The sequence below is a fragment of the Azospirillum sp. B510 genome (assembly GCF_000010725.1).
Classification (GTDB): Bacteria; Pseudomonadota; Alphaproteobacteria; order Azospirillales; family Azospirillaceae; genus Azospirillum; species Azospirillum lipoferum_B.
This window is the reverse complement of record NC_013855.1, coordinates 1338108-1395778: the sequence shown is the minus strand read 5'-3', so window position 1 is coordinate 1395778 and position 57671 is coordinate 1338108. Positions and strand designations below refer to the sequence as shown.

At 67.9% G+C, this 57671-nt stretch carries 46 protein-coding genes and 5 pseudogenes (2 of these 51 cut by a window edge); 27 read left to right on the top strand and 24 right to left on the bottom strand.

Translation table 11 applies throughout. The features are described 5' to 3' along the window. Both AZL_RS21120 and AZL_RS21115 read right to left on the bottom strand, forming a co-directional pair. Positions 1–861: the 5' portion of a DUF1302 domain-containing protein gene (locus tag AZL_RS21120; RefSeq protein ID WP_247894427.1), read on the bottom strand. 738 nt of this gene lie to the left of the window's left edge; only the first 861 of its 1599 coding nucleotides appear in the window; the start codon lies at positions 859–861; its stop codon lies off the left edge, out of view. A gap of 238 nt (positions 862–1099) precedes the next feature. Further along, positions 1100–2341, bottom strand: coding sequence for a thiolase family protein (locus AZL_RS21115; RefSeq protein WP_012976494.1), 1242 nt, complete (start codon positions 2339–2341; stop codon positions 1100–1102). A 366-nt stretch (positions 2342–2707) separates the two neighbouring features. On the opposite strand from AZL_RS21115, the gene AZL_RS21110 reads away from it, so the two are divergent. Continuing rightward, on the top strand, positions 2708–5359 hold the full coding sequence (locus AZL_RS21110) for a LuxR C-terminal-related transcriptional regulator (RefSeq protein WP_012976493.1): 2652 nt from the start codon (positions 2708–2710) through the stop codon (positions 5357–5359). Between the two features lie 226 nt (positions 5360–5585). Here AZL_RS21110 and AZL_RS21105 read toward each other — a convergent pair whose 3' ends face one another. The 4 genes from AZL_RS21105 to AZL_RS21090 are packed head-to-tail and all read right to left on the bottom strand — an operon-like array spanning position 5586 to position 10628. Continuing rightward, positions 5586–6764 (bottom strand): acetyl-CoA C-acyltransferase, encoded by a 1179-nt coding sequence (locus tag AZL_RS21105; protein WP_012976492.1) that lies wholly within the window; start codon positions 6762–6764, stop codon positions 5586–5588. Continuing rightward, positions 6761–8908: an FAD-dependent oxidoreductase gene (locus AZL_RS21100; protein WP_042444409.1), complete on the bottom strand. Its 2148-nt coding sequence runs from the start codon at positions 8906–8908 to the stop codon at positions 6761–6763. Before AZL_RS21100 ends, AZL_RS21105 begins: the two co-directional genes overlap by 4 nt. A 35-nt stretch (positions 8909–8943) precedes the next feature. After that, the gene (locus AZL_RS21095; RefSeq protein WP_012976490.1) at positions 8944–9876 is read right to left on the bottom strand and encodes an electron transfer flavoprotein subunit alpha/FixB family protein; all 933 of its coding nucleotides are present in this window, start codon (positions 9874–9876) and stop codon (positions 8944–8946) included. A 2-nt stretch (positions 9877–9878) separates the two neighbouring features. Further along, a complete protein-coding gene (locus AZL_RS21090) occupies positions 9879–10628 on the bottom strand; it encodes an electron transfer flavoprotein subunit beta/FixA family protein (RefSeq protein ID WP_012976489.1) in 750 nt (249 codons plus the stop codon). 251 nt (positions 10629–10879) lie between these two features. On the opposite strand from AZL_RS21090, the gene AZL_RS21085 reads away from it, so the two are divergent. The 8 genes and pseudogenes from AZL_RS21085 to AZL_RS21050 all read left to right on the top strand — a co-directional run. Then, positions 10880–12676: an acyl-CoA dehydrogenase gene (locus AZL_RS21085; protein ID WP_012976488.1), complete on the top strand. Its 1797-nt coding sequence runs from the start codon at positions 10880–10882 to the stop codon at positions 12674–12676. Positions 12677–12803: 127 nt separating this feature from the next. Further along, complete coding sequence (locus AZL_RS21080) at positions 12804–14084, top strand: acyl-CoA dehydrogenase family protein (protein ID WP_012976487.1); 1281 nt, start codon at positions 12804–12806, stop codon at positions 14082–14084. Positions 14085–14141: 57 nt separating this feature from the next. Beyond that, positions 14142–15257, top strand: coding sequence for a saccharopine dehydrogenase family protein (locus tag AZL_RS21075; protein ID WP_042444407.1), 1116 nt, complete (start codon positions 14142–14144; stop codon positions 15255–15257). 42 nt (positions 15258–15299) lie between these two features. Further along, complete coding sequence (locus AZL_RS21070; protein WP_042444405.1) at positions 15300–16142, top strand: enoyl-CoA hydratase/isomerase family protein; 843 nt, start codon at positions 15300–15302, stop codon at positions 16140–16142. Between the two features lie 10 nt (positions 16143–16152). Beyond that, positions 16153–17709, top strand: a complete 1557-nt coding sequence (locus AZL_RS21065; RefSeq protein WP_012976484.1) for an AMP-binding protein — start codon at positions 16153–16155, stop codon at positions 17707–17709. Positions 17710–17751: 42 nt separating this feature from the next. Further along, positions 17752–18783: an NADP-dependent oxidoreductase gene (locus tag AZL_RS21060; RefSeq protein ID WP_012976483.1), complete on the top strand. Its 1032-nt coding sequence runs from the start codon at positions 17752–17754 to the stop codon at positions 18781–18783. Further along, a complete protein-coding gene (locus AZL_RS21055) occupies positions 18780–19670 on the top strand; it encodes an SDR family oxidoreductase (protein ID WP_012976482.1) in 891 nt (296 codons plus the stop codon). Before AZL_RS21060 ends, AZL_RS21055 begins: the two co-directional genes overlap by 4 nt. Before the next feature lie 86 nt (positions 19671–19756). Continuing rightward, positions 19757–20053 (top strand): annotated as a pseudogene (locus AZL_RS21050) (transposase); the annotation flags it as partial. A 272-nt stretch (positions 20054–20325) separates the two neighbouring features. On the opposite strand, the pseudogene AZL_RS34575 reads toward AZL_RS21050, so the two are convergent. The 4 genes and pseudogenes from AZL_RS34575 to AZL_RS34570 form a co-directional block, all read right to left on the bottom strand. After that, a pseudogene (locus AZL_RS34575) lies at positions 20326–20589 on the bottom strand (transposase); the annotation flags it as partial. A 125-nt stretch (positions 20590–20714) separates the two neighbouring features. Continuing rightward, a pseudogene (locus AZL_RS21045) lies at positions 20715–21545 on the bottom strand (zinc-binding alcohol dehydrogenase family protein); the annotation flags it as partial. 161 nt (positions 21546–21706) lie between these two features. Continuing rightward, the gene (locus AZL_RS21040; RefSeq protein ID WP_012973088.1) at positions 21707–23047 is read right to left on the bottom strand and encodes an IS1380-like element ISAzs3 family transposase; all 1341 of its coding nucleotides are present in this window, start codon (positions 23045–23047) and stop codon (positions 21707–21709) included. A 73-nt stretch (positions 23048–23120) separates the two neighbouring features. Further along, positions 23121–23342 (bottom strand): hypothetical protein, encoded by a 222-nt coding sequence (locus AZL_RS34570; RefSeq protein WP_086935432.1) that lies wholly within the window; start codon positions 23340–23342, stop codon positions 23121–23123. Between the two features lie 98 nt (positions 23343–23440). Here AZL_RS34570 and AZL_RS34565 point away from each other — a divergent pair, with 98 nt between their 5' ends. Next, positions 23441–23782 carry a winged helix-turn-helix transcriptional regulator gene (locus AZL_RS34565; protein WP_012976479.1) on the top strand — a complete coding sequence of 114 codons (342 nt, stop codon included), beginning with the start codon at positions 23441–23443 and terminating at the stop codon, positions 23780–23782. Positions 23783–23912: 130 nt separating this feature from the next. Here the strand turns inward: AZL_RS34565 and AZL_RS21030 are convergent, their stop codons facing one another. Continuing rightward, positions 23913–25586 (bottom strand): ISL3 family transposase, encoded by a 1674-nt coding sequence (locus tag AZL_RS21030; RefSeq protein ID WP_086935431.1) that lies wholly within the window; start codon positions 25584–25586, stop codon positions 23913–23915. A 326-nt stretch (positions 25587–25912) separates the two neighbouring features. Between AZL_RS21030 and AZL_RS36380 the strand changes: the two are divergent. Continuing rightward, positions 25913–26376, top strand: a pseudogene (locus AZL_RS36380) (IS701 family transposase); the annotation flags it as partial. A 124-nt stretch (positions 26377–26500) separates the two neighbouring features. Further along, positions 26501–27841: an IS1380-like element ISAzs3 family transposase gene (locus AZL_RS21020; protein WP_012973088.1), complete on the top strand. Its 1341-nt coding sequence runs from the start codon at positions 26501–26503 to the stop codon at positions 27839–27841. 211 nt (positions 27842–28052) lie between these two features. Here AZL_RS21020 and AZL_RS21015 read toward each other — a convergent pair whose 3' ends face one another. From AZL_RS21015 to AZL_RS20985, 7 genes are all read right to left on the bottom strand, one after another. Beyond that, positions 28053–29516 carry a nickel-dependent hydrogenase large subunit gene (locus AZL_RS21015; RefSeq protein ID WP_012976476.1) on the bottom strand — a complete coding sequence of 488 codons (1464 nt, stop codon included), beginning with the start codon at positions 29514–29516 and terminating at the stop codon, positions 28053–28055. Positions 29517–29520: 4 nt separating this feature from the next. Continuing rightward, a complete protein-coding gene (locus AZL_RS21010; protein WP_012976475.1) occupies positions 29521–30531 on the bottom strand; it encodes a nickel-dependent hydrogenase small subunit in 1011 nt (336 codons plus the stop codon). Then, the gene (locus AZL_RS21005; protein ID WP_042444397.1) at positions 30528–31886 is read right to left on the bottom strand and encodes a PAS domain-containing sensor histidine kinase; all 1359 of its coding nucleotides are present in this window, start codon (positions 31884–31886) and stop codon (positions 30528–30530) included. Before AZL_RS21005 ends, AZL_RS21010 begins: the two co-directional genes overlap by 4 nt. 45 nt (positions 31887–31931) lie before the next feature. Further along, positions 31932–32141, bottom strand: coding sequence for a DUF1656 domain-containing protein (locus AZL_RS21000; RefSeq protein ID WP_012976473.1), 210 nt, complete (start codon positions 32139–32141; stop codon positions 31932–31934). Continuing rightward, complete coding sequence (locus tag AZL_RS20995; RefSeq protein WP_012976472.1) at positions 32138–34213, bottom strand: FUSC family protein; 2076 nt, start codon at positions 34211–34213, stop codon at positions 32138–32140. Before AZL_RS20995 ends, AZL_RS21000 begins: the two co-directional genes overlap by 4 nt. 10 nt (positions 34214–34223) lie before the next feature. After that, the gene (locus tag AZL_RS20990) at positions 34224–35141 is read right to left on the bottom strand and encodes an efflux RND transporter periplasmic adaptor subunit (protein ID WP_012976471.1); all 918 of its coding nucleotides are present in this window, start codon (positions 35139–35141) and stop codon (positions 34224–34226) included. Between the two features lie 69 nt (positions 35142–35210). Beyond that, positions 35211–35663 carry a MarR family winged helix-turn-helix transcriptional regulator gene (locus tag AZL_RS20985; protein WP_012976470.1) on the bottom strand — a complete coding sequence of 151 codons (453 nt, stop codon included), beginning with the start codon at positions 35661–35663 and terminating at the stop codon, positions 35211–35213. A 315-nt stretch (positions 35664–35978) separates the two neighbouring features. Here AZL_RS20985 and AZL_RS20980 point away from each other — a divergent pair. Further along, a pseudogene (locus AZL_RS20980) lies at positions 35979–36992 on the top strand (aldo/keto reductase). Positions 36993–37102: 110 nt separating this feature from the next. On the opposite strand, the gene AZL_RS20975 reads toward AZL_RS20980, so the two are convergent. Further along, entirely contained in the window at positions 37103–38050 is a 948-nt protein-coding gene (locus AZL_RS20975) for a LysR family transcriptional regulator (RefSeq protein ID WP_012976468.1), read from the bottom strand. Positions 38051–38195: 145 nt separating this feature from the next. Here AZL_RS20975 and AZL_RS20970 point away from each other — a divergent pair, with 145 nt between their 5' ends. The 10 genes from AZL_RS20970 (at position 38196) to AZL_RS20925 (ending at position 49970) form a co-directional block, all read left to right on the top strand. Next, complete coding sequence (locus AZL_RS20970; RefSeq protein ID WP_042444395.1) at positions 38196–38861, top strand: peroxiredoxin-like family protein; 666 nt, start codon at positions 38196–38198, stop codon at positions 38859–38861. A gap of 51 nt (positions 38862–38912) precedes the next feature. Then, entirely contained in the window at positions 38913–39203 is a 291-nt protein-coding gene (locus AZL_RS20965; protein WP_012976466.1) for a BufA1 family periplasmic bufferin-type metallophore, read from the top strand. Positions 39204–39207: 4 nt separating this feature from the next. Then, on the top strand, positions 39208–40125 hold the full coding sequence (locus AZL_RS20960) for an MNIO family bufferin maturase (protein WP_012976465.1): 918 nt from the start codon (positions 39208–39210) through the stop codon (positions 40123–40125). Beyond that, positions 40115–40954 carry an HvfC/BufC N-terminal domain-containing protein gene (locus AZL_RS20955; protein ID WP_012976464.1) on the top strand — a complete coding sequence of 280 codons (840 nt, stop codon included), beginning with the start codon at positions 40115–40117 and terminating at the stop codon, positions 40952–40954. The genes AZL_RS20960 and AZL_RS20955 overlap by 11 nt, the downstream gene beginning before the upstream one ends. Then, entirely contained in the window at positions 40951–41457 is a 507-nt protein-coding gene (locus AZL_RS20950) for a DoxX family protein (RefSeq protein ID WP_012976463.1), read from the top strand. Before AZL_RS20955 ends, AZL_RS20950 begins: the two co-directional genes overlap by 4 nt. Then, on the top strand, positions 41454–43181 hold the full coding sequence (locus tag AZL_RS35715) for a methyl-accepting chemotaxis protein (protein WP_052293723.1): 1728 nt from the start codon (positions 41454–41456) through the stop codon (positions 43179–43181). Before AZL_RS20950 ends, AZL_RS35715 begins: the two co-directional genes overlap by 4 nt. Positions 43182–43214: 33 nt before the next feature. Further along, positions 43215–45842, top strand: a complete 2628-nt coding sequence (locus AZL_RS33560) for a putative bifunctional diguanylate cyclase/phosphodiesterase (protein ID WP_012976461.1) — start codon at positions 43215–43217, stop codon at positions 45840–45842. A 187-nt stretch (positions 45843–46029) separates the two neighbouring features. Beyond that, positions 46030–47070, top strand: coding sequence for a putative 2-aminoethylphosphonate ABC transporter substrate-binding protein (locus tag AZL_RS20935; RefSeq protein ID WP_012976460.1), 1041 nt, complete (start codon positions 46030–46032; stop codon positions 47068–47070). Positions 47071–47166: 96 nt separating this feature from the next. Beyond that, positions 47167–48249: a putative 2-aminoethylphosphonate ABC transporter ATP-binding protein gene (locus AZL_RS20930; RefSeq protein ID WP_012976459.1), complete on the top strand. Its 1083-nt coding sequence runs from the start codon at positions 47167–47169 to the stop codon at positions 48247–48249. After that, complete coding sequence (locus AZL_RS20925; protein ID WP_012976458.1) at positions 48246–49970, top strand: putative 2-aminoethylphosphonate ABC transporter permease subunit; 1725 nt, start codon at positions 48246–48248, stop codon at positions 49968–49970. Before AZL_RS20930 ends, AZL_RS20925 begins: the two co-directional genes overlap by 4 nt. Here AZL_RS20925 and AZL_RS20920 read toward each other — a convergent pair. Further along, on the bottom strand, positions 49888–50868 hold the full coding sequence (locus tag AZL_RS20920) for a LysR substrate-binding domain-containing protein (RefSeq protein ID WP_012976457.1): 981 nt from the start codon (positions 50866–50868) through the stop codon (positions 49888–49890). The two genes, AZL_RS20925 and AZL_RS20920, sit on opposite strands and share 83 nt — an antisense overlap. A gap of 105 nt (positions 50869–50973) precedes the next feature. Here AZL_RS20920 and AZL_RS20915 point away from each other — a divergent pair, with 105 nt between their 5' ends. Genes AZL_RS20915 through AZL_RS20900 form a run of 4 tightly spaced genes read left to right on the top strand, consistent with a single transcriptional unit; the run spans position 50974 to position 55624 of the window. Continuing rightward, on the top strand, positions 50974–52092 hold the full coding sequence (locus AZL_RS20915) for a 2-aminoethylphosphonate--pyruvate transaminase (RefSeq protein ID WP_012976456.1): 1119 nt from the start codon (positions 50974–50976) through the stop codon (positions 52090–52092). 27 nt (positions 52093–52119) lie between these two features. Then, positions 52120–52950 (top strand): phosphonoacetaldehyde hydrolase, encoded by an 831-nt coding sequence (gene phnX / locus AZL_RS20910; protein WP_012976455.1) that lies wholly within the window; start codon positions 52120–52122, stop codon positions 52948–52950. Beyond that, entirely contained in the window at positions 52947–54194 is a 1248-nt protein-coding gene (locus AZL_RS20905; RefSeq protein ID WP_012976454.1) for an NAD(P)/FAD-dependent oxidoreductase, read from the top strand. The genes phnX and AZL_RS20905 overlap by 4 nt, the downstream gene beginning before the upstream one ends. A 41-nt stretch (positions 54195–54235) precedes the next feature. Then, positions 54236–55624, top strand: a complete 1389-nt coding sequence (locus AZL_RS20900) for an aspartate aminotransferase family protein (protein WP_012976453.1) — start codon at positions 54236–54238, stop codon at positions 55622–55624. A gap of 37 nt (positions 55625–55661) precedes the next feature. Here the strand turns inward: AZL_RS20900 and AZL_RS20895 are convergent, their stop codons facing one another. The 4 genes in view from AZL_RS20895 to AZL_RS20880 are tightly spaced (at most 10 nt apart) and all read right to left on the bottom strand, a layout consistent with a single transcriptional unit that may run on beyond the window. Next, positions 55662–56060 carry an EamA family transporter gene (locus AZL_RS20895; RefSeq protein WP_012976452.1) on the bottom strand — a complete coding sequence of 133 codons (399 nt, stop codon included), beginning with the start codon at positions 56058–56060 and terminating at the stop codon, positions 55662–55664. After that, positions 56060–56413, bottom strand: a complete 354-nt coding sequence (locus AZL_RS20890; protein WP_012976451.1) for an EamA family transporter — start codon at positions 56411–56413, stop codon at positions 56060–56062. The genes AZL_RS20895 and AZL_RS20890 overlap by 1 nt, the downstream gene beginning before the upstream one ends. A gap of 10 nt (positions 56414–56423) precedes the next feature. After that, positions 56424–57335, bottom strand: a complete 912-nt coding sequence (locus tag AZL_RS20885; RefSeq protein WP_012976450.1) for a MipA/OmpV family protein — start codon at positions 57333–57335, stop codon at positions 56424–56426. Beyond that, a protein-coding gene (locus tag AZL_RS20880) for an aspartate aminotransferase family protein (RefSeq protein ID WP_042444391.1) crosses the window boundary here: on the bottom strand, positions 57332–57671 show its 3' end. The gene runs 1004 nt beyond the window's last position; 340 of the gene's 1344 nt are visible here — the last part of the coding sequence; its start codon lies off the right edge, out of view; its stop codon occupies positions 57332–57334. The genes AZL_RS20885 and AZL_RS20880 overlap by 4 nt, the downstream gene beginning before the upstream one ends.

Below are 57671 nucleotides of genomic sequence, written 5' to 3'. Positions count from 1 at the left end.
GACGGCATACAGGCCAAAATCGACATCCTCCTCCCGCAGTCGCAGGGCGACGCCGCCCTGTCCGCTGTTCTTGCCATCGCGCGTAGCGGTGCGGTGGAGTGCGCCGGCGGGAGTCAGGATCAGGTCGCCGCCCGCCTGGAAATCGATCGGCGAGAAATAGCTGCCGGCCCCCTGCGAGCGATTCGGGCGCCAACTGAACTGGTAGAAGCTGTAGGCGGTCAGCGCGTCGGTGAGCTGGATCTGCGCTGATGCCTGCGGAACCGGGCGCAGGAGTTCCTGGAAGCGAAGATTGGGCACGGACAGCGCCTTGGCCTGATCGACCGGCGACATCGCGCCGGCGATCGCGTTGTCGCCGAAGAACAGGCTCTCGCCCCAAATCACGCTGTGTTGACCCAGCCGCACCGTCGCCCGATGGTCACCTACGTTGAAATTTCCTGAGACGAACGCATCGAGCAACTCCGCATCACGGCCATGCACGCGGCGGGTGTAGGAATTGAACTGGGTCGGGCCGGAAATGTCCGACGAATTTACGGCGCTGGTCCCCGGGCCGAAGACGCCGGCTGTGTTATTGTGGTTTCCGTGGTTGTAGACCGAATCATACCAGGCGGCCCCGCTCAGGCGGAGGCCGAACTGCCTGTAACCGGCCTCGAACTCGCTGAGCAGGTCGACGCGGTTGGACGTGAGGCCGCGCTTGCGGAAATTGGTGTCGCCGTCGCTGAGATTGGCGTTGCCCAACAGGGTGTCGTCGGCGTCGCGCAGCCGGTAGCTGGAGCTGTACTTGAGTGTGTTGTCCCAGCGCAGCTTTAGATCCGGGATGTCGGTTTCGATCTGTGCTGCGGCGGCCGACCCTGCAAACGCCACCGCGATCAAGGTTAGTGCGGACCCTTCTGGACGCCGCAACGTTGGCCTGGAAGATCTATGGATTCTCTTCATTTTTACTTCCATCCCTGACGGTGTTTCGCTGAATGTTTATTTTTATTATTGTCTTTCATGTGGTCACAGCGTGCGATGGACCTGCCTGGCCTTCGCGTCGGGCGACGGCGGGACTGGCACAATGGCGGTGACGGCGTTGGTGGTGGCGCTTCCGGCGGTCAGCCGGTCATCGGGTGAAGATATTGACGGTGACGACGGCCTCTTCGTAGCCGATCTGGCCGCCGCCATTTTCCTGCAGGGCGACGGTCGCGCCATCCACCTGCCGTGCCCCGGCCTCGCCTCTCAATTGGGTGACCAGCTCATGGATCTGGCTGAGGCCGGTGGCGCCGATCGGGTGCCCCTTGCACTCCAGCCCGCCCGACGGGTTCACCGGAACACGGCCGCCGATCGACAGCGCGCCGGCTTCGGCCGCGGCGCCGGCGCTGCCCATCGGCGTAAGACCGAGGAACTCCACCGCCATGAGCTCACCCATCGCGGTGGCGTCATGCGCCTCGACCACCGACACCTCTTCCGGACCGATGCCCGCCTGTTCGTAGGCGGCAAGGGCGGCGCGGCGGCAGGCTGCCTTCTCGAACTCGGTCGGTCCGCGGGGCGCCGCGGTGGCGATCGCCGTGGCGGCAACCCGGATCGCCCGCCGCCGGTCGATGCCGAATTTCTTTAGGCCGGCCTCGCCGCACAGGATAACCGCGGCGGCGCCGTCGGAGAGCGGCGCGCACATCGGCATGGTCAGCGGATAGATGATGGGCTGTGCCGCCAGTACCTCTTCAATGGTGAAGGGACGCTGGTATTGCGCCAGAGGGTTGTGGACCGAATGCATATGATTTTTGGCCGCCACCGCCGCGATCTGCCGCTGAGTGGTGCCGAAGTTCTTCATCCAGAACCGGCACATGGCTGCATAGATGGCCATGAAGCGACTGTAGGGACGGGACGATTCGCTGCCGGACGGAATCTCCATTCCCTCTCCCAGCGCCAGCAGACGCGCCGCGTTCTCTTCGGCGGTCAGGACATCCCATCCGCCTTCGAAGAGAGCAAGGGCGCGGCGCTTGTCTTCGATGTTCATCTTCTCCGCGCCGATGGCAAGGGCGACCTCGCAGGCCCCGGCCCGCAGCGCCTGCGCCGCCAGTTGAAAGGCGCTGGTGCCGGACGCGCAGGCATTCTCGATATTCCAGATCGGCATCCCCGCCAGACCGACCTTGCCGAGAACGATCGGTCCTGGAACGGCATTCTGGCCCTGGAGCGGCCCCTGGGTCACACCGGAATAGAAGACCTGCCCGATGTCCTCGCGGGTGATCCCGGCATCGCGTAGCGCGGCCTCCAGCGCTTCCTGGGTCAGCGACTGCAGGGAACGTTCGATGTGCCGGGCAAACTGGGTCATGCCGACACCGATGATGTAGACGGAGGAGACCATGGATTCGCAGTCCAATCGCAGTGGATGGAAAGTCTGCCGTCGATCGCCGCACAACGGTGCGGGGTTCGAATGTTCAGCAGAACGTACTGTTCAAATCCTACGATCTTGCCCAGGCGCATGCCCCCCCTGAGAAGAGTGGGGTGGGTGGGCGATGGGCGCGGCCCTTTGGACATTGCCGCCGGAACCGGCACTTGCCGGATGTTTCCAACCATTCCGGACGGGCCGTCATCGCCAGATTATTGTTTATATAGCGTATCGTCTGTGTTTCTGTATGTTATGAAGTAGGCAAAATTCCCGACCCGGCCGTTCGCCGTCTGGTTCGCCGGCCCCCATCCGGGCGGCCAAAATCCGGTTGGTTGAAGTCCCATGGTGATTGACAATTCGAGCCACGATCCGGCGCTGACCCTGAAGTCCATGCCCCCGCGTGCCGTGCGCGGTTTCCTGAACCGCGACCGATTGCAATTGAGCAGGATCGAACTGAGGGGCGCCAAAGCGACGGTGATGCTGGCCCCGACCGGTTTCGGCAAGACGTCGCAACTGATCCAATGGGGGCGCGACGCGCTTGCCCGCGGCGGGCTTGCCTTCTGGCTCAGCCTGGACCATCGCGACGACCCGTTTCGTCTGGTGCGCGGGCTCATTTGCTCGGCGCGGAGTTCTTGCGGCAAGCGTGGCTTTTCCGATTCCACCACCCGATGGATCGAAGACCGCTCCGATCCGCAGGACGCGTTGACCGGCTGGCTCGCCGAGGTCGCGGATCTGGCGGTGGATGTTCTGCTGCTTCTCGACGACGCTCATCTCCTGCCTTCGCAGACCCGCAGCCAGCTCCTGCCCTTCCTGCTGAACAACGCGCCGGCCAACCTGCACATTGCCTTGGCGGCCCGGCCGACCGGCGCCCTGATGGCCAGCGGCGCCTTGAGCACCGTGACGATCGCCCGTGTTCTGGCGCCGGACCTCCGCTTCCGCCTCGACGAGGCTATGGCCGTCCTGTCGGCGGCTTTGGGTGGGCGGTGCAACCCGGAAGCCGCCTTGCAGTTGCATGAATTGACCGAGGGCTGGCCGCTGGGGATTCAGCTTGCGGTGGCGGCGTTGCAGCGCAGCGGCGACATGGAAGGGCTTCTCTCGGCGGCGACGGCCGACATCCGGCGTTATTTCATCGACACGCTGATCGACCGCCAGAGCGCCGATGCCGTACATCTGCTGGTGCGGCTCGCTCATTTCGATCCGATCCATCCGGACCTCTGCGCGGCGGTGCTCGGCAACACGCTGATCGTTCAGGAACTGCACCGGATCTACGACGAGACGCCTCTGTTGTTGCGCTCGGAGGGTGGCGACTGGATGCGCCTGCACCCGCTGGCGCGCGCAGTGCTGCGCGAAAGACTCGGCCAGTTGCCCGCGGCGGAACGGCAGAGAATGTCCCAGGCAGCCACCGCCTGGTATGCTGATCGCAAGCTCTATGAAGAAGCGGCCCAACATGCGCTTCTCGCTGGAGATGGCGAAATCGCCCTGTCGCTGGTCGAGCGTCATACCCACAGCATGACGACCCAGGGGAAGAGCGCGACAGTGCTGGACTGGTACAGTCGGCTTTCCCCCGATGCGATCAAGCGGCATCCGGGCTTCTGGGCGCCTGTGGCATGGGCTTTTGCCATGGGGGAGCGGAATGCCGAAGTCCAGCCGCTGATCGACCTCATCATGGCGCAACCCGATCTGCCGGACGCCGCACGCTTCGAGGCCGATCTCATCCGCGTCACGGCCGCGGGCTTCACGGACCGCGTCGATGTGATGACGGAGGTGCTCGCCCAGTGGCCGACTCCCCCGTTGCAAGCGCGCCAGGGCGAAGCCCAGATTCTCGGCCTGACGAGAGCCACTCTCGCCCTCTATGACGGTCAGCCGGACCAAGCCCGGCTGGCCTTGGCGCGGGTCGCCATCGGTGACGGGACGGATGATTTTTCGCCGATGTCGTCCGGCTTCACCGAGTACTGCACCGGCCTCAGCCACCTTTGGGAGGGCCGTTATAGCCTGGCAAGCCGGGAATTGCGCCCAGCGCTGGCGCGTGCGGAGGAGCGCCTGGGCCGTCGTCATCCGGTCGCCTGCATGCTGGCGGCGCTCCTTGCGCAGGCCAATTGGGAGAGCGAGCAAGGCGACGACCCGGTCACCCTTATGGCTGGCCGGTTGCCTGTGCTGGAGCGCTACGGGTTGCCCGACGCGCTGATCGCCGCCTACACGACCCTTGCGCGCATCGCCGACCACGGAGGCCGGCAGGACCTGGCGCTGGACCGCCTGGAATCCCTGCAAGCCATTGGTCGGCTGCGTGGAATGCCCCGCCTTCAGGTATCGGCGCAGTTCGAGCTGGTGCGGCTGCACGTCCGGCATGGCCGTCACGACACCGCCCGCTCTCACTGTGACGGTCTGGATGGTCTGGTTCAACGCCACCGCGACAGAACACCGGAACCCTTCCTGCGCTGGATCGACCTGCACGCTGAACTGGCGCGCGGATATACCGAGTTGGCCCGGAACGACAGAACCAACGCGCTTCAGGCGATCGAAGCCGCCAGCGCTCTGGCGGAGGGCCTGAAGCGCGGCGGAAACGTCGTCGAAACCCGCTTTCTGCGTGCTGATCTATTGCAATGCCAAGGCTCTCCGGAGGCATGCGCTGTGCTCGGCGAAGCCATCAGCCTTGCCCAGGCCAGCGGCATGTGCCGAAGCTTGCGCGCCTTTGCCAATCATGGGCGGGACCTGTCGGAGAGGGAGCCGAAGGAGACGGTCGACCGGGGAAATCCCGCCATTCCGACGACGCCGAAGGAGCTCCATGCTCTCGGTGCAGGCCTTTTGACAACTAAAGAGCGAGAGGTCCTGACGCTGTTGAGCCGGAATCTAAGCAACAAGGAAATCGCTCGTGCCATGGATATCGGTGAACAGACCATCAAATGGCACATGAAGAACCTTTTCGGAAAGCTCAATGCCGCCGGGCGGAAGCACGCGGTGGCGCGTGCCCGGCTGCTTGGATTGGTCGACGCCTGATCGAAGCGGCCCGATCCAGCCCCCAGCCGGGCCGGACTGGGCTGGTGGACCGCGCGCCCTGAACTGTCCTGAACCGCCTTGAAGATCGCAGGCGAGGTGAAGATCTACCTGATCCGGGCAATGACGAAGCCGACCACTCCCATCCCGTCCGGGGATGGAACTGTAGCCGGCTCCTGCCCTTGGCGCGATTGTCGGCTGGCTCCATTGGCCGGATACGGCCATGCGGTCAGGGAATCACCTCGAACAATCCGGCGGCTCCCATGCCGCCGGCGATGCACATCGTCACGACGACATGGCGCACGCCGCGGCGGCGTCCTTCGAGCAGCGCATGACCGACTTGGCGTGAGCCGGAGACTCCGTAGGGGTGACCGATGGCTATCGCACCGCCGTTGACGTTCAGGCGCTCGTCCGGGATGCCGAGCCGGTCGCGGCAATAAAGCACCTGGACGGCAAAGGCTTCGTTCAGCTCCCACAGGCCGATGTCATCGACCGTCAGGCCGGCCTTGGCCAGCAGTTTCGGCACGGCGAAGACAGGGCCGATCCCCATCTCGTCGGGTTCACAGCCCGCCACCTGAAAGCCGCGGAACACCCCGAGCGGTTTCAGCCCCCGCCGTTCGGCGACACGGCCGCTCATGACGACGCAGGCCGAGGCGCCATCCGAGAGCTGACTGGCGTTGCCAGCCGTGACCACCTCTCCGGGCAGCGCCGGCCGGATCTTCGCCACCCCGTCCAGCGTGCTGTCGGCCCGGATGCCCTCGTCCCGCGCAACGGTCACCGGCTGGATGCCGATGGTGTCGTCGTGACGGACCACCGCCATCGTCGTATCCATCGGTACGATTTCGTCGTCGAAGCGCCCGTCGGCCTGGGCCTGGGCCGCCCGCAGGTGGCTGCGCACCCCGTATGCGTCCTGCCGCTCGCGGGAGATGGCGTAGCGCTTCGCCACCACTTCGGCGGTCTCCAGCATTCCCCAGTAGATCGCCGGTTTGTGCTCCTCGATCCAGTCTTCCTTCAGGTTGAAGCTGTTGGCATTCGATTGCACCATCGTGATCGATTCAATGCCGCCCGCCACATAGATGTCTCCCTCGCCGGCGATCACCCGTTGGGCGGCGAGCGCTATGGACTGCAGTCCGGTCGAGCAGAAGCGGTTGATGGTGAGGCCGCCGGTAGCGACCGGACAGCCGGCCCGCAGTCCGACGATGCGGGCGAGATTGAAACCGCCGGCCCCTTCGAGGAAGGCACTGCCGAGGATGATGTCCTCCACCTCGGCCTTGTCGATGCCGGCGCGTGCGATGGCATGGGCGACCACATGGCCGCCCAACGTCACCGGATGGGTCATGTTGAAACCGCCCCGGTAGGATTTTGCCAAGCCGGTGCGGGCGGTCGAGACGATGACGGCGTCGGTCATGAAGGCTCCGATTCAAGATGCGAATCAACGAAAGTCCCAAAAGAACGGCCGCGATCGGCCAGACGGCGCAGCAAGGGGGCGGGCTGCCAGAAGCTGGCGTCTTGCGGATCGGGGGCCGCCTCGGCGAAGCGCCGCATGGTCCCCAGAATGTCGGCCAGTCCGCGCCGGTCGGCCGCGAACATCGGTCCACCGCGCCAACGGGGAAAGCCGTAGCCGGCGGTATAGACGACGTCGATGTCGGAGGCGCGTTGGGCGATCCCATCCCCCAGGACTTTCGCCCCTTCATTGACGAGCGCCAGCAGCAGCCGGTCGATAATCTCTTCATCGGCGATGGTGCGGCGCCGGAGCCCAAGTCGGCCGGATTCGGCGACAACCGCCGCGTTCACTTCCATGCTGGGTTGCGGTCCCCGCTGGCTCGCCGAATAGTCGTACCAGCCGCGGCCGGACTTCTGGCCGAAGCGCCCCATCGCCACCACGGCGTCGAAGCTGCCCGAGAAGGCCAGTTCCGGGCGGTTGGCCATGACCTGCGCACGGATCCCGGCCCCCAGGTCGTTGCCGGCCAAGTCGCTGACCCGGAAGGGTCCCATCGCCATGCCCCAGCGTTCGATCGCTTGGTCCACCTGATGAGGCAGCGCGCCCTCGTCGAGCAGACGGCCAGCCTGATACAGATAGGGCTGCAATATCCGGTTGCCGATAAACCCCTCGCACACGCCAGAGACGACGGAGGTCTTGCCGATCCGGCGGGCAAGCGCGATCGCCGTCGCCAGCACGTCGGGCGCGGTCGCCGCACCCCGCACCACCTCCAGCAGTTTCATGACATGGGCCGGGCTGAAGAAATGCAGCCCCAGCACATCCTGTGGGCGTCGGGTGAAGCCGGCGATCCGGTCGAGGTCGAGCATCGAGGTGTTGGTGGCGAGCACCGTTCCGGCACGGGCGACCGCGTCGATCTGTTCGAAGACCTGGCGCTTGACCTCCAGGTCCTCGAAGACCGCTTCGATCACCAGATCGGCTTGCCGCACCGGGTCGTATCCGACGCAGCCCTTGATCAGGTCGAGCCGCCCTGCGGCCTCTTCCGCTGTCAGCCGCCCCTTCCTCAACGCGGATTCGCAGGTCTGGCGAATGATGGCGAGCCCGCGGTCGAGCGCCTCCTGTTCGCGTTCGATCAGGGTGACCGCCAGCCCGGCATTGGCGAGGCTCATGGCGATCCCGCCGCCCATGGTGCCAGCGCCGATCACCGCAACGGTTTTGACCGGGCGCGGCTTTATTCCGTCGGGCAGGCCGCGAATGTCCGCCGCCCGGCGTTCAGCCAGGAAGGCATGGCGCAGCCCGGCGAATTCGGCCGTTCCGCGCAGGCGCGTGAAGCAGTCGTGTTCAAAGGCCAGCCCCTCGTGGAAGGGCAGGGTGGCCGCCTTCTCGACGCAATCGACGCAGGCCACCGGCGCCGGCAGGCCACGGAACCGGGATTGCACGGTTGCCCGTGCGAAGGCGAAGAACGCCTGGGCGTTTGCCAGACGCGGCGTCAGTGCCCCGGTACGCCGCAGCATGCCGTCGGCGGCGTTGGGCACGGCAAGCTCGCCGGCCAGCGCCATCGCCACCTCCACGGCCGCCTCCACGGGGGAGCCGTCGGTGAGACGGTCGAAGAGGCCGCTGTCCCGCAGACTCTGCGCCGGCTGGGTGCGGCCCTGCACGATCAGGTTCAGCGCCAGTTCGAAACCTACCAGACGCGGTAGCCTCTGCGTGCCGCCGGCGCCGGGGACAAGGCCCAGATGGACTTCGGGCAGTCCCACTTGCGTGCGTGCCTCGGCGACGCGGGCATGGCAGGCCAGGGCGAGTTCCAGGCCGCCGCCGAGCGCCATCCCGTGCAAGGCGGCGACCACCGGCTTGGGGCTGTTTTCGATCAGCGAGAACAGGGTCGCCGGGGTCGGTTCCTGGCAGACGGCGGGGAGATCGAACTCGGTGATGTCGCCGCCGCCGCAGAATCCACGGCCTGCGCCGGCGAGCACGATCGCCCGGACCGAGACATCGCGCAGGGCCGCGTGCAGGGCGGCGCCCAGCCGTGTACGGAGCGCCAACGCCAGGGCGTTGACGGGCGGGTGGTCGAGCGTGATGACGGCCACGCCCTCATTGAGGTGGTAGTCGGACAAGGGCGGTTTCCTGTAGGGTTGCCGGGGGGTGGCGCTCACAGAGCCTTCACCAGGTCGGGAATGGCGGTGAACAGATCGGCTTCGATGCCGTAGTCGGCGACCGCGAAGATCGGCGCCTCGGGATCCTTGTTGATCGCCACGATGATCTTCGAATCCTTCATGCCCGCCAGATGCTGGATCGCGCCGCTGATGCCGACCGCGATGTAGAGCTGAGGGGCCACGATCTTGCCGGTCTGCCCGACCTGGCAGTCGTTCGGGGCATAGCCGGCATCGACGGCCGCCCGGCTTGCGCCCATGGCGGCGCCCAGCTTGTCGGCGAGCGGCGTCAACAGCGCCGCGAAGGTCTCGGAGGAACCGAGAGCTCGTCCGCCGGAGACCACGACGGACGCCGCGGTCAGTTCGGGACGGTTGTTCTTGGTCATTTCGCAGCCGATGAAGTGGCTTTTGCCACCGGGCGGGACAGCGTCCGCGCGCTTCACCGGCGCGGCGCCGCCGGTCGGCGCGGCGGGGTCGAACCCCGTGCTGCGGATGGTGACGACCTTCACCCCGTCCAGGCTCTGTACCGTCGCGATGGCGTTGCCAGCATAGATCGGGCGTTCGAAGCGGTCGGGGCCGAGGATTCTGATGACATCGCTGACCTGTGCCACATCGAGCCGCGCCGCCACCCGTGGAGCGACGTTCTTGCCGCCGGCCGTTGCCGGAAACAGGATGTGGCCGTAGCCGGCGGCCATCGACAGGATCTGTTCCGTCAGGTTTTCCGCCAGCCCTTGCCCAAGGCCGGGACCATCGGCATGCAGCACCTTGGCGACACCGGCGATCCGGGCCGCGGCCTCCGCCGCCGGGCCGGCATTCTCGCCGGCCACCAGCACATGCACCGCTCCGCCGATTTGCAGGGCGGCGGCGACCGTGTTCAGGGTGGCAGGCCTGATCGCGGCGTTGTCATGTTCGGCAATGACGAGGACGGGCATGGTCAGATCACCTTGGCTTCGGTCTTCAGCTTCTGCACCAGGGTGGCTACGTCGGGCACCCTGACCCCGGCCTTGCGGGTCTCCGGTTCGGTGACCCGCAGTGTCCGCAGCCGCGGCGTCACGTCGATTCCAAGATCCGTGGGTTTCAGGGTCTCCAGCGGCTTCTTTTTGGCCTTCATGATGTTGGGCAGTCCGACGTAGCGCGGCTCGTTCAGCCGCAGATCGGTGGTTATTACCGCCGGCAGGGTCAGCCCGACGACTTCCAGCCCGCCGTCGATCTCCCGTGTCACCGTGGCCAGATCATCGGCGATCTCGATCTTCGATGCGAACGTCGCCTGGGGCAGATCGGCCAACGAAGCCAGCATCTGGCCGGTCTGGTTGCAGTCATCATCGATCGCCTGCTTGCCCAGAACGATCAGTTGCGGCCGCTCCCGGTCTGTCAGCGCCTTCAGCAGCTTGGCGACCGCGAGCGGTTGCAGTTCGGCATCGGTCTCGATCAGGATCGCCCGGTCGGCGCCGATGGCGAGTGCGGTGCGCAGCGTCTCCTGGCATTGAGCGACGCCGCAGGAAACGGCGACGATCTCGCTCACCACTCCTTTTTCCTTCAGACGGACGACCTCTTCGACCGCGATCTCATCGAAGGGGTTCATGCTCATCTTTACGGCTCCCAAGTCGACGCCGGAGCCATCCGCTTTGACCCGGACCTTGACGTTGTAGTCAACGACCCGTTTCACGGTCACCATTGCTTTCATGTTTGATTGTCCTGCTGTTTCTGGCGCCACTCATTGTCTTTTGAGCCGCCCGATGAGCATTTTTCTGAAGCATAGGAACAGGAAACGGGAAATTCCACTGCGCGTGACCTTGCCCCCTCTTCAAGGGTGGCCTCCACCACCCCCGGATCGTCTATGGCTAGGCAGGTTTTCGAACTCCGCCCATGCGCACGGGCTTGGGTCGGGTTAACGCCTGAGCTTGTCGCAATAATCATGTTTTTGAGGAGCGCCCCATGAATCCCTATGCTGCGCCGCTGGAGGAAATCCGCTTTGTGCTGCGTGAATTGTCGGAGCTGGAGGCGGTTGCGCAGTTGCCCGACGCCGAAGCAATCGCCGATCCGGAACTGATGGACGCCGTTCTCGAGCAGGCTGCCCGTTTCGCCAGGGAGGTGCTGGCGCCGCTGGATATGGTTGGCGACCGCGAAGGGGCGCGGTGGAGCGAGCAGGGAGTGACCACGCCGCCCGGTTTCCAGGCGGCGTTCCGGCAGTTCGTCGAGGCCGGGTGGAACAACATCGCCATGCCGGCGGAATATGGGGGGCAGGGGCTGCCCAGCCTTCTGTGCGCGCCGCTCGAGGAGATGTTCACCTCGGCCAACAAGGCCTTTTGCTATTGTCCCGAACTGATGGCTTTCGCTGTGAAGGCCCTGGCCGCGGGAGCCAGCGAAACGCTGAAGTCCCAGTATATTCCAAAGCTGGTCAGCGGCGCGTGGGCGGCGACCATGAATCTGACCGAACCGCAGGCCGGTTCCGATGTCGGAGCCCTGCGCACCCGTGCGGTCCCGCAGCCGGACGGCACCCACCGGCTGTTCGGCCAGAAAATCTTCATCACCTATGGCGACCATGACCTGACCGAGAACATCATTCATCTCGTCCTGGCTCGGACGCCTGGAGCGCCCGAGGGGTCGAAGGGCGTGTCCCTGTTCCTGGTGCCGAAATTTCTGCCCGAAGACGGCTGGCCCGGCCGGCGCAACGACGTGTATTGCGCCGGCATCGAACACAAGATGGGCAATCACGGCAGCCCGACCTGCACCATGGTCTACGGCGGCAACGGCGAGGGAGCCGTCGGCTGGCTGGTCGGTGCGGAGAACAAGGGTTTGCAGACCATGTTCGTCATGGTGAACTCGGCACGCTTCGTAGTCGGCCAGGAAGGCACGGCGATGAGCGAGCGCGCCTATCAGCAAGCGCTGGCCTATGCGCGGGAACGGGTCCAGGGCCGGCTGGCCAAGGGCGGGACCGCCTCCGTGCCAATCATCCGGCATCCGGACGTGCGCCGCATGCTTCTGAGCATGCGCAGCCAGACCGAGGCGATGCGCGCAGTGGCCTATGCGATCGCCGGCGCGCGCGATCTGGCGAGCCGCCACCCCGATCCGGAAATTCGCCGCGAACGGCAGGCCTTCGTCAATTTGATGATTCCAATCTTCAAGGGCTGGGCATCCGAAACCGCCGTCGAGGTGACCTCCACCTCGATCCAGGTCCATGGCGGAATGGGGTATGTCTTGGAAAGCGGGGTGTCCCAGCCGTTGCGCGATGTGCGGGTGTCGTCGATCTACGAAGGAACGACGTCGATCCAGGCTCATGACCTGGTCGACCGCAAGCTGGCTCGCGACGGCGGCGCGGCCTTGCGGGCCTGGTTGTCGCAGGTGCATCTGACCCTACGGCAGCTTGGCGACGGCGGCCGGGACGAGTTCGCCGTCATCCAGACCAACCTGCGCAAGGCGGTGGACGCCTTGCAGGGGGCCGCCGACCGCGTGCTGGCCGAGTACGAGCGCCAACCGCAGGAGGTCCTGGCCGGCGCGGTGCCGTTTCTGCGGCTGTGCGGGGTGGTCGCCGGGGGGTGGCAGATGGCCCGCGCCGCCCTGGCCGCCGGCCGCCAGCTCGATCGGAGAGAAGGCAATGCGGACTTCCTGCGCCGGAAGCTGCTGAGCGCGCGCTTCTACGCCACCCATGTGCTGCCGCAGGCGGCGGGGCTTGCGACGGTGGCGATGCATGGGGGCGCCTGCGCCATGGAACTGGGCGAAGCCGCCTTCTGAACACCGTGGGAAGGAGGGGGGCGCTGCTTCGCCCCACTCTCCGATGGGGGGGCGCAAGATGCTCGGAACCACTAACATTCAGCAAGACACAGGATTTGGCGTTGATCCTGAAAGCCCGGAGAAATGCATGAACGCACGTCATGTTGTGCCGTTGCCGGTGGTTGGCCTGTCCGGCTTCGACACCGGCTTGAACGAGGAGGAACTGGGCGTCCAGCAGGCCATGCATCGCTTCGCCCGCGACGTAATGCGCCCGCTGGGCCGCGAGATCGACCGCCTGCCCGCCGAACAGGCTTATTGTCCCGGCTCGCCCTTCTGGCAATACCATGTGGAAGCACAGAAGCTCGGCTTCGGTCCCGACGCGACGAGTGGTCTCGGCCCTGACCAAGCCGCGCGCATGGAAGCCCTGGTGATCGAGGAGATGGCCTGGGGCGATGCCGGCCTTACCGTCTCCAGCGGCGCCGGCGGTCTGCCCATGGTCATGGCGAGGGCCAGTGGTCGGCAGGAGCTGATCGACCTGTGCGAGGGCAAGCTCGGCTGCTGGTGCGCCACCCAACCGGACCGCGGCTCCGACGGCCTGATCCTCTATCCGGAAGAGCGGTATCCCGGCTCGCGGGGCAACAAGGGGAACCTGCAGGCGACCTTCACCGCCGACGAGATCGTCTTCAACGGTCAGACCTCGGCCTGGGTGTCGAACGGGCCAGTGGCGCAGGTCGCGCTGATGGATGTCGTGGCCGATTACGGCGACGGCTTCTATGACGGGCAGGGCAACACTTACGGCTGCAACGTCATCGTGCCGCTGGACATCAAGGGCGTCTCTCGCGGAAAACCGCTCGACAAGTTCGGCAAGCGCGCGCTGCCGCAGGGTGAGATCTACTTCGACGGTGTCCGCGTGCCGCGTCGTTTCGCCGTCGCGACGCGCGAGGACTATGAATTGAAGCATGCCTATGCCTGGGCGCAGGCCGGCACGGCGATGAGCCACATCGCCACCGGCCTTGCGCGGGCGGCGTTCGAGCTGGCGCTGGCCTATGTGCATGAACGCAAACAGGGCGGGGCGCTGCTGGCCGATCTTCAACTGACCCAGCACCGGCTGGGCGGCATCGGGACGAAGGTGGAAGCCATTCGCGCGATGGCTCGCCATGTCGCCCATTACACCAAATGCGCGCCGCGCCCGCATCCCTATTTCACCGCCGCCGGAAAGGTCTTCTGCTGCAACGAACTGATGACCGTGGTGAACGAATCCCTGCAACTTTTCGGTGGCATGGGGCTGTCCCGCGAAGTGCCTGTCGAGAAGCTGCTGCGTGACGCCCGCGCGATGCAGATCGAGGATGGCGAGAACAACATTCTGCAGATGCATTACGGCCATCTGCTGAGCCGGCTGTACCGGCAGGACGGCTGGGGCCGCGCCTGACGTCGATCCCGCCGGCTCGACTCGTCGGGAGCAACGAATTCAAAGGGAGGACAAGTCTTGAGCAGCGGCTACCCTGTCGTCGTCTATGGAGCCAGCGGCTATACCGGCCGCTTGGTGGTCGAACATCTTCGGGACCTCGGCACTCCCTTCGTGGCGGCCGGACGGGATCGCCGGCGCATCGAGGAAGCGCTGCGCATCGTGCCCGGGATAGAAAGCGCTCGCTATGAGATCGCGGAGGTCGAGCACAGCGTCGAGGCGCTGACCAAGCTTTTCACCGGCCGCAAGGTGGTCTGCAACATCGTCGGCCCGTTCATGCGCTACAACAAGGAAGTGGCTCAGGCCTGTCTGAATGCCGGCGCCCATTACCTCGACACGACCGGCGAGCAGTCGGCCATGCTGCAGCTCGACGAGTTGTTCGGCCGCGATTTCGTGAAGGCGGGTTTGGTGATGATCCCGTCCACCGCCTACATGTACGGGGTCAGCGAGATCGGGGCGCGCCATTGCCTGGAAACGCCGGGTGTCGACTCCCTGCGGATGCATGCAGTCGGCAACGCCGTGCCCACCGTGGCTTCGACCCAGACGATCCTCGATGCGATCCGGCACCCCTGTTACTACCTCAAGGACCATGATCTGGTGCGCTACAACGGGATCGAGACGACCGAGGTGTGTACGCCCTCGGGCCTCGTCCTGAAAGCGTCCAACTGGGGCGGTTCGTCGAATCCGATCTGGTTCCGGCGCGACGGCCGGGTGCGCAACTGCAAGATGGACGTCGCCATCTGGAACCAAGAGCTCTACAAGAAGGAGCTGGAGCTGGAGCGCATCTACAAAGTCCAGTTGCAGTGGCTGCCGGAACAGCGGCTCCGCGAGGTTCTCGACCACATGGCGGCGTCGATCACGCCCGCCTCGCCGCCGCGCGAGGCGCGCCAGGTCCATCGGTCGATCGACGTCTGCCTGGCCACGGGCAACAACGTGATGGTCAAGAGCACCCTGATCAGCACCGGCGGCTATCTGACGACAGGCCTGCTGCAGGCCTATGCCGCGCGCCGGCTGGTCGGGGAGACGCCGCGCGTGACCGGGATGCGTTCTCCCAGCGAAGTCTTCGGCCACCGGGAGCTGATGGGCGCGCTGGAGAGCTACGGTTACGCCTCGATCAAGGTCGAACGGGTCGCCTGAGTCCGTCCCGGCGCCGACAGCCCAATTCCTGAGGACATGCCCATGAGCTTCTCCACCTTCTCCCTGCGGCAGGAGGGCGCGATTCTCCGCGTCGTCCTGTCGAACCCGCCGATCAATCTGATGAGCTTCAAGATGGTCGAGGAGCTGTTCCAGCTCGGCGGCCAGCTTATGACGGATCCGAGCGTCCGGGTCGTCGTCGTCGACACCGCCGATCCCGATTTCTTCATTGCCCATTTCAACATCGAGGAACTGGTCGCATCGGCTTCCGATCCATCCAAGGCCAGCAGATATCCCGAGGTCAACGCCATGCAGGCGCTGGGGCTGAGCTGGCAGGCCCTGCCACAGGTCACCATCGCCAAAGTCGCCGGGCGCTGCCGTGGCGCCGGATTGGAATTCATTCTTGGCCTGACCATGCGGTTCGCAAGTCTGGATGCGAAATTCTGTGCGCCTGAAGCCAGCGGCGGGTTCCTGGCCTGCGGTGGTGGCACGACCCGCGTCGCGATGGCGGCGGGGCCGGGCCGCGCGCTCGAACTCCTGCTCAGCGCGCGCGATTTCAGCGGTTTGGAAGCGGAGCGCTACGGGCTGGTGAACCGGGCGCTGCCGGCGGGTGAGCTCGATGCCTATGTCGACGATCTCGCCGCCCGCCTTTCGGTTCGGTCCACCGAGGTCGTCGCCTATCACCGGGAGGTGTTGCGGCGCTTGTACGGTCCGATGGCGGATCCGATGTTCGCCGGATTCGCCGCAGAGAACGACGGCTTCCGCTCGGCGATCGGCGGCGTCGAGATGCGTCAGTCGGTCGAGGCGATCCTGCCGCTGAAGCAGGCCCGCGAGCACGAACTGGACCTGCCCGCGACGATCGCGCGCGTCCACGGCTTTCCCTACTGAGGGCGCCGCCATGGCGATCACCGATTTCTTCGACCGTGGTTACAGTCTGAACCGGCAGGGCAGCGCTTTCGTCATGGATGGTCAGCGCTGGAGTTTCGCGGAATCCTACGGCATCACCTGTCAGGTCGCGCACGCGCTGGTCGGGCTGGGATTGCCCAAGGAAACCAAGGCGGCGGTGCTGTCGGCCAATCACCCGCTGTCCTGGATGTGCGTGCTCGGCCTCTGGCGGGCCGGCTTTGCCTGGGTTCCCGTCAACCCGCGCGGCACTGCGTCGGAGCAGCGGCAACTGCTGGACGGGTTCGACGTCGAGGTGCTGTTCTTCCAGAAGGCCTTCGCCCCCGTGGTCGAACAGCTGCGCCGGGAGTGCCCTGGCCTGCGTCGGCTTGTCTGCATCGACGACGGCATGGGCGGCTGTGACTCGCTGTCGGACTGGATTGCCGACCAGCCGAAGACGCCGCCCGCGGTGATCTGCGAACCGGATGATCTTGCCGCCCTGATGCCGACGGGCGGCACCACCGGATTGCCGAAGGGCGTGATGCTGACGCATCGCAATCTTGGCGTGTCGATGGGAAATGCGATCCTCAACAATCATTACGACCCGCAAGAGCCGATCGTAAACCTGGCGGCGGCGCCGATGACCCATTCGGCCGGCTTCCTGTCGCTGCCCGCGAGCGCGCGTGGCGGCACGGTGATCGTGCTGACCAAGCCCGATCCGGTGGCCCTGCTCGACGCTGTCGAACAGCACCGGGTCACCGAATTCTTCCTGCCCCCGACGGTGATCTACCGTCTGCTGGAGATGCCGGGCATCCGGGACCGTGATTTCTCGTCGCTGCGTTACCTGATGTACGGCGCCGCGCCGATGTCGGTCGAGAAGCTGAAGCAGGCGCTCTCGCTGTTTGGCCCGGTCATGCTTCAGGGCTATGGGCAAACGGAAGCGCCGGGCGGCATCTCGGCATTGCGCCCGGGCGATCATTTCGTCGACGGCATGGTCGCCTCCGACACCCGGCTCAGCTCCTGCGGACTGCCGTCCGTTCTGAATTCCCTCGCCATCATGGATGAGGAGGGGCGATTCCTGCCCCAGGGCGGCACGGGCGAGATCTGCGTGCGCGGCGACATCGTCATGAAGGGCTATTACAAGCAGCCCGACAAGACGGCTGAAACCATCGTCAACGGCTGGCTGCACACCGGCGATGTCGGTCATCTGGACGAGGAAGGCTACCTCCACATCACCGCCCGCAAGCGCGACGTGATCATCACCGGCGGTTTCAACGTCTATCCCAGCGAGGTCGAACAGGTTCTGTGGTCGCACCCGGCGGTGCTGGAATGCGCGGTGATCGGGGTGCCCGATGACAACTGGGGCGAGGCGGTCATGGCCGTGGTCGAATTGAAGCCGCAGGCCCAGGTCGGAGCCGAGGAGCTGATCGATCTGTGCAAGCGAAAGCTTGGATCGGTCAAGGCGCCCAAAAGCGTCGATTTCGTGGCCGTGCTGCCGCGCAGCCCGGTCGGCAAGGTTCTCAAGAAGGACATCCGCGAGCCCTATTGGCGTGATGTGGCGCGTCGAATCTGAAAAGCGATCTTGACCATCAAATCTGATAAGGAATCCCGATTCATGACCGTTCAGACGATCAATCGGCAGTGGCTGCTCGCTGCCCGCCCAGCCGGTGCGGTGAAGACCGGCGACTTCCGCTATCACGAGGGCGCCGTGCCGGTGCCGGGCGACGGCGATGTGCTGGTGCGTTCGCTTTATTTCAGTTACGACGCCAGCCAGCGCATCTGGTTGACCGACCATGGCGGATACATGCCGCCGATCCAGTTGGGCGACCCGATGCGCTGCATGGGCATCGGCCAAGTCGTCGCATCGCGCAATCCGGCCTATGCGGAAGGCGATCTGGTGGAAGGTTTCATGAGCTGGCAGGATTATGTGCTGGCCCGGTCCGACGGCCCGATGCCCTTGCGCGTGCTGCCGCGGGCCGACTATCCGCTCTCCTGGAATCTCGGCGTCTTCGGCGTCAGCGGCCTGACCGCCTATTTCGGCGTGACCGACGGGTTGAAGGTCAAGCCGGGTGACACCGTCGTCATTTCCGCCGCTTCCGGAGCCACCGGCTCGCTTGCCGGCGGCATCGCCAAGGCACTGGGCGCCAAGAAGGTGATCGGCATCGCCGGTGGTCCGGAGAAATGCCGCTGGATCGTCGAAAAGGCTGGCTATGACGAGGCCATCGATTACAAGAACGAGGATGTCGCCCAGCGTCTGGGCGCGCTGTGCCTCCAGGGCGTCGATGCCTATTTCGACAATGTCGGCGGTGACATGCTCGACACCCTGCTGCTTCACATGGCCCCGCGCGGACGCATCCTGATCTGCGGCGCGATGGCGTCGGGCTACACCGATGTCCAACTCCAGGGGCCGCGCAACTATATGCGCATCTGCACCCATATGCTGACCGTGCAGGGCATCCTGCTCTTCTTCTATGCCGACCGTCTGGCCGAAGGCGCCGCACAGCTCGGCCGCTGGGTGGCCGAGGGCAAGCTGCATGTCGAGGAAAACATGGTCGAGGGCTTTGAAAAGGCCCCCGATCTCCTGCCGACGCTGTTCAGCGGCAAGAATCCGGGCAAGCTGATCCTCAAGATCGCGGAACCGGCATGACCCCGCCCGTCACGAACCGGCCCGCCGTCCTGGTGACCGGCGTGTCCAGCGGCATCGGCCAGGCCATCGCGGAGGACCTGATGCGGCACGGTTACCGGGTCTTCGGCAGCGTCCGCCGCAGTCCGGACGCCGACGAACTGCGCGCGACCTGGGGCGAAGCCTTCACGCCGCTGCTGTTCGACGTCACCGACGCCGCGGCGGTGGAGCAATCGGTAGCGGTGGTCGAGGCGGCCCTGGACGGGCGGGGCCTGAAGGGGCTGGTGAACAACGCCGGCGTCAGCTTCGCCGGTCCACTTCAGCATCAGTCGCTGGACGAGATCCGGCAGACCTTCGAGGTCAATCTCTTCGGTCTGCTCGGTGTCACGCGGGCCTTCCTACCCTTGCTCGGGGCACGCCACGGCGCGCGCCATCCACCGGGACGCATCGTCAACATCGGATCGGTTTCGGGCGCGATCACCGTGCCTTTCATGGCGGCCTATGCCGGATCGAAGCATGCGGTGGAGGCCGTTACCCAGGGGCTGCGGCGCGAATTGAAAATCTATGGAATCGAGGTCTCGGCGATCGAGCCGGGCTTCATTCGCTCCCGGCTCTTCGAGAAATCTGCGGCATCCAAGCCTCTGGAGCGGTACGGAGATACCGATTATGCCGAGATATGGCACCGTTTCAACCAGTCCCTAAGCAAGCAGGAGGACGCCGCCAAGCCGGCATCCCTGGTGACGCGGGCGGTTCTTCACGCCATAGAATCGCCGAAACCCCGCACCCGCTATCCGCTGGACAGCATCTGGCATGTCGGCCGCTATCTTCCCGATCGCGTGTTCGACCGCCTGATTTTCAAGGCTCTTGGAATAGACCGGCTCATGCGGCCGAAGCTTGGCGGAACCGAATGAGCCGGCCGGTCATTGCTGGAGCAAGCCATCGCGATCCGACTTCACCCCATCATCGGATCCTGCACCACCTCGTGGGACACGACCGCCGGCAGTTCGCCGCCTGGCTCGGCCTGACGCCGAAAGCCCACAGCGGCTGCGGGAAGGAGTGGCAGACGGGGATCAGCAAGCAAGGCGACGGCTACCTCCGCCGCCTGCTGGTCATCGGCGCCACGGCGGTCATGCGGCTGGCGCGCCAGGACAACGCGGCTCGATGCTGGGCGGCGAAGCTGCTGGAGCGCAAGCCCGCCAAACTCGCCGCCGTCGCCCTGGCCAACAAAACGGCGCGCATCGCCTGGGCGGTGCTGACGTGCGGCGGGACCTGCGTGGCACCGACCGCCGCATAGTCGAGGTTCGCCTCGGCAGCGGACCAAGGCCCTGCCGAGGCGGATGGCGTGAGGGTGGTGAGACGTGATGACGAACCGGTCAGACCGGGGATCGACCAAACCCACGGGGACCAAGCGCCCGGGAGCGCGCTGAGGTGATTTGGGCGTTGATCTGCGGACTTCATCAAGCCCAGCGACCAGAGGTCGCGACGACAGGCCGGACACACGGATGCACCCGACCAACCTTCAACACGAATTCTCCTCTTGCGCCGAGAGGGCCGTCCACACAGGGTCCCATCGTCGCGCCAGCGGTAGAAATAGCGCTGCACCGTCGCCATCGGCGGGAAATCTTTCGGCAGTTGCCGCCACTGGCACCCGGAGGTCGCCAGAAAGAGGATGCCGTTCACGATCTCGCGCACATTGACCGTTCGCGGCCGTCCCAAGCGTCGAGCCGCCGGGAGGAAAGGTTCGAGAACCGCCCACTCCGCGTCCGTCGTGTCGCTTGAATACCGCAATCCTTTCCGTCGATACTGCGCTCGGGTGATTTCAGTCCACATCGTCTTGTCATTCGTCATGCCTCGCAACATCGATTGAATCACAAGGTATTGAAATCACTCAATTCTTTTCGGGTCAGGCTCTGAGGCTTCCCGGATCGATGGAACTTGATTGGGGGTGCTCGCCGCTACCGGCTCATCACGATCTTGCCGATCATTCCGCCGCTTTCAACGATGCGGTGTGCCTCTGCCAGAGTGTCCGGCGAGAACGGTGTCAGGCAACGGGTCATTGTCGTTCGTAGAATTCCGGCATCCACCAGTTCGGAAATCTCGGTGAGGATGTGATGCTGTCCAATCAGATCGGCGGTCTGATAGAGCGGCCGTGTGAACACCATTTCCCAATGCAATGAGACGCTCTTGGCCTTCAAGGGCGCCGCATCGAAGTGGTCATGATCATCTATCACGCCGAGCTTGCCATGCGGCTTGACGATTTCGACCAGCGCAGCGAGATGCTTTGCGGTTTGTGTCAACGAAGCGATGCAGGAGACGGGTGGAATGTCCAGAGCCGCGATTTGCGGCGGCATCGGCCGGCTGTGATCTATCACGTGATGCGCGCCCATCCGTCGGCACCAGTCCTGGGTTTCCGGCCTTGATGCGGTGGCGACCACCGTCAGGCCGGTGAGCCGACGGGCGAGCTGAATAAGGATGGAACCGACCCCGCCAGCCGCGCCGACGATGAGCAAGGAGCCGGCGCCCGGGGGTTTGCCCATCCGCACGCCGCGGCGATCGAACAGCAGCTGCCAAGCCGTCAGTGAGGTCAGCGGGAGCGCCGCGGCCTCGGCAAAGGACAAGGAAGATGGCTTCTTGCCGACCATGCGCTCATCGACAAGATGACAGTCCGCGTTCGCACCGGAGCGGGTGAAGGTGCCGCAGTAAAACACGTCCTCGCCGGGACGAAACAGCTCGACCGCGTCGCCCACGGCAACGACCGTGCCGGCCGCATCCCACCCTAGCCGCCTTTATTCACCAGGGTGGCGAGCGGTCTGGTCGCCGCGTTGAGATGATCAACGTTGGGCTGTATGGGCGCGCGTCGTCGGCCGCCGCGCTGACGGCGGCGTGACGGTGTCGGAGTTGGTGGTGGAGGGGATTGGGTGACGGCTGGGGCACGCTGCCCCGGTGCTCAGCAGATGAGCCGGGGCATGCGGCCGAGGGCGAGGTGGATGATCGCCTGATCAGGCGCGCTGGTCGGCAGGTGCACCTTGATCTGCGTCTTCATCTCCACGATACGCGCGGCGGTCTTCACCAAGCGCAGCCGCAAGGTGTCGAATTGCACCGTGCGCCAGCGGGAGCGTTTCGGCATCAGCGAGCGCAGGCTCCACAGCAGCCAGTACGCCCCGGCGTGCAGGAACAGGCGGAACTGGTTGGCCGTCGCCTTGGTGCAGGAGGTCCGGTCTGCGGCAAGGTGGGATTTCCAGGCTTTTATATGATTTTCCGCCTGTCCCCTCGCGCAATACAGGCCGGCATACAGCCAGCGACCCGTGCCGTGGCGTAGGTTGGTGACGATGAAGCGGCTGTCGGTGCCCTGGTCTCCTGCCTCGACGCGCGCGACGATGCGGCGGACCCGGCTCCAGGTGCTGGCCCCGTCATAGAATTCCTTGAAGCGGCGCACCTTGTCGGCTCCGGGCATGGCCTGGAAGCGCGCCGCGGTGCTGGCCTCCAGCGTGGTGACGTGACGGCGCAGTGTGCTGCTGGTCGGCAGACCGAGCACGTAGTCGAGCCCCTCCGCCTCGCACCAGTCCAGCACCTCCGGGCAGGCGTAATGGCCGTCGGCGCGCAGCAGGATCTCGGTCTTGGGCCAGTTTGCCCGAATGGCGCGGAGCAGGCGACGCAGGAAGGTCCGGATCTCCGTCCCCTTGGGCCGCTTGGCTGGGCGCAGCACAGCGGTGACAAAGCGGCCGTTGCCGTCGAAGACAACGATGGGCTGGAAGCCGTACTCGTCATAATGGGCGTTGAACAGGCGCAACTGCTGACCGCCATGCACCGTGTCGAAGGTGTCGTCTACATCCAGCACGATGCGCTTGGGCACCTGGCGAAAGGACGCGCAGTAGAGATCGACCATGGCTCGGCCCATGCGCAGCAGTGCGCGGGTATCCGGCAGGTTCTCCAGGCGCGAGATGGTGGCTTGCGAGCAAAGGTCACGCTCGGACGGCAGGCGTTCCAGGGCCATCTTGAACAGCGGGTCGGAGCGTAGGCTGCCGGCGTCGTTGCCGTCCTCGTAGCCCGCCGCGATGGCCAGCAGGCGAAAGCCGATGATGTCGGCCAGCGAATGCACGGTGCGCGTTGGATCGCGCGGGTCCTCAATACAGGCGGCCAGCCGATCGGCAATCCGCAGCCGCTTCGCCACCTCCCGCAGCACCAGCAGCCCGCCATCGGAGGACAGGCGGCCGCCATCAAAGCGCCCGATCACCGGCTTTCCAGCAACGGGTGACAGGCCGGGCAGCGGCAGGGTATGATCAACCATGGCGGGTGGGCGCTCCGGAAACGGCAGGAGTTGGCGTCAGCACCCAAATCCTACGGCCGCTCAACGGATGCCACTACACCCGCCAACCCTCATGAATTTTCCCGGCTAGGACAGTGACATCGTCTGGCACGCCAACGAGCCCGGACCGGACCTTGGTGTCGACGGGATTGATCGACACGGCCTTTACTGCGACCAGCACGTCACGTGGGGCGGGGACGGGCGTTGGCAATTCCACTGTCTGGAAGAGATGCTTTCCACTGCGAATGTCCCCTGTTGAAAACTGAATGGCCTTCATGTGCGTCTCCAGACTTCCGTGTTTGGACAGATTGATCAAACCGACGGACTTCACAAGTACAGCAAAATGGCGTATCTAGTTCCCGAAAGGGAACTGATATGAAAGAACGACACTATCGCCAACTCCCCGGCTGCCCGGTCGAGGTGACGCTCGACCTGATCGATGGCCGGTGGAAAGGTGTGGTCCTCTATCACCTGCTGATGGCAGGATGCCTGCGGTTCAACGAACTGCATCGACGCCTGCCGGGCATCACCCAACGCCTTCTCACCAAGCAGCTTCGTGAGCTTGAAACGGCAAAATTGATCTCGCGCACCGTCTACGCGGAGGTGCCGCCGCGCGTTGAATATCGTCCGACCGAAGATGGTGAGGGTCTTCGCCCGTTGCTGGATTTCGCGGAGGCATGGGGAAAACGAAGGATGGCCATCAAAGAAAGCGCTTAGTACTACAGCCGGGATCATTCGGCGTGTGGGCTGTTGGAATCGTCATTCTACTGTCAGGCGACATCCCAATTTGGGCTCTTGGAAATTTTGTGTGGATGAGTAGAAGGTGTTTGGGGATGTGATGTTCGCGTTAGGCGTGAGCCAAGACCCGACTGCGTAGGAGATCGAAGCCGGCACGGCCGTACATATCCCGCTTGATGACCTTGAGCCGATTGACGTGGCCCTCGACTTGCCCGCTACTCCACGGCTCGGTGAGCGCGGCGCGCACGGCGTCCTCGTCGCGCCGGATGCCGGCGGCGAACGGCCCCAGGGCACTGGCCTCCGCCTCACGCAGCCAGCCGTCGAACATGGTCGGCGTCTTGTCCTTCACCATCGTCGTGAAGCGGCTGATCAGGTCGGCGGCGGTGGCGATGGCGGGCGAGCGGTCCCGCAAGGAGACGACGAACTGGCGGTCCTCCTCGGAAAGCACGTCGAGGTCGACGGTTAGCAGGCGCACTGCCCGCCGAGGCGTCGGTGGCTCCGTAACTCTGGTCGCCGCCGAGTGACGCCTCGGTCCTGTGGATTTTCTGAGGCTCGGGTCCTCTCGCCGCCGCTGCATCGCCCAGTTCCGCACAACGGAATATTGTCCGGCAAAGCCCTGGCCCTTGAGGTCGCGCCAGAGCGCTGCCCCATTGTGACACCCGGCTTGCCAACGCTCCTCCAGATGGGCGCGATACGGGTCGAGGATGCTGGTCGCGCGAGCGGCATGGCGCCATGTCGGTGCATGGCCGGCCCGCAACCAGCGGCGCACCGTCTTGCGTTCGATCCCGGTGGTGCGGGCAATGGCTTTCAGCGCCATGCCCTGTTCACGCAAGCGCGCAACTTCGGCGAAGCGGGCGTCGCGGCGCTCCTGCGCAGCCCGCGACCGCCGCTCTGCGGCTCGCAACGGCCGTTCGGTTTCGGATGCAGTGGCTGGTCCCGAGTTGTTCTCCTCCAGCGTCAGCGGTTCCGGTTTCAGGGCGGCCGTTTGAGCGGCCTCGCGCAGATCGCGGTGATGATGCTCGAGAACCCCGCGCAGGGCGTCGCTCGCGTTTCGCAGCAAATGCCACCGGTCCGCGACCTGGATCGCTTCGGGAGCACCACGGGCGGCCCCCTCGGCGTAGGCGCCGGCGCGGTCACGGGCGACGACGGAGATGCCGGGGTGCATCATGAGCCATGCCGCCAAGGTGTCGGCACTGCGGTCGGGCAACAGGTCGATGACCCGCCGACGCTCCAGATCGCACAGGATCGTGCCGTAGCGATGCCCCTTACGCCAAGCCCAATCGTCCACGCCCAGCACAGTGACCGGAGGGATCGGCTTGGTTCCGCCGGCGCGAACGCGATGCAACAGCGTCGTTCGGCTGATCGGCATTCCCATCGCCGTGGCATGACGGGCGCCAGGGTTGCCGCCTAGGGCCAAGCCGATGGACCGGTGCACCGAGCGCAGCCGGTCGGTCTGCCGGCCTCGCCGTTGCGCGATGCCCGGCAATGACTCGGCAAAGGTCCGCCGGGAACAGGTCGGCGCCGTGCAACGGAAACGACGGACCCGGACCAGCAGGACGGTGGGGCGGCCGAAACACGCGAGGTCGCCGAGGCTGCGCCAGTAGGAACCGTGAATCCGCCGAGATGGCGTCCCACACGCGGTACAGGGAGCCGACACCGTCGTCTGCTGTGCGCGCAACGTGATGCGTGGGGAGCCATGGTCGATCTGGTCAATGATATGGAGACCAGGAAGAAAGCCAATCGAATGCAGGGAAAGGTTCAAGGAGAGGACCGTGTCAAGGATACGCTTCCTCTCATATAGCGATCCGCAAACTTCGAAGGGCTCCGCCTACTTTCGACTGCTTCGGGCTGTAACCTCAACCCCTGATTGATCACACAAAATTTCCAAGAGCCCCAATTTGCCCCCTTGGCGACACGAGCGCTGCCCCCTCTGCCGTCATTGCCGCAGCGTGGGCTTCAGGTTGTCCCAGTCCATAGGCTTGATCCGGCGGGCAATTTTCCAGCCCGAGGAGGATCAAGCCTGTGGGCCCACCGGGGCAACCGGGGGGCGGCCTTCATGTCGCCAGGGGGGCAGTTCCAGGTGTCGCCTGACACCGCGGAGCCGCCCCGGAGGGCTGGCGCAAGGGGCTGCTGATCCGCCGCCGTCCGACCGACGGCGATTTGACCTTTTACCTGACCTGCGCCCCGCCCGAGGCCACGCTGAAGGATCTGGCGCGCGTGGCCGGGACGCGCTGGACCATCGAGTCCGCCTTCGAGATAGCCAAGGGCGAGGTCGGGCTCGACCAGTACGAGGTGCGGTCCTGGACCGGCTGGCACCGCCACATCACCCTGGCCATGCTGGCTTTCGCCTTTCTCACCGTCTTGCGCAAGGCGGCCATCGGGGGAGAGGACCCGCTCGATCTCGCCGCCGACCTTCTTCCGCTGACCGTGCCGGAAATTCGCCGCCTGCTTCACCATCTCGTGGCTTGGACGCAGCCAGACCGCGCCGCCGTTATCGCTTGGTCTCTCTGGCGAAGACGCCATCAGCAGCGGGCGCGACGATCCCATTGGAGACGCCGCACGCAAACCGATAAAGACCGGCTTTAGTACTAGCCGGGAAAATTCATGAGGGTTGGCGGGTGTAGCGGCATCCGTTGAGCGGCCGTAGGATTTGGGTGCTGACGCCAACTCCTGCCGTTTCCGGAGCGCCCACCCGCCATGGTTGATCATACCCTGCCGCTGCCCGGCCTGTCACCCGTTGCTGGAAAGCCGGTGATCGGGCGCTTTGATGGCGGCCGCCTGTCCTCCGATGGCGGGCTGCTGGTGCTGCGGGAGGTGGCGAAGCGGCTGCGGATTGCCGATCGGCTGGCCGCCTGTATTGAGGACCCGCGCGATCCAACGCGCACCGTGCATTCGCTGGCCGACATCATCGGCTTTCGCCTGCTGGCCATCGCGGCGGGCTACGAGGACGGCAACGACGCCGGCAGCCTACGCTCCGACCCGCTGTTCAAGATGGCCCTGGAACGCCTGCCGTCCGAGCGTGACCTTTGCTCGCAAGCCACCATCTCGCGCCTGGAGAACCTGCCGGATACCCGCGCACTGCTGCGCATGGGCCGAGCCATGGTCGATCTCTACTGCGCGTCCTTTCGCCAGGTGCCCAAGCGCATCGTGCTGGATGTAGACGACACCTTCGACACGGTGCATGGCGGTCAGCAGTTGCGCCTGTTCAACGCCCATTATGACGAGTACGGCTTCCAGCCCATCGTTGTCTTCGACGGCAACGGCCGCTTTGTCACCGCTGTGCTGCGCCCAGCCAAGCGGCCCAAGGGGACGGAGATCCGGACCTTCCTGCGTCGCCTGCTCCGCGCCATTCGGGCAAACTGGCCCAAGACCGAGATCCTGCTGCGCGCCGACGGCCATTACGCCTGCCCGGAGGTGCTGGACTGGTGCGAGGCGGAGGGGCTCGACTACGTGCTCGGTCTGCCGACCAGCAGCACACTGCGCCGTCACGTCACCACGCTGGAGGCCAGCACCGCGGCGCGCTTCCAGGCCATGCCCGGAGCCGACAAGGTGCGCCGCTTCAAGGAATTCTATGACGGGGCCAGCACCTGGAGCCGGGTCCGCCGCATCGTCGCGCGCGTCGAGGCAGGAGACCAGGGCACCGACAGCCGCTTCATCGTCACCAACCTACGCCACGGCACGGGTCGCTGGCTGTATGCCGGCCTGTATTGCGCGAGGGGACAGGCGGAAAATCATATAAAAGCCTGGAAATCCCACCTTGCCGCAGACCGGACCTCCTGCACCAAGGCGACGGCCAACCAGTTCCGCCTGTTCCTGCACGCCGGGGCGTACTGGCTGCTGTGGAGCCTGCGCTCGCTGATGCCGAAACGCTCCCGCTGGCGCACGGTGCAATTCGACACCTTGCGGCTGCGCTTGGTGAAGACCGCCGCGCGTATCGTGGAGATGAAGACGCAGATCAAGGTGCACCTGCCGACCAGCGCGCCTGATCAGGCGATCATCCACCTCGCCCTCGGCCGCATGCCCCGGCTCATCTGCTGAGCACCGGGGCAGCGTGCCCCAGCCGTCACCCAATCCCCTCCACCACCAACTCCGACACCGTCACGCCGCCGTCAGCGCGGCGGCCGACGACGCGCGCCCATACAGCCCAACGTTGATCATCTCAACGCGGCGACCAGACCGCTCGCCACCCTGGTGAATAAAGGCGGCTAGCAGAGATGTCCACCGATTCGGAGGAGGGGGTAATATTCCTTCAATGCACCGTGCATACCATGCACGGATCGAAGGACCGGACGATGTGCTGTACCGACAGCGGGGTCGGTTCTCCCTCCTGGACCGGGGCGCCGACCAGGGCCTGTTCCAGCGGGCCTGGAACATCGTGAAGATCACGCGGTGAAAAATTCCAGGTGGTCGGGGCGATGATCTGGTAGCCGGCGATGCGACCGCGCTCCAGCTTCAGCCAATGGCCGAGGGCCCCGCGCGCCGCTTCCGTCAGCCCCACCGCCTCGGCATGGTCCGGAACCTCCGCCGAGACGCACCAGGGAGCGGCCGGCTCGACGGCGCGCAGCCAGCCCTCCATCGCGTCGGTGGTCCGTGCCAGCTCCAGCAGGCGGGCGACGACGCGGCTGCGGACCGATCCGCCATCCCGCGCCACCAGCGCCCGGATCAGCGGATCGCCATTGACGAGTTGCCGGGCGATCGCCCCCGTCTCATAGGGCAGACCGGCCAGCCGCGGCGCCTTGCACCAGCTGTAGCCGATCTCGTCCAGCCCATCCGGCACGGTCGAGCCGGCGAAGGGCGGGTGCGGCCGGTCCTGCCCGGCCATGCGGCTGAAACGGTGATGCTCCGCCACAAGGTCCGGGTCGAAGGGAGCATCCCGCCCGTCGGCGAAGGTGCCGCGACGGTAGAGATGTCCGCCCTCCGGACCGGCATAGGCGCCATGGCTGAGGAAGCGGCCATAGGCGCGGCCGAGATGGGCGAGGTCCAGATCCTCGGCGATTTCGAGAAACAGCCGGAAATCCCCGGCCGGGCCGGACAGGCGCCAGCGCTCCAATTCCTCGGGCTCGGCAAGCGCCAGCACGCGGGCCAGCGGTGCGCCGAACAGGCTGTCCTCCAGGAACCGGCGGAAGCCGCGGATGGTGGCGAGCAGCCGCACCCGGTCGCGCCCATCGATCGCCCGGGTGACGCCGCCGGGCTGGAGAGTCAGCGTATGCGGCCACTTGCCGCCGAGAATGCCAAGCACATGGAACAGCGCCGCCCGTGCCGCGGTGGCACCACGCACGGCGCTGCCCTGGCCCGCTTTCAAGCGCGCCTCCGCCCGGTCGAACCAAGGCCGCGCCCGATAGGCGGGCCGGGCGAAGTCGGGCATGAAGAACAGATGGAAATGGGTCAGATGGTCGGCGACAGTCTCGGTCGCCGTCATCAGGTTGGTGGCCAACAGGCCGTTTCGCGGGATCTCCACCCCCATCGCACCGGCCAGCGCAAGCGCCGCCGCATGACTTTGCGAGACGGAGCAGATGCCGCAGATTCGCGGGGCCACCACCAGCGCATCCATCGGGTCGCGCCCCTCCAGAATGCGTTCGAACCCGCGGAACAGCGGCGCGTTCACATAGGCGGCCGAAACCCTCGCGCCGGAGATTTCCAGCCGGATCTCAAGATCGCCCTCGACGCGATTGAACGGGCCGACGATCAGGCGGCGATTGGGGGCTTCGTTCACCGCGTCAACCTTTCCGTGGAGGCCGGACGGTCGGGGCGACGACGATGCGGTCGGCGGCGGCGTTGCGGCGCACCCGCTCCGGCGTCGCCGCCTTGGCGAGGGAGGCCAGCGCGACGAACCACGCCTTGGGCATGTCGGTGGGAAGGCCGATGGGAATGCCGGCGAATTTCGGCGTCTGCTGGAAGGCATGCCCCGGCTCCTCGAAGCCCGGCGCGGTGCAGTTGATGCAGGCATAGCCGCCGCGGGTGCAGGATCCCTCGCCGTTCCACAGGCGGGTGTTGCAGTCGGCATGGGCCTGGGTGCCGAGACAACCCATATGCTCCATCAGGCAGCCGAGATCCGACGGTTTTTCCGCGCTGGCCTTGTATTCGTAATATTCGTTGCGCGGGCAGCCGTGATGAACCAGATGGTCGGCGTAGAAGCGCGGGCGCTGATACACATCGAGGTCATTGGCGGAAAGCGCGCCTTCCGCCAGCAGCATCAGCGTCTCCGTCACCCAGTTCGGATGGGTCGGGCAACCGGCGACATTGATCACCGGCAAGCCGCCGCGTGCCCGGAACTCCCGTCCCAGCGCCCCGCCGGGCCGCGTGCCGTCATAGTGCAGGCCACAGGCGTCGGCGATGTTCTCGCCCCCGGCGGTGATGCCGCCGAAGGCGGCGCAGGTGCCGACGGCAACCACCGTGCCGGCGACGGCGGCCAGATCACGCACCCAATCGATGGTCGGCCGCCCGGTCCCCGCCAGCACATGGAAGCGCCCGGTGCCGTTCGGCCCGCGCAGAAGCGATCCTTCCACGCACAGCACGTCCAGCGGCTCCTCCCCCGCCAGGAGGCGCGCGAACAGCGCCACCGCCTCCGCTCCCGTCTCCTCCGACAGGCTGGGATGCCAGAGCAGACGGATGCCGGCGGTCTCCAGCAGCGTCGGCAGATCCGGGGATTCGGCGCAAAGCAGCGACATGGTGCAACCGCCGCAGCCCCCCGATTGCAGCCAGAGCACGGACAGGGGACGGTCTCTCATGGCCCACCTCCATCTCGGCGGCCGGCGGCGGCCGGCAGGGTCAGGGTGAACAATGCTCCACCCTCGGCATGGTTCGCGGCGGCCAGGGTGCCGCCATGGTCATGCACCAGCTGGTAGCTGATCGACAGGCCGAGCCCGGTGCCCTTGCCGACCGGCTTGGTGGTGAAGAAGGGATCGAAGACGCGGCCCAGGATCGGCTCGGGAATGCCATGGCCGCTGTCGCGGATGGTGACGACCACCGTCCCCGCCTCCTCCCGTCCATGCAGCTCCAGCCGCCTGACCGCGGCGCCGGCCATGGCGTCGATGGCGTTCTGGACCAGATTCATCGCGACCTGATGCAGGTGGCCGGGATGGCCGGCGATGTCCAGCGTATCGGGCAGATCGAAGATGACGGTCAGATCCGGCATCTGCGCCTTGGCGACCCAGGCGACGGCGGAGCGCAGCAGCGCGGTCAGATCGAAGCGTTCCGACGCGTGCTTCTGTTCCGACGAGAAGCGGCGCAGCTCCGCCACGATGTCGCGTACCCGCTCCGTTCCCTCCAGCATGCCGTCGAGTGTCGCCGCGGCGTCGGCGCGGGCGCGGTCGATGCGCAATTCCTTGCGCAGGGCCGCAAGCTCCGCCGCCGCCGCACCGGCATGCACATGGTCGAGATAGGCGGTCATCCGCTCGACATAGCGGCGCATGGCATGGGCGTTGCCGTAGACGAAGGAGATCGGGTTGTTCAGCTCATGGGCCACACCGGCGACCAGCCGGCCGAGCGAGGCCATCTTTTCCGACTGGACCAGCTGCTGCTGGGTCCGCTTCAGCCCTTCATGGGCGGCGGCGAGGTCGCGGTAGGCGCGGCGAAGCTCCCCCACCGGCCGCCCGACCAGCACCAGCCCGATGGCGTGGCCGCGCTGGTCGTAGCGCACCGTGCTGTTGACCGCGACCGGGAAGGGGCCGGCGGGACCGAGCAGCGACAGCTCCACATCGCTGACCTCCTCGCGCTGAAGCGCGGCACCACACAAGCGGGTGAAGGCGGGGTGCGATGCGGGATCGAGGAAATCGCGCAGCGGACGCCCCGTCGCCTCGCGCCCGCTACAGCCCAGCGCCCGTTCCGCCGCCGGGTTGGTCTGTTCGATCCGGCCATCACGGTCGCAGGCGATCAGGACGTCGGTCATAGAGCCCAGGACGCTGGCGATGAAGGCTTGCGCCTCCTCCAGCTCGGCGTTCTTGCGCTCGAGCTCCACCTGCTGCGTCACGAGATTGGCGTAGGTCTCGTCCATCTTGCGGATGACCTCGATCCAGGCGCTCTCGGCGTCGGCATCGGGTGTCATGCCGGGATTGGCGAAGGGATGAGACAGGGGGGCGATCATGCCGGATAGATTAGCATGCCGCGCCACCCGCGGTGTTGGAGGATTTCAGACGATCCAGACCGACCACAGGCCGGCGAGACCGCTCAACACCAGCACATAGAGCGCGAAGTCGAACAGCGGGGCATGCCAGACCCAGCGATAGGCCCCGACCGCGCGCAAGCCCCGGCGCAGCAGCGCCGACACCGCCCAGGCCACCACGGCCAGGACCAGAAGCGGCGGCAGGAACAGTCCGTAGATATCGAGATCGCCGATCATGCGCGGGCCCTTTCCCGATGCATGGTTTCGTGGATGGACGGCGACGCCTCCAGGACCACGTCCGGAAACAGGCTGCGCCGCAGCGAGGCCAGCGCCACCACGGCGCGGTCACGCTCCGTGCAGAGGGGGGCGGCGGCGATCACGGCCAGAAGATCGTCCATGCTCCGCAGCAGATTGGTCGGCGCGGGGTCGGGCCGCTTGGCGGAGAGGGCACGGAAATGGGCGGCGACACCGCCGAGCAACCGTTCCAGCGCCTCCCCGCCGACGCTCCCCAGCACCGGCCTCGCCCGTTGAAGCTCCACCAGATTCAGCCCGACCCTCAGATCGCGCACGGCGTCGATGGCGTCCACATCCACCGACCCTCCCGCCTGGGCCAGCCGGGCGGACAAGAGCCCGACGCGGTCGAGCATCCGGCTCTCGAACCCGTCATTGGCAGACACCTTGCGCATCCGCGCCACATCGGCCAGCTCGCGCCAACCGATGTGCAGCATGCGCCGCGCGCTCCACGCGGCACCGACCGACCGGCACATATGGGTGACCAGCATGGCGGTGACGATGCCGACGATCTGGCCGATGCTGCTGTTCAGGAAGGAGGCGAAATCGCCATTGCCGGTGTCGAGCAGGCTGAGCGAGCCGCCGATGCCGAAGATCAGCGCCATCGCCTTGCCCATCGTCGCCGGCCGGGCGACGAAGATGCCCAGCGCCACCAGCGTCGGCGCCAGACAGAGCACCAGCATCGGAAAGCTGTCGAAGGACGGCAGCACCACCAGCAGATAGAAGGCCGACAGCGGCAGCGAGGCCAGCGTGTAGATCAGGAACAGCCGGATTCCGGGCACCGGATCGTCGAACGAGGCGAAGAAGCAGGTGAAGACCGCCACCATCATCGCCGCCGCCGAGCCCGACGACCAGCCGGTCAGGATCCAGAAGGCGCAGATGGTGACGATCCCCAGCAGCGCCGCCGCTCCCGACCAGGCCGCCATGCCGGGATCCAGATGGAAGACGCCGCGCGACCGCTTGCGGGCCAGCGGATCGAGATGGTCCGGCAGGGCATGGTCGCCCGAGGCGATGTGCGCCCTCAGCTCCCGGCAATCGCGGTGGATCTCCACCAGGGAGCGCAGGCGCCGGATGAAGCTGAACCGCGTCGCCGCCTCCCAGCCGGCGGCGGCCTGTCCGCACTCCAGGGCTTCCAGCCGGTCGATCCGCTCGATCAGCCGGCCGGCTTCCGCCGGATCGGCCCCGGCCCCGGCGGCGACCCAGTCATGCACGGCCAGCACCACCGGCGCCAGTTCCGGCGGCAGCGCGCCGTCGCGCCGGCGCAGCACCGACAGCCGGTCATGGACGGCGGTCAGCACCGGCAGCAGATAGACCATCCGGTCCTGCAAGGCCCGCATCGGCCGCGTCATCCAGCGCAGGTCGGAGGTGTCATAGGGCAGGTGGGTGGTCATCACCCGCAATTCGGTCAGATCGGTCGCCATCTTGTGGCGGTCGCGCAGGCGGGCATCGGTTGCCACTTGCTCCAGCGCGTCGAGCGTCCAGCGTTCGGCGTCGCGCAAGGCGGCGTCGAGCTTGGCGAGCAGGACCGGCCCCATGCCGCGCGGCAGGACCAGGCTGTGGATCACGGTGGCGCAGACGATGCCGAGAATGATCTCCTCGACCCGGGCCAGCCCGGTGTCGAAGATCGCCTCGGGACTGGCGACGCCGGGGAAGACGATCAGCCCGGCGGTATAGCCCGCCAGCATGAAGGCGTAGCTGCGCGGCGTGCGGTCCAGCAGCGAGAGGAACAGGCAGCCGCCGATCCACAGCCCGACCGCCAGCGACAGCAGTTCCGGCGCCTCGACCAGCTCCACGGTCAGGATGATGGAGGCGATGCTGCCGGCGACCGTGCCGGCGACGCGGTACAGCGCCTTGGAGCGTACGGTGCCCGACAGCGGGCTCGACACCACATAGGCGGTCAGCATCGCCCAGAAGGGCCGCGGCAGCCCCATGCCGAAGGCGACATAGAGCGCCAGCATGGCACCCGCGAACGACTTCAGCGAGAAGACCAGCTCGTCGAGGGAAGGGGCCTTGGTCATCGCGGCACGCTCACCGTCCGCCCATCAGGTCGGCCAATTTCGGCAGGCGCGGGGACGCGCCGGACAGCGACACCGTCGCGGTCCGGCCGGCGACCAGTTGCAGGTCGTCCGGCACCGTGTCCAGCGCGATGCGGACGGGGATGCGCTGGGCCAGCCTGACCCAGTTGAAGGTCGGGTTGACGTTGGCGACCAGCCCGCTGCCTTCCGCCCGGTCGCGGTCGACGATGGCGCGGGTGATGCTGTCGACCCGGCCGCGCAGCTCCGTCCCCGCCCCCATGATGCGGACGGAGACGGGAGCGCCGACATGGATGCGCGGCAACTTGGTTTCCTCGAAATATCCCATGACATAGAAGGACTTGGCATCGATCAGCGCCACCACCGCCTGACCGGCGGCGACATAGTTGCCGGCCTTCAGCTGCAAATTGGTGACATGGCCGTCGACGGTCGACTTGACCTCGGTCCGGTCGAGGTTGAAGCGGGCGAGGTCGAGGGCCGCCTCGGCCTGCTTGGTCGCGGCGGCGGCCTTCGTCATCGCCGCCGTCACCTCCTGGCGCTGGGCGGTGGAGACGACGCTGTTGCCCAACTGCTCATAACGGCGCGCCTCGGCGGTGCGGTAGGCCTGTTCGGCCCTCGCGCTGTCGAGATTGGCCTGGGCCTGCTCCACCGCCAGCCGGTAACGGCCGGGATCGACGACGAACAGGATGTCGCCGGTATGGACCAGCTGGTTGTCGCTCACACGCACGTCGGTCACCAGGCCGGCGACATCCGGCGATATCTGGACGATGTCGGCGCGCACCCGGCCGTCACGGGTCCAGGGCTCGTTCATGTAATAATCCCACAGCCACAGGCCGCCGCCGACAGCCGCCATGGTCATCAGCAGGGTGACGGCGATCCGGGCCACCGTCCGGAAGGAAGGAAGGATTGTCACGATCTTGGTTCCTCAATCACCACGGCGCAGCGACCGGCGCGCAGTACGCTTCCGGTAAACATGCCGCGGTCAGGTCTGTTCACGCTTGGCATTGGCCTCGATGATGGAAAGCACCCGAAAGCAGGCCGCCAGATCGGCTTCCGTCACGCCCGCCATCAACCGTTGACGGACATCGTTCAGCGCCTCGTTCATCCGCAGCAACAGCTCGCGGCCGGCATCGGTCATGTGCAGGGTCTTCGCCCGGCGGTCGCAGGGATCCTCGCGCCGTTTCAACAGCCCGGCCGCCTCCAGCCCGTCGAGCAGCCGGACGAGCGACGGGCCTTCGACCCCCATCTCCTCCGCCAGTTCCCGCTGGCGCAGCCCGTCGCCGAGTTCGGCCAGCAGCATCAGCGGCGCGATGGCCGAGGTGGAAAGTCCACTGTCCGCCAGCACCGCATTCGCCGCCCGCCGCCACAGATGGGAGGCGCGGAACAGGTGCAGACCGAAATTGGGGGGAAGGCGCAGAGCCTTATCAGGTAGCATCCCTATTTAATAGGTTTGCTATCTAAATCGGGCAAGAGGGCGGGCGGCGCTTGATGGCCCCGCCTGCCGCATGGCTGGCTTGTTGCGGTGCGGTGGCCTCTCGACGGGAGCTGGAACCACGCGATGTCCGCGGCGACCCATGCGCGGCGATGCGGGCGGCGGCGTGGCTCCAGACGTCCGCCCGGCCTCCAATTGTGATTTCGCTTCACAGGTAATGGGAGCGGGCGGCGGCTTCCGCGGGGCCGCCCGCGGACGTAGCTTCATCCCTTCACCGCAATCATCGGGATCGCGGAAGCGCGATGAAGGGCCAGGATCATGGCGTTCAAGGACATTCTGCCGGCACATCTCGGTTTCGGCTCAGCCCCGCTGGGCAACATGTTCCGCGACATTCCCTAGGAGGAGGCGCGCGCGACGGTGGAGGCCGCCTGGACCGACGGCATCCGTTATTTCGACACCGCGCCCTTTTACGGCGCCGGCCTCGCCGAAATCCGCATGGGGGCCGCGCTTGCCGACAAGCCGCGACGGGATTTCGTGATCAGCACCAAGGTGGGCCGGGTGATTCTCGATGAAGTCGAGGATGCCGGTTCCCGCGACCAGGGCGAGAAGGGTGACGTCTTCAAGCATGGCCGTCCGAACAAGGTCGTGAATGATTATTCGGAGAGCGCGACCTACCGGTCGATCGAGGACAGCCTCAGGCGCCTCGGAACCGATCATGTCGACATCGTCTTCGTCCATGACGTCGCGCAGGATTTCTACGGCGACGACTGGCTTGGCAGGTTCGAGGAGGCGCGCAAGGGCGCCTTCCGCGCGCTCGACCGGATGCGGGACGAAGGGGTGATCAAGGGCTGGGGCCTGGGCGTCAACCGGGTCGAACCGATCGAACTCCTGCTCGCGCTGGACGAACCGCGTCCCGACGGCTTCCTGCTCGCCGGGCGCTACACCCTGCTCGACCATGGCCATGCGCTTCAGCGCGTGATGCCGATGGTGCGGGAGCGTGGCCTCGGCATCGTGGTGGGCGGCCCCTACAGCTCCGGCGCGCTGGTCGGCGGACCCAATTTCGAATATGCCCCCGTCAGGCCGGAGATGAGCGCCAGGATCGCGGCGATCAAGGCGATCGCCGACCGCTACGGGATCTCTATGAAGGCCGCCGGACTGCAATTCGCGCTCGCCCATCCGGCCGTCGCGGCGGTCATCCCCGGCGCCAGCCGCCCGGACCGCATCGCCGAGGATAGTGCCGCCCTGCGCGAGACCATTCCGTCGGGCTTCTGGCGCGATCTTCGCGAGGCTGGTCTGGTCAATCCGGCGGCTCCGCTTCCCATAGCGGACTGAACCGCGACCCCGATCCAGCCCCGCCATGCGGGTGGCTCCATGGCCGCCCGCGGTTCCACCCAGGCCGCCTGACCAGGGTGCCATCCCACGTTCGGTTAAGGCATGAAAAGCTATGATGTCTTGGCCGTGGCTGCCGGGCCTTTGGTCGGCCCGTCGGCCGGCCCGGTGGCGTCCTGGCCGTTCAGACCGGCCAGCAGATGCTCGATGAAGCTGCGGACCTTCGGCGAGACATGGCGGGTCGCCGGATAGACGGCGTGGATGGCCTCGTCCATGACTTCCAGGTCGGTCAGGACGGCGACGAGGCGGCCGGCGCGGATGTCCTCCTCGACAATGAAGTCGGCGAGCCGCGCCAGACCCAGCCCGCCCACCGCGGCATGGCGCAGCATCCACAGGTTGTCGGCCTGGAAACCACCGGCCGGACGCAGGACCTCGCGCCGCTCCCCCACCAGGAATTCCCATTCCGGACGGCCGGAGCCGGACAGCAGCGTCAGGCAGTCGTGGCGGGCGAGATCGGCCGGGGACCGTGGCACGCCGCGCCGTTCCAGATAATCGGGGCTGGCCACCACGGAGCGGCGCAACGGCCGCAGGCGGCGGGCGATCAGGGTGGAATCGGCCAGCCGTCCGGTCCGGATCGCCAGATCGAGCCCCTCGTCGACCAGCCGCTGGACGCGGTCGCTCAGACTGACCTCCAGTGAAACGCCGGGATGGCGGCGCAGGTAGGAGGGAAGCAGCGGCGCCACCCGCATCTGGCCGAACATCACCGGCATGGTGACGCGCAGCGTGCCGCGCGGCTCCTCGCCGGTCTCGGTCAGCGACTGCTCCGCCTCGTCCAACGCCGCCAGGATGGCGCGGGCCCGCAGGCAGAAGGTGGCGCCGGCGTCGGTCAGCGCGATCCGCCGGGTGGTGCGCGCCAGCAGACGGGTGCCGAGCCGGTTCTCCATCTGGGCGATCCGCCGGCTGATCGCCGATGCCGACAGGCCGAGCCGCTCCGCCGCCGCCGACAGGCTGCCGCTGTCCACCACCTCCACCAACACGGTCAGGTCGTCCAGACGGTCCATTTCTTCCCCCCGCTTCCGACCCCGCCCGCCCGCCTGGGCGCATTCATGCATTCTGCGCAAAAATCTTGTGCGCGTCCCCCTCTGTTTCGCAAGTCCGGCTTTTGACAGGATCACGGCAACGAACACGCCGACAGGGAATCGCCCGATGCGTCTTCAACGCCAACTCCGCAACATCCGGGCGCAGGCCGGAAAGACCATGCCTCCGGCGGTGTTGGCGACGATGGACCGGGTCATCGCCGATCTGAAGGCGCGCGGTGTCGAGCTGGGGGCGTTGCGCCCCGGTCTCCAGGCCCCCGACTTCGCTCTGCCGAACCAGCTCGGTCGCACGGTGTCGCTCTATGAGACGTTGGAGGCGGGACCGGTCGTGCTGCTGTTCTACCGGGGCGAATGGTGTCCTTATTGTTGCGCCCAGCTCAGGTCCATGCAACTGGCGCTGCCGCAGCTGACCGCCGGCGGCGCCCGGTTGGTCGCCGTGTCGCCGGAGCTGCCGGACCACAGCCTGACGCTGGCGGAGCGCAACGCGCTCGATTTCGACATCCTGTCCGACCAGGGTGCCACCGTGGCCCGCAGCTATGGCCTCATCTACCGCGTGCCGGACGAGCTTTGCGACGTCTATCGCGGCTGCGGCCTGGACCTCAACGCCCGCCAGGGCCGTCCGCCCGGCGAGCCCTGGCATCTGCCGATCCCGGCGACCTATCTGCTGTCGCCCAGCGGCGTCGTCCGCTTCGCCGCCATCGACGCCGACTTCACCCAACGCCCGGAGCCGCAGGCGCTCGTCGACCTGCTGCACGACCGCGTGCCGGCCGCCTGACCGTTGCCGGCCATTCCACACAGAGCCCTTCCACATGAGAGGAACCGAACCATGACCGCCCCCAAGACCTTGGCCCTGCTCCCCATCGCCGGCGCCCTGGCCGGCGCCCTGACGCTGATGGCCGGCCCGGCCGCAGCGCAGTCCAACATGGAGAAATGCTATGGCATCTCCAAGCCGGGAGAGAATGGCTGCGCCCATGCCAAGGGCCTGCATTCCTGCGCCGGCAACACCAACCTGACCTATGACGGCGGCGACTGGAAGCTGGTCAAGGCCGGCACCTGCACCACGGAAATGGGGTCGCTGAAGCCGTTCGAAGGCGCCAACACGAAGAAGAAGGCGTAAGGCGATGGCCGTGACGGCGTCTCCCTCCACGCTCGCCCGGCCGTCCGCCGTCCCGGTCCGGCCGGTGCCGGTCGCCGCCGGCATCGGCCTGCGCGAGCCGCATCGGGAGGCGCTCGTCGCGGCCGGTTGCCCGATCCCCTGGGTCGAGATTCATCCCGAGAATTATCTGGTTCCGGGCGGGCCGCGGTTGGCCGGCATCCTGCGGGTCCGGCATGACCTGCCGGTCAGTTGCCACGGTGTCGGCCTGTCGCTGGGCAGCGCCGGCGGTCTCGACCCTGACCATCTGATGCGGCTGCGGGCGCTTTACGACCGGCTGGAGCCGGGGCTGATCTCCGAGCATCTGTCCTGGAGCATCGCCGACACCGCCTATCTCAACGATCTGCTGCCGCTTCCCTACACCGAGGCCAGCCTGGACCGGGTCCGCCGCAACATCGACCACGCCCAGGACGCCTTCGGCCGGCGCATCCTGGTCGAAAACCCGGCGGCCTGCGTCGCCTTCGCCGACAGCGCCATTCCGGAAGGCGAATTCCTGGCCGAACTGGCGGCGCGCACCGGTTGCGGGCTGCTGTTGGACGTCAACAATCTGTATGTCTCGTCGGTCAATCTCGGTTTCGAGCGGACGGCATGGCTCGATGCCATTCCCGCCGATGCGGTCGGCGAACTGCATCTGGCCGGTCACGTCCGCATGACGGTCGACGGCGAGGAGCTGCTGATCGACGATCATGGCAGCGCCGTCGGCGACGCCGTGATGGCGCTCTACGCCGATGTGCTGGAGCGCATCGGTCCCCGTCCGGTGCTGATCGAATGGGACAACGACCTGCCGCCGCTCGACGGCCTGCTGCATGAGGCGGCGCGGGCGCAGCGACTTCTGAACACGCGGACGCGCCGGAGCGAAGTGCGGGAGAACCGCCATGCCGGCTGACGCCGAACTGGCGCGCCTCCAGCGCGACTTCGCCGCCTTCCTGCTGCGGGGCGAACCGGCGGTCGCCAGGGCGTTGCGGACCGATCTGCCGGCCGGGCGGCTGGCGGTCTACCGCAACACGGTGGTGGGATCGCTGGCCGCCGTCCTCGGCAATGCCCATCCGACCCTGCGCCGCGCCCTGGGCGAGGAGCGCTTCACCGCGCTCGCCTGCCGCTTCGCGGTGGAGGTTCCGCCCCGCCTGCCGATGCTGTGGAGCTATGGCGCCGGCTTCGCCGACTGGCTCGACGGGCTGGAGGCGGTGGCGGGGACGCCACCCGACGGCCTTCCCCCTTGGGCGTCCGATCTCGCCCGGCTCGACTGGGCGATGCACGAGGCCCTGTTCGCCGCCGACGCCGAACCGCTCGACCTCGCGCGGCTTTCGGCGATTCCGCCGGAGCAGGCCGGCGCCCTGCGGCTGGTTCCCCATCCGTCGCTGCGGCTGGTGCGGAGCGGCTGGACCATCCATGCGCTGTGGAAGGACGCCGCCGCCGTCCCGCTGGCTCTGCCGGAAGCGGTGCTGGTCGGCCGCAGTCCCGCCGGGGAAGGCGATGAGGAGGGCGCCGAGGAGGGGGGTGGCGAGGTGCGTTGCGCCCGGCTGACCGCCGCCGACGGCGCGCTCGCGGCCGGGCTGCTGGCCGGCGCCACTTTGGCCGAGGCGGCCGACGACGAGGCCGCGGCCGGTGCCGACCTTCAATCCCTGCTCGCCCTGCTGCTGCGGAACCGCTTGCTGGCCGGATTCGCGCTGGACCGGCAGCCCCCCGTCACCCGAACCGAAGAGGTCGATCCATGACGACATCGCCCGCAAGCTTCGGGCCGCCATGCGTTTGGCTGCGGCATGGGCTGGATGCTCGCGACCGCATCGCCGGGTGGCTCGACCGCCATGCCGCACCGCTGTTCGACCTCGCGGTCCGGCTGACGATGGCGCCGATCTTCTTCCGCTCCGGCTTGCAGAAGATCGGCGACTGGCCGGCGACCGTCTTCCTGTTCCAGGAGGAATACCGGGTGCCGCTGCTGCCGCCGGACGCCGCGGCGCTGCTTGCCGCCGCCACCGAGCTGACCATGCCGGTCCTGCTGGTCCTGGGGCTGGCGACGCGGCTGGCGGCGCTGCCGCTGCTGGCGATGGCGCTGGTGATCCAGTTCGTGCTGGGCGCCGAAAATCCGGCCTTCAGCAATCCGCAGCATTATTTCTGGATGCTGCTGCTCGCCGGTCTGATCGTCCGCGGCGGCGGACGGCTGTCGCTCGACCATTGGCTCCTTTGCATCAACCGCCGTCAAACCGGAGATCGTCCATGACCGCCCCGCATGCCACCATCTCCGGGAGTCCGCCGGTGCCCGGACAGCGGCGGATCGCCCAGCTCGGCTGGCTGCTGTCGTCCGGCCTGATCGCCGTGCTGGTGCTGGTGCTGGCGGTCAGCGTCGTCACCGTGCAGGGCATCCAACAGGTGGACGAACGCTGGAACGCCTATGACCTGGGGGCGGCCGCCAAGGCCGACGCGCTGTCGGATCTGCGCGGCGCGCTGGGGTTCGGCGGGGTGATCCACCGCTTCGGCGACTATCTGCTGACCGGCGATCCGGCCCGCGCCGCCGAGACGCGGCAGAGCCTGAAATCGGCCACCGCCAATCTGGAGGTCTACCGCTATGCCGGCGAGCTGACCGCGGCCGAGGCGAGCGCGCTCGACAGCGTCGCCGCGACGCTGGCGCAGCTCGACGCCAAGCTGAGGGAGGCCGAGGCCGGGGTGGCGGCCCATACCCCGCTCGACCAGCTGGTCCGCAGTACGGCGCTCGACACCGCACCGGCGGTGGCGGCCATGCGGACGCTGAACGGAGAGCTGACGCGGAGCCGTGCGGCGCTCGGCGAGGCCAACCGCCAGGGCATCGCCACGCTCGGCGGTACGGTGATGACCGGTGGCGGCGTCGCGCTGGTGCTGCTGGTCGCCATCGCCGGGCTGTTCCTGTGGTTCACCCATCGCCGCATCGTCCATCCCCTGGCCCGGCTCGCCGCCGCCATGGAGCGGCTGGCCGGCGGCGACCTGGAAAGCGATGTGCCGTCGGTCGGTCACCGCGACGAGATCGGCGCCATGGCCGGGACCGTCCGCGTGTTCCGCGACGGGCTGGTCCGGCTGCGCGCGGCCGGCGACCGCGAGCGGGCCGAAGCGGAGCGGGAGCGCCAGCGTCAGGAGGCGCTGGAGCGTAATCTCCGGGCCTTCGAGGCGGAGATCGGCGCGCTGGCCGCCGCGCTCGCCGACCGGGCCGCCACGCTGCACCGCACCGGCCAGGATCTGGCGCACTCCTCCGGCCGGACCATCGGCAGCACGCAGGAGGTCTCCGCCGCCGCCGCCCGCACCGCCGGCACCGTCCAGGCGGTCGCCGCCGCCACCGAGGAATTGTCCGCCTCCATCGCCGGGATCGGGCAGCGGGTGCGCGGCTCCGTCGCCATGACCACGGCGGCGGTCGAGCAGGCCGACCGCTCGTCGGCCACCGTCGCCAGCCTGGCCGAGGCGGTGCAGCGCATCGGCGAGGTGGTCGGGCTGATCAACGCCATCGCCAGCCAGACCAACCTGCTGGCGCTGAACGCCACCATCGAGGCGGCACGGGCGGGGGAGGCGGGCAAGGGCTTCGCCGTGGTGGCTCAGGAGGTCAAGAATCTCGCCAACCAGACCGCGCGGGCGACCGAGGACATCACCCAGCAGATCGCGACGATCCGCAGCGCCACCGATGGCGCGGTCGACGCCATCCAGGGCATCGGCGGCAGCCTGGAACAGGTCCGCCAGATGGCGCGGGAGATCGCCGACGCCGTCACCCAGCAGGACGAGGCGACGCGGGAGATCGCCCGCAACATCCAGGAGACCGCGGGTGCGGCCGGCGCGGTCAGCGCCGCCATCTCCGAGGTCGCCCAGGCCGCCGAGCAGGCGGGCAGGGTTGCGGAGGACATGTTTTCCGCCGCACAATCGCTGGGCAGCGAGACCGAGCGGCTTCAAGGCGCCTCTCACAGCTTCTCGCAGGCGCTGCGCGCGTGATTTCCACGGGTCCGGGGAAAAGGGAAGGCCGGCGTGACCGACATCGTCAACGAGGACGCCGGGGCCATGCCCGGCACGGCGCCCAATGCCATGCCCGGTCCCGTTTCCGGTGGACCCGTCTCCGGGGCCGGCGGCAAAGCGGGGCGCCGCACCCTGACCATCGCGCGCTCGGCCCTGCTGCTGGCGGCGGCGCTGGTCGTTTGTCTGGCGGCGATGCTGGCGGTCGGGCTGCAACTGATGCGCGGCATGGACGCGGTGGCCGACGGCTGGCGCGACTATGACCTCCAGGCCGCCACCAAGTCCGACGCGCTGTCGGAGTTGCGCGGGCATCTTGGTCTCGGCGGCGTCATCGACCGTTACCGCGAGGGGGTGCAGAACGGCGGTGCCGATCACGCGGCGCTCGACCGGGCCTTGTCGCTGTCGCGGGCCAATCTGGAGATCTACCGCGACATCGTCACCCCCGGCGAGGACGAGGCCAAGGCCATCACCGCCATCGCCGCCTTCCTCGACGCCATCCAGGTGCAGATGCAGGATCCGGCGGCGGCCATACCCGCGGACGCCTTCGACGCCTGCCGCCGCGACGCGGTGAAGGGGCTGGCGGCGCTGAACAGCCATTTGAGCGCGCAGCGCGCCCGGCTGACCGCCGCCACGCTGGACGATATCGAGGCCCTTCAACGGCTGATGGCGGTCGGCGGCGGCATGATCGCCGTGCTGGTGCTGGGACTGGCCGGCGCGGCGGTCTGGTTCACCCGCAGCCGCATCGTCGGCCCGCTCGGCCGGCTGGTGGAGGATGCCCGCCGGCTGGCCCGCCGCGACCTCGACCGGCCTTTTCAAGGCTGGAGCAAGGGTAGAGGGGCGGGGGCCAGCTTCGCCGGGTTCCGCCAGGACGAGTTGGGCCTGCTCGGCCGCAGCCTGGAGGACAGCCGGGTCGCCCTGCGCGGCCTGTTCGCCGCCATCGAGGAGAAGAGCCGCCGGCTGGGCGAGAGCGAGCGCCGCTATGCCATGGCCGCCGCCGCCACCAATGACGGCTTGTGGGACTGGGATCTGGACAGTGGCGAGCTGTACCTGTCGCCCCGGCTGCGCCAGATGCTTCATCTGCCCGCCGACGGTGGCGAGCCCGGTCTCGCCGCCCTGCTGGCGCATATCCATTCCGACGACCGGCACGCCGTGCTGTCCGCCATCCGCCAGGGCGAGCGGTCGGTGGACGGCGCCAGCTTCGATGTGGAGTTCCGTGTCCTGCCGCCGGACCGGATGCGGGAGGAGCATGTCGGCTGGGTTCATCTGCATGGCATCGTCGCCGCCGATCCGGGCGGGCGGGTGGCGCGGCTCGCCGGCTCCGCCGCCGACATCAGCGACCGCAAATCCTACGAGGCGCGGCTGGTCCATCAGGCCACCCATGATTTCCTGACCGGGCTGCCCAACCGCGCCTTCCTGGTCCGCTGGCTGCATGACCGGCAGGCGGTATCGGATGGCGGGCAGGGCGATCTGGCTCTGCTGTTCCTTGATCTCGACGGCTTCAAGGTCGTCAACGACAGTCTCGGCCACGCCGTCGGCGACCGCATTCTGATCGCGACGGCGGAGCGGGTCGCGGCGGCGCTGGAGCCGGGGGAATTCGTGGCGCGGCTGGGGGGCGACGAGTTCGTCGTCGTCGTGCCCGCCGGCCGCGAGGTGGCGATCGCCCGCGCGCGGGCGCTGGAGTCCGCCTTCCAGCGCCCGCTCGGCGCTGGCGGCACGGAGCTTCGGGTCGGGCTCAGCATCGGGCTGGCGGTCGATGACGGGACCAGCGACGATCCGGAGGGGCTGCTGCGCGACGCCGACATCGCGCTCTACCGCGCCAAGGAGCATGGCAAGGGCCGCACCGTGTTGTTCGACGCCTCCCTGCGCGAAGCGATCCTGATCCGCAGCCGCCTGCAACGCGACCTGACCCCGTCGCTGGAGGCCGGGGACATCTTCCTAGTCTATCAGCCGATCGTGGCGCTGTCCGATGGACGGCTCACCGGCTTCGAGGCGCTGGTGCGTTGGCGCCATCCCGACCTCGGCCTCGTCAGCCCGGCCCAGTTCATCCCGATCGCCGAGGAGACCGGCCAGATCCTGCCGCTCGGCCGCCATGTGCTGGAACGGGCGGTGGCGCAGCTCGCCCGTTGGCGCGGCATGGCGGGCGGGGGCGCCTTGACCGTCAACGTCAATCTGTCGGCCCGCCAGATGTGGGACGAACGCTATGTCGACGACATGCTCGATTTCCTCGCCGATGGCCGCGCCGACGGGCTGAAGATCGAGGTGACGGAAAGCATGACCGTCACCGACCATGACCAGGCCCGCGCCATTCTGGAACGCTTCCATGCGCTGGGCATCGCCCTGTGCATGGATGATTTCGGCACCGGCTATTCCTCGCTGTCGCATCTCAGCCGGCTGCCCTTCGACGTCATGAAGATCGACAAGAGCTTCATCAGCGCGCTCGGCAGCGATCCCCGGCAGGAATCCCTGTTGCGCGGCATCGTCGACCTCGCCCACCGCATCGGGCTGGAGGTCGTCGCCGAAGGCATCGAGACCGAGGAGGAGCGGGCGGTCGTGACCCGGATCGGCTGCGACTATGCCCAGGGCTACCTGTTCGCCCGTCCATTGTCCGTGGCCGATGCCGAGGCGCTGCTGACGGCCGCCTGACCGCAAGACGGGAATTTCATCACCGGCCGTCATCACTTGGGGAGTCACCAAAGCTTAACGGGAGCGACGGGGCGCTTCGGCGTAGAGACTCTGGCGTGCCGGGGCGGCGGCGACCGACCGCTGCCCGCGGAAAACACGCTGTTCCAGGACGCCACCGCATACCGCCCTTTGGACCACGGGAGCCCCCATGATGATCCGCCGCACCATTCTGCTCGGGACTTGTGCGCTTGCGCTGCTGGCCGCCGCCGCATCCGCCACTGAGGCCGGGGCCGCCACCCGCCTGACCGTCTACACCGCGCTGGAGAATGAACAGCTCGCCCCCTACAAGAAGGCGTTCGAGGCCGACAATCCCGGCATCGAGATCGAATGGGTGCGTGATTCCACCGGCGTCGTCACCGCCAAGCTGCTGGCCGAGAAGGACAATCCCAAGGCCGACGTGGTGTGGGGCCTCGCCGCCTCCAGCCTGATGATCCTCGATGCCCAGGGCATGCTGCTGCCCTACCAGCCCAAGGGCGCCGAGGCTCTCAAGGCCGGCTTCCGCGATGCCAAGACCCCGCCGGCCTGGGTCGGCATGGATGCCTGGATGGCCGCCATCTGCTTCAACACGGTCGAGGCCGAGAAGAAGAAGCTGCCGAGGCCGACCTCCTGGGCCGACCTGCTGAAGCCGGAATACAAGGGCCAGATCGTCATGCCGAACCCGGCCTCCTCGGGCACCGGCTTCCTCGCCGTGTCGGGCTGGCTCCAGACCATGGGGGCCGACAAGGGCTGGTCCTACATGGACAAGCTGAACGACAATGTCGCGCTCTACACCCATTCGGGCTCCAAGCCCTGCAAGATGGCGGCGTCCGGCGAATACCCCATCGGCATCTCGATCGAATACACCGGCGCCCAGCAGAAGACCAAGGGTGCGCCGATCGACGTGATCCTCGCCTCCGAAGGGGTGGGCTGGGAGATGGAGGCGACCGCCATCGTCAAGGGCACCCACAAGGCCGAGGCCGCGAAGGCGCTCGCCGACTGGGCGGCCAGCCGCAAGGCGAATGAGGAATATGTGAACTTCTATCAGGTCACCGCCCATCCCGGCGTGACCAAGGACACGCCGAACTATCCGAAGAACGCGGAAGCGGCGATGAACAAGACCAACGACTTCGTCTGGGCCGCGACCAACCGCGACGCCATCCTGGCGACCTGGGAGAAGCGTTACGGCGCCAAGTCCGAGCCGAAGAGCTGAGGCCGGGAAAAGCCTGATCGCGCCGGCGGGCGGGAGCCTTCGCGCACCCGCCCGCCCTTTTCGTTGTCCTTCATGTCTTGCCGGGACACGCCGCCGATGACCGCCACCGCGCCCCATCTCCGCCTGGAGTCCATCGTCAAGAGTTTCGGGACCTTCACCGCGCTGAAGGGCGTGTCGCTCGACATCCGGCGCGGCGAGTTCGTCTGCTTCCTCGGGCCGTCCGGCTGCGGCAAGACCACGCTGCTGCGGGTGATCGCCGGGCTGGATCCGCAGAGCGGCGGGACGGTGTGGCTGGGCGACCGCGACGTGTCGCGGCTGCCGCCGTCGGCGCGCGACTACGGCATCGTCTTCCAATCCTACGCCCTGTTCCCGAACCTGACCGTGCATCGCAACGTCGCCTACGGCCTGAAGCTGGGCCGGGTCGCCGAGCGGGCGCGGGTGGAGGAACTTCTCACGCTGGTCGGCCTGCCCGACGCCGGCCCGAAATATCCGGCCCAACTGTCCGGCGGGCAACAGCAGCGGGTGGCGCTGGCCCGCGCGCTGGCGCCGTCGCCCGGCCTGCTTCTGCTGGACGAGCCGCTGTCGGCGCTGGACGCGCGGGTGCGGCTGCATCTGCGCCGCCAGATCCGCGACCTGCACCGCCGGCTCGGCATCACCACCATCATGGTCACCCATGACCAGGAGGAGGCGCTGACCATGGCCGACCGCATCGTCGTGATGAACAACGGCCTGATCGAGCAGGTCGGCACGCCCGACGAGGTCTATCACCGGCCGGCGAGCCCCTTCGTCGCCGATTTCGTCGGGGCGATGAATTTCCTCTCCGGCGTGCTGGAGGCGCCGGGGCGGGTGCGGCTGGGCGAGCATGGCTTCGAGTGCGGCTTCGACGGCGACCATCTGGCGACCACGGCACCCGGTGCCGCCGTCACCGTCTGCCTGCGGCCGGAGGATGTGCAGGTGCGCGCGGCCGGCGGCGCCAACACGCTGGACGCGGTGATCGAAAGCCTGGAGTTCCTCGGCCCCTTCCACCGCGCCCGGCTGGCCGCCGACGGGCTGGGCGACGTCCGCGTCACCGCCGACCTGTCGGCCAATCTGGTGCGCGACCTGTCGCTGGATCCGGGCCGCCGGCTGGCGGTGACGCTGCCGCGCGAGCGGCTGCGCGTGTTCGAGGCGGTGCGATGAGCGTGCTGAAGTTGGCCGCGCCGAAGCTCTCCCTCTTCATCCCGCGGCAGTCCGGCCGGCCGGTGGAGACGGGCGAGCGCTGGCTGTTCGGGATGGGGATGGGCGGCATCGCCCTGTTCCTGGCGCTGTTCGTCCTGCTGCCGCTCGGCGCGCTGTTCCTGCGCAGCGTCTATGACCGCGACGGCGCCTTCGTCGGGCTCGCCAATTTCGCCGCCTTCCTGGAGACGCCGACGCTGCGACGCTCGGTGGTCAACAGCCTGTCGCTGTCTTTGCTGACCACGGCCATCACGGTGACGCTGGCCTTCCTCTACGCCTTCTGCCTGACCCGCACCCATATGGCGGGGAAGGGGCTGTTCCGGCTGCTGGCGCAGATTCCGCTGCTGGCGCCGTCGCTGCTGCCGGCCATCGCGCTGGTGTATCTGTTCGGCAACAAGGGCATCCTGCGCGGCCTGCTGATGGGCGAGAGCGTCTATGGCCCGATCGGCATCGTGATGGGCGAGGTCTTCTATGCCTTCCCCCATGCGGTGATGATCCTGACCGTGGCGCTCTCGACCTCCGACGCCCGGCTTTACGAGGCGGCGGAGGCGCTGGGCGCCGGCGCCTGGAAACGCTTCGTGACCATCACGCTGCCCGGCGTGCGCTATGGCCTGGTCTCCGCCATCTTCGTGGTGTTCACGCTGGTGGTCACCGATTTCGGCGTGCCCAAGGTGATCGGCGGCTCCACCAACATGCTGGCGACCGACGTCTACAAGCAGGTGGTCGGCTTGCAGAATTTCGGCATGGGGGCGGTGGTCGGCATCGTCCTGCTGCTGCCGGCGGTGCTGGCCTTCATCGCCGACTGGATCGGCCAGCGCCGGCAGATGGCGCAGCTCTCCGCCCGCTCGGTGCCGTTCCAGCCGCGTCTGAGCCCGGTCGGCGACCGGCTGGCCCTGCTGTTCTGCGCGCTGGTCGGCGGGCTGCTGCTCGGGCTGCTGGCGGTGGCGGGATTCGCCTCCATCGTCACCTTCTGGCCCTACAACCTGACGCCGACGCTGGCGAACTACGATTTCGCCGAGTTCGATTCGGCGGGCTGGAGCAGCTATGGCAACAGCCTGATCCTGGCCTTCTGGACCGCGCTGGCCGGCACGGCCATCGTCTTCACCGGCGCCTGGCTGGTGGAGCGGGCGCCCGGCCGCGCGGCGATGAAGGGGCTGGTGCGGCTGATGGCGATCCTGCCGCTGGCGGTGCCGGGCATGGTGCTGGGGCTGGCCTACATCTTCTTCTTCAACGCGCCGTGGAACCCGCTGGGCTGGCTCTATCACGGCATGGCGATCCTGGTGCTGGCGACGGTGGCGCATTTCTACACGGTCAGCCACCTGACCGCCGTCACCGCGCTTAAGCAGCTGGACGCCGAATTCGAAGCGGTGTCGGCTAGCCTGAAGGTGCCGGTCTGGACCACCTTCCTGCGGGTGACGGTGCCGCTCTGCCTGCCGGCCATCCTCGACATCGCCATCTATTTCTTCGTCAACGCCATGACCACGGTGTCGGCGGTGGTCTTCCTCTATGCGCCGGAGACCAAGCCGGCGTCGGTCGCCGTGCTGAACATGGACGATGCCGGCGAGGTGGCGGGGGCCGCCGCCATGGCGATGATGATCGTCCTCACCTCCGCCCTCGTGCGGGCGCTGCACGCCCTGCTGTCGCGGGCGTTGCGGGAGCGGACCCAGGCGTGGCGGCGGCGCTGACGCCGGAAAGAGTTCGGCCGGCCTCGGCCGCAACCTCCCGCGCCAGATCGAGGAAGGCGCGCACCACCGCCAGCCGGCGGCGTTCGCGCAGGCAGACGACATATTCGTCCATCTCGATCTCGGCCCCGGCGATCGGCAGCAGAACCAGCCGTCCGTCGCCGGTGAATTCCGCCGCCGAGGTGAAGCCGACGCCCAGCCCCGCCGCCACCGCCTCCACCACCGCCTCGCGGCTTTGAATCTCGATGACGGCGGTGGGTGCCACCTCCGCCGCCGCCAGCGCCCGCTCGACCAGCCGGCGGGTCATCGACCCCGGCTCCCGCAGCACCAGCCGTTCGGCCGCCAGATCGCCCAGCGCCACCGCCCGGCGCCGCGCCAGCGGATGCGCCTTCGGCAGCAGCGCCCGCACCGGATCGCGGCGCAGCGGCAGCACATAGAGCCGGGAGTCCCCCGGCACGTCGGCCAGCACCGCGACGTCGATGCGGGTCTCCATCAGCCCTTCCAGCATCGTCCGCGAATTGCCGACCGCCAGGGTCACCGTCGGCCCCGGATGGGTGCTGGTGAAGCGGGCGATCAGCGGCACCGCGTGGAACGGCCCGTCCGCCCCCACCGCCAGCGTCCCGCCGTCCAGATGCCGCACCCCGGCCAGCAGCTCCATCGCCTCCTGTTCCGCCGCGAACAGCCGGCGGGTGACGGCGAACAGCGCGGTGCCGACCTCGGTCAGCGCCACCTGGCGGTTGGAGCGGTCGAACAGGGTGACGCCATACGCCTCCTCCAGCGCCTTCACCTCCTGCGAGCAGGTCGGCTGGGTCACGTTCAGCAGGCGGGCCGCCTTGGTGAATCCCCCCTCCGTCGCCACCGCGTGGAAGGCGCGAAGCTGGGCGAAGTTCATTGATTTCATCTATGGACCCATAGGCCGAATGGATTGGATTTATGATAGGCGAAGCGGCGTCATGGGGCCATTCCGTCCGTCACGGCTTTCCCCCTCCTGCGGAATTTCCCCCCAATGTCCGACACCGTGCCCTATCTGCTGACTCCGGGTCCATTGACCACCTCCGCCACCGTCAAGCAGGCGATGCTGCGCGACTGGGGGTCGCGCGACGGCCGCTTCATCGCGCTCAACGCCGCCATCCGCGAGCGGCTGGTCCGGTTGGCGGGCGGCGGCGGCGACAGCCATGTCGCGGTGCCGGTCCAGGGCTCCGGCACCTTCGCGGTGGAGGCGATGATCGGCACGCTGGTGCCGCGTGCCGGCCGGCTGCTGGTGCTGGTCAACGGCGCCTACGGCACCCGCATGGTCCGCATCGCCGAGGTGGCGGGGCGCTCCGTCACCGCGCTGGAGACGGCGGAGGACCAGCCGGTGTCGCCGGCGGCGCTCGCCGAGGCGCTGGATGCCGATCCGGCGATCAGCCATGTCGCCGTCGTCCATTGCGAAACCACCTCCGGCATCCTCAACCCCGTCGAGGCGGTGGCGGACATCGTGCGCTCGCGCCGCCGCGCCCTGCTGATCGATGCCATGAGCGCCTTCGGCGCCCTGCCGCTGGACATGGCGGCGCTGGGCGCCGACGCGGTCGCCGCCTCCTCCAACAAATGCCTGGAGGGGGTGCCGGGCATGGGCTTCGTCATCGCCCGCCGCGCAGCGCTGGAGGCCGCCAAGGGCAATGCCCATTCCCTCTCGCTCGACCTGCATGACCAGTGGCGCGGTTTCGAGGCCAATGCGCAATGGCGCTTCACCCCGCCGACCCATGTGGTCGCCGCCTTCGCCCAGGCCCTCGACGAGCATGAGGCGGAAGGCGGCGTCGAAGGGCGCGGCGCCCGTTACCGCGCCAACGCCGCCATCCTGATCGGGGGCATGCGGGCGCTGGGCTTCGAGACGCTGCTGCCGGACCATCTGCAAGCCCCGATCATCGTCACCTTCCGCATGCCGGCCGATCCGGCCTTCGTCTTCGCCGATTTCTACGACCGGCTGCGCGAGCGCGGCTTCGTCATCTATCCCGGCAAGCTGACGGTGGCCGACAGCTTCCGCATCGGCTGCATCGGCCGGCTGGGCGGGGCGGAGATGACCGCCGCCATCGCCGCCATCCGCACCACCCTGTCCGACATGGCCGTCGCCTCCGGCGCGCCCTGACCGTCCTTTCAGCGAAAGCCACCTCCCATGAGCTTCGTCTATTCGCGCCGCTACACCGGTCCGCTCCAGGCCGTCATCCTCGATTGGGCCGGGACCACGGTGGATCATGGCTGCCTCGCCCCGGCCGGCGCCTTCATGGAGGCCTTCCGCCGCTCCGGCGTCGCCATCACGCTGGAGCAGGCGCGGGCGCCGATGGGCATGGCCAAATGGCACCATATCCAGGCGATCACCCGCATGGCGCCGGTGGCCGAGGCCTGGACGGCCGCCCATGGCGCCGCCCCGACCGACGCCGACGTCGACCGCCTCTATGACACCTTCCTGCCGCTCCAGGTCGAGGTGGTGGCGCAGCATTCCGACCTGATCCCCGGCGCGGCGGAAACCGTCTCCGCCATGCGGGCGCGCGGGCTGAGGATCGGCTCGACCACCGGCTATCCGCGCGCGGTGATGGAGGTGGTGCAGCGCGTCGCGGCGGCGCAGGGCTATACGCCCGACATCACCGTCTGCGCGGGCGAGACCCCGGCTGGGCGGCCCGGCCCGGCGATGGCGCTGCGCTGCGTCGTCGAGCTGTCGGTCTCGCCGGTCGAGGCCTGCGTCAAGATCGGCGACACCGTGGTCGATGTGGAGGAGGGGCTGAACGCCGGCATGTGGACCATCGCGGTGGCCGACACCGGCAACGAGGTCGGGCTGCCGCTCGCCGATTGGCAAGCCCTGGTGCCGGAGCGGCGCGACACGCTGCATGCCACGGCCGCGGACCGGCTGGCGCGGGCCGGCGCCCATTACGTGGTGCGGTCGCTGGCCGAGGCGCTGCCGCTGCTCGACGCCATCGAGGCGCGGCTGGCGGGCGGCGAGAAGCCGTGACGACGACGCCCGCCATTATCGACCGCGCCGACATCGTCGTGGTCGGCGCCGGCATCCTCGGGCTGGCGGTCGCCTGGGCCTTGGGGAAGGCGCTGGGCTCCGGCGGCGGCCGGTCGGTTCTGGTGGTCGACCGCCATCCGCCGGCCACCCAGGCGACGGCGCGGGCCGCCGCCCTGCTGACCCGTGCCCGCGGTGACGCGGCGACGGCGGCGCTGGTGCGTGGAACCTATGCCGCCATCGCCGGCCTGGAGGCGGAACTGGACGGGGATCTCGGCCTGCGGCGGGTCGGCACCCTGCATGTCGCCGCCAGCCCGGCCCGTGTCGACGCCCTGCGCGCCCTGGTCGCCGCCAGCCCCGATCCGGTGGACTGGCTGGACGGCGCCGGCGCCGCCCGCATCGCGCCCTGCCTGTCGGCGGAGGCCGTCGAGCGCGCCGCCTTCATGCCGCTCGACGGCTTCATCGACCCGGTTCGGCTGGCCGATGCCTACCGCCGCTCCGCCCGCCGGTCCGGCGTCCGCATCAGGGACGGCGTGGCGGTGCGGGCGATTCGGGTGGAGCATGGCCGCGTGGCGGGCATCGACACCGGCGATGGACTCATCGCCGCGCCGCTGGTGGTGAATGCCGCCGGGGCCTGGGCGGCGGGGCTGGCCTGGTCCGCCGGGATCGGTCTGCCGCAAGCCCCGGTGCGCAGCCAATATTGGATCACCCAAGTACGGCGGGACCTGTTCCCTCCCGATCTTCCCGCCCTGGTGATGCCCGATGCCGGCGCCTATGCCCGCCCGGAACTGGGGGCGCTGCTGTTCGGATTGCGCGGGCGCCGGTCGCTGGCCTTCGACCCCGCCCGGCTTCCCGACGACACCGCCGGGCTGGACCTCGGCGATTCCGATGGCGGCTGGCAGACGCTGGAGGAGGGCTGGCAGGCGCTGGCGCGGCTGTGTCCGGCGCTGCTCCAGGTCGGCATCGCCCATTACGTCTCCGGCCTGTCCACCTACACCGCCGACGGCCGTTTCGTGCTGGGGCCGGTCCCGGAACCGGAGGGGCTGTTCATGGCGACCGGCTGCTGCGGTGCCGGCATCGCCGCGTCGGGTGGCATCGGCCGCGCGGTGGCGGCGTCCATCCTGGGCGCGGCTGGCGGAGCCGATCTTTCCCCCTTCGCCCCCGGCCGGCTCGGCGCGGTCGATCCCTTTTCCCCGGCGCTGCGCGACGCCTGCGCCGCCGCAAGGTCCGGCAAGACGGCTGGCTGAAAGGGCCGGCTGACCGGGCCGCCTGACAAAAGGAAACTCCGATGCGGACCGACCGTTCCGAAGGCGACGTCAATCTCGGGCCACGCCGCGAACGCTGGAAGGATGCGCTCGGTCCCCGCTCCCGCGCGCTGGTGGAGCGCGACGCCGCCGCCTTCCTGAAGCAGTCGCTCTCCACCCCCTGCCTGTCGGCGATCCGCAAGGCCGAGGGCATCTGGATCGAGGACATGGACGGCCGACGCTTCATGGATTTCCATGGCAACAGCGTCCATCACATCGGCTATTCCCATCCCCGGCTGGTGGCGGCGCTGAAGGCGCAGATGGACGATCTGACCTTCGCCCCCCGCCGTTTCGCCTGCGAACCGGCGGCGGAGCTGGCCGAACGGCTGGCGGCGCTGGCCCCGACCGGCCCCGGCGGCCGTGTGCTGTTCGCGCCCGGCGGATCGGAAGGGATCGAGATCGCGCTGAAGCTCGCCCGCGTCGCCACCGGCCGCTTCAAGACCGTCTCCTTCTGGGACGCCTTCCATGGCGCCGGTTTCGGCGCGTCCGGTGTCGGCGGGGAGGCGCTGTTCCGCTCGCACGGGATCGGGCCGCTGCTGCCGGGGACCGAGCATGTGGCGCCTTTCGCCTGCGCCCGCTGTCCCTATGGCTTCGATCCCGCCCCCGGCGGCGGTCCCGACCTGGATGCCTGCCGGATGACCTGCGCGCGGATGCTGCGCTATGTGCTGGAGAAGGAAGGCGATGTCGCCGCCGTGGTGGCGGAGCCGGTGCGTGCCGTGCCCTATGTGCCGCCGCCGGGTTTCTGGGCCGAGGTGCGGCGGGCCTGCGACGCGGCCGGCGCCCTGCTGATCTTCGACGAGATCCCGACCGGCCTCGGCAAGACCGGCAGCCTGTTCAGCCATGAGCCGTTCGGCGCGAGGCCGGATATCCTGGTGCTGGGCAAGGCGTTGGGCGGCGCCATGCTGCCGCTGGCCGCCGTCATCGCGCGGGCCGGGCTGGACGTGGCGGCCGACCGGGCGCTCGGCCACTACACCCACGAGAAGAACCCGCTGCTCGCCCGCGCCGGCCTGACCACGCTGGACATCATCCGGGATGAAGGGCTGGCGGAACGCGCCGCCGGGCTGGGCGCCCATGCCCTGGATCGCCTGCGCGAGCTGACCGCGGCGCTGCCCGGCATCGCCGGCATCCGGGGGGCCGGGCTGCTGATCGGGGTGGAACTGGCCGACCACGACGGCGTCAGCGGCGCCGACCGGGCGGAGGCGGCCTTCTATGCGGCGCTCGTCGGCGGCGTGAGCCTGAAGATCTCGCAAGCGACGGTGCTGACCCTGTCTCCGCCGTTGACCATCGCCAGAACGGAGCTGGACCAAGCCTTGGCCGTGGTCGCGCGGGCGATTTCGGCCGCGGGCTCCCTCGCGTCGTCGGCGCCGGTGTGAAACGACGGAACAGGCGGGCGATGCCCTGCCCGTCGCGTCACCCGGCCCCGGCCGGCTCTCCGGATTCCTGCCCGGTTTCCTCCATGGCGAGGCATAGGATGCCCGCCAGGATCGCGATGGCGCCGACGATCTGCGGCCAGCCGATGGTCTCCTGGAACAGCAGGGCGGCCAGGGGCATCACCGCGACGACCTCGAGATGGGAGGCGGCGAAGGCGGGGCCGATCGGCGCATGCTTGAGCAGCGACATCCAGGTCACGAAGGCGCCGAGATAGCCCAGAAACGCCAGATAGAGCACCGGCTCCGCCAGCACACGCAGAATCCAGCCGGTGTCGGGCGACATCGGCAGGGCGGCGAGCGCCGCCGCCTTGAAGCTGAGCTGTCCCATCACGTCGAAGCCGAGCAGGCACAGGAAGCCGATGGTGATCTCGCGGCGCATCAGCTTCCCACCCCCACCGCGGTCACCCCGGCGGCGATCAGCAGGATTCCGGTGAAGCGCAGCCGGGTGATCCGCTCGCGAAACAGCATCCGCCCGGCGATCATCACCAGAACGATGTTGATCGACCCCAGCAGCACCCCGGTGGACAAGGGCACCAGCGACAGGAAGGCGAGCCAGGCGAAGAACTCGACGACGAAGCAGCCGATCCCGACCCACAGCCAGGGGCCGGCGGCCATGCCCCGCCAGCGCGCCCAGCCGTCGCCGGGATGGGTGGCCGCCGCCTTGAAGGCGAGCTGCCCCACCGTGTCGCACAGCATGTTCACCAGCCATGCGGCGATGGCGAGACCGGTCATTGATTCACCCTCATGGCGTATAGACCAGGAAAAGCCCGCTGGAGAGCTGGCTGCCGCGACCGCCATTGCGTACGATCGGCGAATTCGACGCGCCGCCGACCAGCCGCCCCCAGTTGGCGAAGCCGCGCATCGACCAGCGGTCAACCAGCTTGATGGCGCCGTTGGCCTCCAGCCCCGCCATGTCGAAACCGGCATGCGGGCTGAAGCTGTCGAGGCCGGTCGCCGCCGCCTGTCCCGCATCGACGCCGAAGTTCCGCCGCAGGTAGGACCGGTTGGCCGCCTTGATGAACGGTCCCAGGGAAAGGCCCTGCTGGTCCGCTCCCTGTTGTTCGGCCGGATCGCCCAGCGGAAGCGAGAACGCGGCGTGGGCTTCAAGAACGGCGCCGCGCCGGCCCCGCCTGACCTCCTCGGTTCCGATGAGATCGAGCGAGAAGGGGCCGCTCTCGGCCGTCGCGAATCCGCCCAGCTCCGCCGTGTCGGAAAAGCCGTTCAGGCCACGCAGCCGCGCCGGCAGGGAACGGCTCGACCGTCCGGGCTCGTAACGCGCGATGGCGCCGAGGCTGAGGATGCCCTCATGCAGAACCGTGACGCGGACACCGTCGAGCGAGTCGATGGAGAGGTTCGGCCCGAACTCGGCGCTGACATAGGGAGCCGCCGACCATTCGGTGCGGCGGGCTCCCTGGTAGGCGGGCTGGGCGATCGCCCCGGCGCCAAGCGCCAGGGTCACGCCGGTCGCCGCCGTCTTCGCGCCGGTCCCACTTCCCGCCTCCGTCCCGGAAGGGGCGGCGACGGGATCGGCGAGCACCACGGCCGGCGCAGCCGCCACGGCAACCGTCATGGCCGCCGTCAAAGCCGCCGTCTTGGCCAGCGCCGCGACGGCGGCACGGCCGAACCGGGGGGAGAGGGAGGCCGGGCGTTTCACGCGACCATCATTTCGGTGAGCGTTTCACGCGCCGCCGCCAGCGTCTGGTCGATATCCGCCTCGCTGTGGGCGAAGGAGACGAACAGATTCTCGTAGGCGCCGGGATGGAACAGGATGCCGCGGTCGAGCATGCCCTCCCACCAGCGCCGGAAGGCGTCGTGGTCGGCATGACGCACGGCGTCGCGGTAGTTGCGGATCGGCCGGTCGGCGAACCAGAGCTGGAAGACCGGGCCGAGGCCGACGACATGGGCGGGGATGCGCAGGTCACGGATCAGCCGGTCCAGCCCCTCGCGCAGGCGGTCGGAAACGGCGTAGAGCCGTTCGTACATGCCGGGT

Coding starts and splice junctions, on each gene's coding strand:
- AZL_RS21095 (WP_012976490.1), bottom strand. CDS start 9,876: ATGCCCGTCCTCGTCATTGCCGAACATGACAACGCCGCGATCAGGCCT.
- AZL_RS20895 (WP_012976452.1), bottom strand. CDS start 56,060: ATGCGCCGCGAGATCACCATCGGCTTCCTGTGCCTGCTCGGCTTCGAC.
- AZL_RS20900 (WP_012976453.1), top strand. CDS start 54,236: ATGCGGACCGACCGTTCCGAAGGCGACGTCAATCTCGGGCCACGCCGC.
- AZL_RS21115 (WP_012976494.1), bottom strand. CDS start 2,341: ATGGTCTCCTCCGTCTACATCATCGGTGTCGGCATGACCCAGTTTGCC.
- AZL_RS20960 (WP_012976465.1), top strand. CDS start 39,208: ATGGCCGTGACGGCGTCTCCCTCCACGCTCGCCCGGCCGTCCGCCGTC.
- AZL_RS34570 (WP_086935432.1), bottom strand. CDS start 23,342: ATGAAGGCCATTCAGTTTTCAACAGGGGACATTCGCAGTGGAAAGCAT.
- AZL_RS20955 (WP_012976464.1), top strand. CDS start 40,115: ATGCCGGCTGACGCCGAACTGGCGCGCCTCCAGCGCGACTTCGCCGCC.
- AZL_RS21080 (WP_012976487.1), top strand. CDS start 12,804: ATGAACGCACGTCATGTTGTGCCGTTGCCGGTGGTTGGCCTGTCCGGC.
- AZL_RS20890 (WP_012976451.1), bottom strand. CDS start 56,413: ATGACCGGTCTCGCCATCGCCGCATGGCTGGTGAACATGCTGTGCGAC.
- AZL_RS20975 (WP_012976468.1), bottom strand. CDS start 38,050: ATGGACCGTCTGGACGACCTGACCGTGTTGGTGGAGGTGGTGGACAGC.
- AZL_RS21065 (WP_012976484.1), top strand. CDS start 16,153: ATGGCGATCACCGATTTCTTCGACCGTGGTTACAGTCTGAACCGGCAG.
- AZL_RS21105 (WP_012976492.1), bottom strand. CDS start 6,764: ATGACCGACGCCGTCATCGTCTCGACCGCCCGCACCGGCTTGGCAAAA.
- AZL_RS34565 (WP_012976479.1), top strand. CDS start 23,441: ATGAAAGAACGACACTATCGCCAACTCCCCGGCTGCCCGGTCGAGGTG.
- AZL_RS20915 (WP_012976456.1), top strand. CDS start 50,974: ATGTCCGACACCGTGCCCTATCTGCTGACTCCGGGTCCATTGACCACC.
- AZL_RS21060 (WP_012976483.1), top strand. CDS start 17,752: ATGACCGTTCAGACGATCAATCGGCAGTGGCTGCTCGCTGCCCGCCCA.
- AZL_RS20930 (WP_012976459.1), top strand. CDS start 47,167: ATGACCGCCACCGCGCCCCATCTCCGCCTGGAGTCCATCGTCAAGAGT.
- AZL_RS20995 (WP_012976472.1), bottom strand. CDS start 34,213: ATGACCAAGGCCCCTTCCCTCGACGAGCTGGTCTTCTCGCTGAAGTCG.
- phnX (WP_012976455.1), top strand. CDS start 52,120: ATGAGCTTCGTCTATTCGCGCCGCTACACCGGTCCGCTCCAGGCCGTC.
- AZL_RS20920 (WP_012976457.1), bottom strand. CDS start 50,868: ATGAAATCAATGAACTTCGCCCAGCTTCGCGCCTTCCACGCGGTGGCG.
- AZL_RS21005 (WP_042444397.1), bottom strand. CDS start 31,886: ATGATCGCCCCCCTGTCTCATCCCTTCGCCAATCCCGGCATGACACCC.
- AZL_RS20935 (WP_012976460.1), top strand. CDS start 46,030: ATGATGATCCGCCGCACCATTCTGCTCGGGACTTGTGCGCTTGCGCTG.
- AZL_RS21010 (WP_012976475.1), bottom strand. CDS start 30,531: ATGAGAGACCGTCCCCTGTCCGTGCTCTGGCTGCAATCGGGGGGCTGC.
- AZL_RS21110 (WP_012976493.1), top strand. CDS start 2,708: ATGGTGATTGACAATTCGAGCCACGATCCGGCGCTGACCCTGAAGTCC.
- AZL_RS21040 (WP_012973088.1), bottom strand. CDS start 23,047: ATGGTTGATCATACCCTGCCGCTGCCCGGCCTGTCACCCGTTGCTGGA.
- AZL_RS20985 (WP_012976470.1), bottom strand. CDS start 35,663: ATGCTACCTGATAAGGCTCTGCGCCTTCCCCCCAATTTCGGTCTGCAC.
- AZL_RS21020 (WP_012973088.1), top strand. CDS start 26,501: ATGGTTGATCATACCCTGCCGCTGCCCGGCCTGTCACCCGTTGCTGGA.
- AZL_RS21070 (WP_042444405.1), top strand. CDS start 15,300: ATGAGCTTCTCCACCTTCTCCCTGCGGCAGGAGGGCGCGATTCTCCGC.
- AZL_RS35715 (WP_052293723.1), top strand. CDS start 41,454: ATGACCGCCCCGCATGCCACCATCTCCGGGAGTCCGCCGGTGCCCGGA.
- AZL_RS21000 (WP_012976473.1), bottom strand. CDS start 32,141: ATGATCGGCGATCTCGATATCTACGGACTGTTCCTGCCGCCGCTTCTG.
- AZL_RS21085 (WP_012976488.1), top strand. CDS start 10,880: ATGAATCCCTATGCTGCGCCGCTGGAGGAAATCCGCTTTGTGCTGCGT.
- AZL_RS20925 (WP_012976458.1), top strand. CDS start 48,246: ATGAGCGTGCTGAAGTTGGCCGCGCCGAAGCTCTCCCTCTTCATCCCG.
- AZL_RS21055 (WP_012976482.1), top strand. CDS start 18,780: ATGACCCCGCCCGTCACGAACCGGCCCGCCGTCCTGGTGACCGGCGTG.
- AZL_RS20970 (WP_042444395.1), top strand. CDS start 38,196: ATGCGTCTTCAACGCCAACTCCGCAACATCCGGGCGCAGGCCGGAAAG.
- AZL_RS21090 (WP_012976489.1), bottom strand. CDS start 10,628: ATGAAAGCAATGGTGACCGTGAAACGGGTCGTTGACTACAACGTCAAG.
- AZL_RS20965 (WP_012976466.1), top strand. CDS start 38,913: ATGACCGCCCCCAAGACCTTGGCCCTGCTCCCCATCGCCGGCGCCCTG.
- AZL_RS20950 (WP_012976463.1), top strand. CDS start 40,951: ATGACGACATCGCCCGCAAGCTTCGGGCCGCCATGCGTTTGGCTGCGG.